The 57,671-nt window shown below is 43.1% G+C and carries 53 protein-coding genes, 4 tRNA genes and 1 rRNA gene (1 of these 58 running past the window's edge); 43 read left to right on the forward strand and 15 right to left on the reverse strand.

Annotation, left to right across the window (positions count from 1 at the left end; all coding sequences use genetic code 11):
- From H539_RS0125135 to dnaA, 9 genes are all read right to left on the reverse strand, one after another.
- Window positions 1-213, reverse strand: a 16S ribosomal RNA gene (locus H539_RS0125135); the annotation flags it as partial.
- Window positions 214-604: 391 nt separating this feature from the next.
- Window positions 605-1,684 carry an HD-GYP domain-containing protein gene (locus H539_RS0125140; protein WP_026695810.1) on the reverse strand — a complete coding sequence of 360 codons (1,080 nt, stop codon included), beginning with the start codon at window positions 1,682-1,684 and terminating at the stop codon, window positions 605-607.
- A gap of 165 nt (window positions 1,685-1,849) precedes the next feature.
- Window positions 1,850-4,381: a DNA gyrase subunit A gene (gyrA, locus tag H539_RS0125145; RefSeq protein ID WP_026695811.1), complete on the reverse strand. Its 2,532-nt coding sequence runs from the start codon at window positions 4,379-4,381 to the stop codon at window positions 1,850-1,852.
- 98 nt (window positions 4,382-4,479) lie between these two features.
- A complete protein-coding gene (gene gyrB / locus H539_RS0125150) occupies window positions 4,480-6,405 on the reverse strand; it encodes a DNA topoisomerase (ATP-hydrolyzing) subunit B (RefSeq protein ID WP_026695812.1) in 1,926 nt (641 codons plus the stop codon).
- A gap of 73 nt (window positions 6,406-6,478) precedes the next feature.
- Complete coding sequence (remB, locus tag H539_RS0125155) at window positions 6,479-6,733, reverse strand: extracellular matrix regulator RemB (RefSeq protein ID WP_026695813.1); 255 nt, start codon at window positions 6,731-6,733, stop codon at window positions 6,479-6,481.
- Window positions 6,734-6,742: 9 nt separating this feature from the next.
- On the reverse strand, window positions 6,743-7,861 hold the full coding sequence (gene recF / locus H539_RS0125160) for a DNA replication/repair protein RecF (protein ID WP_026695814.1): 1,119 nt from the start codon (window positions 7,859-7,861) through the stop codon (window positions 6,743-6,745).
- A 12-nt stretch (window positions 7,862-7,873) separates the two neighbouring features.
- Window positions 7,874-8,086 carry a S4 domain-containing protein YaaA gene (gene yaaA / locus H539_RS0125165; protein WP_026695815.1) on the reverse strand — a complete coding sequence of 71 codons (213 nt, stop codon included), beginning with the start codon at window positions 8,084-8,086 and terminating at the stop codon, window positions 7,874-7,876.
- A 168-nt stretch (window positions 8,087-8,254) separates the two neighbouring features.
- Window positions 8,255-9,391, reverse strand: coding sequence for a DNA polymerase III subunit beta (gene dnaN, locus H539_RS0125170; protein WP_026695816.1), 1,137 nt, complete (start codon window positions 9,389-9,391; stop codon window positions 8,255-8,257).
- A 176-nt stretch (window positions 9,392-9,567) separates the two neighbouring features.
- On the reverse strand, window positions 9,568-10,926 hold the full coding sequence (gene dnaA, locus H539_RS0125175; protein WP_026695817.1) for a chromosomal replication initiator protein DnaA: 1,359 nt from the start codon (window positions 10,924-10,926) through the stop codon (window positions 9,568-9,570).
- Window positions 10,927-11,851: 925 nt separating this feature from the next.
- On the opposite strand from dnaA, the gene rpmH reads away from it, so the two are divergent.
- The 11 genes from rpmH (at window position 11,852) to H539_RS0125230 (ending at window position 22,339) form a co-directional block, all read left to right on the forward strand.
- Window positions 11,852-11,986 (forward strand): 50S ribosomal protein L34, encoded by a 135-nt coding sequence (rpmH, locus tag H539_RS31185; protein ID WP_081416043.1) that lies wholly within the window; start codon window positions 11,852-11,854, stop codon window positions 11,984-11,986.
- Between the two features lie 97 nt (window positions 11,987-12,083).
- The gene (rnpA, locus tag H539_RS29770; RefSeq protein WP_035324215.1) at window positions 12,084-12,452 is read left to right on the forward strand and encodes a ribonuclease P protein component; all 369 of its coding nucleotides are present in this window, start codon (window positions 12,084-12,086) and stop codon (window positions 12,450-12,452) included.
- Window positions 12,453-12,702: 250 nt separating this feature from the next.
- Window positions 12,703-13,473: a YidC family membrane integrase SpoIIIJ gene (spoIIIJ, locus tag H539_RS0125185; RefSeq protein ID WP_026695818.1), complete on the forward strand. Its 771-nt coding sequence runs from the start codon at window positions 12,703-12,705 to the stop codon at window positions 13,471-13,473.
- Entirely contained in the window at window positions 13,470-14,090 is a 621-nt protein-coding gene (gene jag / locus H539_RS0125190; RefSeq protein ID WP_026695819.1) for an RNA-binding cell elongation regulator Jag/EloR, read from the forward strand. Before spoIIIJ ends, jag begins: the two co-directional genes overlap by 4 nt.
- A 253-nt stretch (window positions 14,091-14,343) precedes the next feature.
- Window positions 14,344-15,729 (forward strand): tRNA uridine-5-carboxymethylaminomethyl(34) synthesis GTPase MnmE, encoded by a 1,386-nt coding sequence (mnmE, locus tag H539_RS0125195; protein ID WP_026695820.1) that lies wholly within the window; start codon window positions 14,344-14,346, stop codon window positions 15,727-15,729.
- A 174-nt stretch (window positions 15,730-15,903) separates the two neighbouring features.
- Window positions 15,904-17,790, forward strand: a complete 1,887-nt coding sequence (gene mnmG, locus H539_RS0125200) for a tRNA uridine-5-carboxymethylaminomethyl(34) synthesis enzyme MnmG (RefSeq protein ID WP_026695821.1) — start codon at window positions 15,904-15,906, stop codon at window positions 17,788-17,790.
- Between the two features lie 142 nt (window positions 17,791-17,932).
- Entirely contained in the window at window positions 17,933-18,649 is a 717-nt protein-coding gene (gene rsmG, locus H539_RS0125205; protein WP_026695822.1) for a 16S rRNA (guanine(527)-N(7))-methyltransferase RsmG, read from the forward strand.
- Between the two features lie 183 nt (window positions 18,650-18,832).
- Complete coding sequence (gene noc / locus H539_RS0125215; RefSeq protein ID WP_026695823.1) at window positions 18,833-19,693, forward strand: nucleoid occlusion protein; 861 nt, start codon at window positions 18,833-18,835, stop codon at window positions 19,691-19,693.
- Window positions 19,694-19,878: 185 nt separating this feature from the next.
- Window positions 19,879-20,640: a ParA family protein gene (locus H539_RS0125220; RefSeq protein ID WP_026695824.1), complete on the forward strand. Its 762-nt coding sequence runs from the start codon at window positions 19,879-19,881 to the stop codon at window positions 20,638-20,640.
- The gene (locus H539_RS0125225; RefSeq protein WP_026695825.1) at window positions 20,633-21,487 is read left to right on the forward strand and encodes a ParB/RepB/Spo0J family partition protein; all 855 of its coding nucleotides are present in this window, start codon (window positions 20,633-20,635) and stop codon (window positions 21,485-21,487) included. Before H539_RS0125220 ends, H539_RS0125225 begins: the two co-directional genes overlap by 8 nt.
- Window positions 21,488-21,619: 132 nt before the next feature.
- The gene (locus H539_RS0125230) at window positions 21,620-22,339 is read left to right on the forward strand and encodes a DUF554 domain-containing protein (protein ID WP_026695826.1); all 720 of its coding nucleotides are present in this window, start codon (window positions 21,620-21,622) and stop codon (window positions 22,337-22,339) included.
- 59 nt (window positions 22,340-22,398) lie between these two features.
- Here H539_RS0125230 and yyaC read toward each other — a convergent pair whose 3' ends face one another.
- On the reverse strand, window positions 22,399-23,025 hold the full coding sequence (gene yyaC / locus H539_RS0125235; RefSeq protein ID WP_026695827.1) for a spore protease YyaC: 627 nt from the start codon (window positions 23,023-23,025) through the stop codon (window positions 22,399-22,401).
- Between the two features lie 250 nt (window positions 23,026-23,275).
- On the opposite strand from yyaC, the gene H539_RS0125240 reads away from it, so the two are divergent.
- From H539_RS0125240 to rpsR, 6 genes are all read left to right on the forward strand, one after another.
- Window positions 23,276-24,142 carry a mechanosensitive ion channel family protein gene (locus H539_RS0125240; RefSeq protein WP_026695828.1) on the forward strand — a complete coding sequence of 289 codons (867 nt, stop codon included), beginning with the start codon at window positions 23,276-23,278 and terminating at the stop codon, window positions 24,140-24,142.
- An 18-nt stretch (window positions 24,143-24,160) separates the two neighbouring features.
- The gene (locus H539_RS0125245; protein WP_026695829.1) at window positions 24,161-24,361 is read left to right on the forward strand and encodes a DUF951 domain-containing protein; all 201 of its coding nucleotides are present in this window, start codon (window positions 24,161-24,163) and stop codon (window positions 24,359-24,361) included.
- A 134-nt stretch (window positions 24,362-24,495) separates the two neighbouring features.
- A complete protein-coding gene (gene ychF, locus H539_RS0125250) occupies window positions 24,496-25,596 on the forward strand; it encodes a redox-regulated ATPase YchF (RefSeq protein ID WP_026695830.1) in 1,101 nt (366 codons plus the stop codon).
- A gap of 644 nt (window positions 25,597-26,240) precedes the next feature.
- Complete coding sequence (gene rpsF, locus H539_RS0125255) at window positions 26,241-26,528, forward strand: 30S ribosomal protein S6 (protein WP_026695831.1); 288 nt, start codon at window positions 26,241-26,243, stop codon at window positions 26,526-26,528.
- Window positions 26,529-26,590: 62 nt separating this feature from the next.
- Entirely contained in the window at window positions 26,591-27,103 is a 513-nt protein-coding gene (ssb, locus tag H539_RS0125260; RefSeq protein ID WP_026695832.1) for a single-stranded DNA-binding protein, read from the forward strand.
- Between the two features lie 51 nt (window positions 27,104-27,154).
- Window positions 27,155-27,391: a 30S ribosomal protein S18 gene (rpsR, locus tag H539_RS0125265; protein WP_026695833.1), complete on the forward strand. Its 237-nt coding sequence runs from the start codon at window positions 27,155-27,157 to the stop codon at window positions 27,389-27,391.
- A gap of 22 nt (window positions 27,392-27,413) precedes the next feature.
- On the opposite strand, the gene H539_RS0125270 is transcribed toward rpsR, so the two are convergent.
- Window positions 27,414-28,097 carry an HAD family hydrolase gene (locus tag H539_RS0125270; protein WP_026695834.1) on the reverse strand — a complete coding sequence of 228 codons (684 nt, stop codon included), beginning with the start codon at window positions 28,095-28,097 and terminating at the stop codon, window positions 27,414-27,416.
- Between the two features lie 148 nt (window positions 28,098-28,245).
- On the opposite strand from H539_RS0125270, the gene H539_RS0125275 reads away from it, so the two are divergent.
- The 19 genes from H539_RS0125275 (at window position 28,246) to H539_RS0125365 (ending at window position 46,596) form a co-directional block, all read left to right on the forward strand.
- Window positions 28,246-29,181, forward strand: a complete 936-nt coding sequence (locus H539_RS0125275) for a YybS family protein (protein WP_026695835.1) — start codon at window positions 28,246-28,248, stop codon at window positions 29,179-29,181.
- Between the two features lie 31 nt (window positions 29,182-29,212).
- Window positions 29,213-31,192: a DHH family phosphoesterase gene (locus H539_RS0125280; RefSeq protein WP_026695836.1), complete on the forward strand. Its 1,980-nt coding sequence runs from the start codon at window positions 29,213-29,215 to the stop codon at window positions 31,190-31,192.
- Window positions 31,189-31,638 carry a 50S ribosomal protein L9 gene (rplI, locus tag H539_RS0125285; protein ID WP_026695837.1) on the forward strand — a complete coding sequence of 150 codons (450 nt, stop codon included), beginning with the start codon at window positions 31,189-31,191 and terminating at the stop codon, window positions 31,636-31,638. Before H539_RS0125280 ends, rplI begins: the two co-directional genes overlap by 4 nt.
- Window positions 31,639-31,777: 139 nt before the next feature.
- Complete coding sequence (gene dnaB / locus H539_RS0125290) at window positions 31,778-33,142, forward strand: replicative DNA helicase (RefSeq protein ID WP_026695838.1); 1,365 nt, start codon at window positions 31,778-31,780, stop codon at window positions 33,140-33,142.
- Window positions 33,143-33,347: 205 nt separating this feature from the next.
- Window positions 33,348-34,640, forward strand: coding sequence for an adenylosuccinate synthase (locus tag H539_RS0125295; protein ID WP_026695839.1), 1,293 nt, complete (start codon window positions 33,348-33,350; stop codon window positions 34,638-34,640).
- Window positions 34,641-34,990: 350 nt separating this feature from the next.
- Window positions 34,991-35,066, forward strand: a tRNA-Lys gene (locus H539_RS0125300).
- Window positions 35,067-35,071: 5 nt separating this feature from the next.
- A tRNA-Glu gene (locus H539_RS0125305) sits at window positions 35,072-35,143 on the forward strand.
- A gap of 190 nt (window positions 35,144-35,333) precedes the next feature.
- A tRNA-Asp gene (locus H539_RS0125310) sits at window positions 35,334-35,409 on the forward strand.
- 148 nt (window positions 35,410-35,557) lie between these two features.
- Window positions 35,558-35,630, forward strand: a tRNA-Phe gene (locus H539_RS0125315).
- 197 nt (window positions 35,631-35,827) lie between these two features.
- Window positions 35,828-37,282 carry a M23 family metallopeptidase gene (locus H539_RS0125320; RefSeq protein WP_026695840.1) on the forward strand — a complete coding sequence of 485 codons (1,455 nt, stop codon included), beginning with the start codon at window positions 35,828-35,830 and terminating at the stop codon, window positions 37,280-37,282.
- A 190-nt stretch (window positions 37,283-37,472) separates the two neighbouring features.
- Window positions 37,473-38,183: a response regulator YycF gene (gene yycF / locus H539_RS0125325; RefSeq protein ID WP_026695841.1), complete on the forward strand. Its 711-nt coding sequence runs from the start codon at window positions 37,473-37,475 to the stop codon at window positions 38,181-38,183.
- Between the two features lie 6 nt (window positions 38,184-38,189).
- Window positions 38,190-40,010 carry a cell wall metabolism sensor histidine kinase WalK gene (walK, locus tag H539_RS0125330; protein WP_026695842.1) on the forward strand — a complete coding sequence of 607 codons (1,821 nt, stop codon included), beginning with the start codon at window positions 38,190-38,192 and terminating at the stop codon, window positions 40,008-40,010.
- Window positions 40,007-41,323 carry a YycH family regulatory protein gene (locus H539_RS0125335; protein ID WP_051348808.1) on the forward strand — a complete coding sequence of 439 codons (1,317 nt, stop codon included), beginning with the start codon at window positions 40,007-40,009 and terminating at the stop codon, window positions 41,321-41,323. The genes walK and H539_RS0125335 overlap by 4 nt, the downstream gene beginning before the upstream one ends.
- Window positions 41,310-42,104 carry a two-component system regulatory protein YycI gene (locus H539_RS0125340; RefSeq protein WP_026695844.1) on the forward strand — a complete coding sequence of 265 codons (795 nt, stop codon included), beginning with the start codon at window positions 41,310-41,312 and terminating at the stop codon, window positions 42,102-42,104. Before H539_RS0125335 ends, H539_RS0125340 begins: the two co-directional genes overlap by 14 nt.
- A gap of 15 nt (window positions 42,105-42,119) precedes the next feature.
- Window positions 42,120-42,914 (forward strand): MBL fold metallo-hydrolase, encoded by a 795-nt coding sequence (locus H539_RS0125345; protein WP_026695845.1) that lies wholly within the window; start codon window positions 42,120-42,122, stop codon window positions 42,912-42,914.
- Window positions 42,915-43,113: 199 nt separating this feature from the next.
- On the forward strand, window positions 43,114-44,310 hold the full coding sequence (locus H539_RS0125350; protein ID WP_026695846.1) for a S1C family serine protease: 1,197 nt from the start codon (window positions 43,114-43,116) through the stop codon (window positions 44,308-44,310).
- Window positions 44,311-44,439: 129 nt separating this feature from the next.
- The gene (locus H539_RS31190; protein ID WP_081416045.1) at window positions 44,440-44,598 is read left to right on the forward strand and encodes a CxxH/CxxC protein; all 159 of its coding nucleotides are present in this window, start codon (window positions 44,440-44,442) and stop codon (window positions 44,596-44,598) included.
- Between the two features lie 94 nt (window positions 44,599-44,692).
- Window positions 44,693-45,172 carry a 23S rRNA (pseudouridine(1915)-N(3))-methyltransferase RlmH gene (rlmH, locus tag H539_RS0125360; protein WP_026695847.1) on the forward strand — a complete coding sequence of 160 codons (480 nt, stop codon included), beginning with the start codon at window positions 44,693-44,695 and terminating at the stop codon, window positions 45,170-45,172.
- A gap of 284 nt (window positions 45,173-45,456) precedes the next feature.
- A complete protein-coding gene (locus H539_RS0125365; RefSeq protein WP_026695848.1) occupies window positions 45,457-46,596 on the forward strand; it encodes a zinc-dependent alcohol dehydrogenase in 1,140 nt (379 codons plus the stop codon).
- A 67-nt stretch (window positions 46,597-46,663) separates the two neighbouring features.
- Here the strand turns inward: H539_RS0125365 and H539_RS0125370 are convergent, their stop codons facing one another.
- Window positions 46,664-47,182 (reverse strand): DJ-1/PfpI family protein, encoded by a 519-nt coding sequence (locus H539_RS0125370; protein WP_026695849.1) that lies wholly within the window; start codon window positions 47,180-47,182, stop codon window positions 46,664-46,666.
- A gap of 135 nt (window positions 47,183-47,317) precedes the next feature.
- Here H539_RS0125370 and H539_RS0125375 point away from each other — a divergent pair, with 135 nt between their 5' ends.
- The 4 genes from H539_RS0125375 to H539_RS29775 all read left to right on the forward strand — a co-directional run bounded on the left by H539_RS0125375 (window position 47,318) and on the right by H539_RS29775 (window position 51,618).
- The gene (locus H539_RS0125375) at window positions 47,318-47,698 is read left to right on the forward strand and encodes a winged helix-turn-helix transcriptional regulator (RefSeq protein WP_026695850.1); all 381 of its coding nucleotides are present in this window, start codon (window positions 47,318-47,320) and stop codon (window positions 47,696-47,698) included.
- Between the two features lie 139 nt (window positions 47,699-47,837).
- Window positions 47,838-48,578 carry an SDR family NAD(P)-dependent oxidoreductase gene (locus H539_RS0125380; protein ID WP_026695851.1) on the forward strand — a complete coding sequence of 247 codons (741 nt, stop codon included), beginning with the start codon at window positions 47,838-47,840 and terminating at the stop codon, window positions 48,576-48,578.
- 475 nt (window positions 48,579-49,053) lie between these two features.
- Window positions 49,054-50,196, forward strand: coding sequence for a M20 metallopeptidase family protein (locus tag H539_RS0125385; protein ID WP_026695852.1), 1,143 nt, complete (start codon window positions 49,054-49,056; stop codon window positions 50,194-50,196).
- Window positions 50,197-50,370: 174 nt separating this feature from the next.
- Window positions 50,371-51,618, forward strand: a complete 1,248-nt coding sequence (locus tag H539_RS29775) for an MFS transporter (protein ID WP_051348809.1) — start codon at window positions 50,371-50,373, stop codon at window positions 51,616-51,618.
- Between the two features lie 315 nt (window positions 51,619-51,933).
- Here the strand turns inward: H539_RS29775 and H539_RS0125395 are convergent, their stop codons facing one another.
- The 3 genes from H539_RS0125395 to nagA form a co-directional block, all read right to left on the reverse strand.
- Window positions 51,934-52,656: a GntR family transcriptional regulator gene (locus H539_RS0125395; protein ID WP_026695853.1), complete on the reverse strand. Its 723-nt coding sequence runs from the start codon at window positions 52,654-52,656 to the stop codon at window positions 51,934-51,936.
- Between the two features lie 80 nt (window positions 52,657-52,736).
- The gene (nagB, locus tag H539_RS0125400) at window positions 52,737-53,474 is read right to left on the reverse strand and encodes a glucosamine-6-phosphate deaminase (protein ID WP_026695854.1); all 738 of its coding nucleotides are present in this window, start codon (window positions 53,472-53,474) and stop codon (window positions 52,737-52,739) included.
- Window positions 53,471-54,673: an N-acetylglucosamine-6-phosphate deacetylase gene (gene nagA / locus H539_RS0125405; protein WP_026695855.1), complete on the reverse strand. Its 1,203-nt coding sequence runs from the start codon at window positions 54,671-54,673 to the stop codon at window positions 53,471-53,473. Before nagA ends, nagB begins: the two co-directional genes overlap by 4 nt.
- A 225-nt stretch (window positions 54,674-54,898) precedes the next feature.
- On the opposite strand from nagA, the gene nagE reads away from it, so the two are divergent.
- From nagE to H539_RS0125415, 3 genes are all read left to right on the forward strand, one after another.
- The gene (gene nagE, locus H539_RS0125410; RefSeq protein WP_026695856.1) at window positions 54,899-56,782 is read left to right on the forward strand and encodes an N-acetylglucosamine-specific PTS transporter subunit IIBC; all 1,884 of its coding nucleotides are present in this window, start codon (window positions 54,899-54,901) and stop codon (window positions 56,780-56,782) included.
- A gap of 122 nt (window positions 56,783-56,904) precedes the next feature.
- Window positions 56,905-57,009 carry a BBE domain-containing protein gene (locus H539_RS33220; protein WP_081416051.1) on the forward strand — a complete coding sequence of 35 codons (105 nt, stop codon included), beginning with the start codon at window positions 56,905-56,907 and terminating at the stop codon, window positions 57,007-57,009.
- A gap of 282 nt (window positions 57,010-57,291) precedes the next feature.
- Window positions 57,292-57,671 carry the start of a hypothetical protein gene (locus H539_RS0125415; RefSeq protein WP_026695857.1) on the forward strand. It continues 736 nt past the right edge of the window, so 380 of the gene's 1,116 nt are visible here — the first part of the coding sequence; it begins with the start codon at window positions 57,292-57,294; the stop codon falls past the right edge of the window.

The following is a 57,671-nucleotide window of genomic DNA, read 5'->3' on the forward strand; positions in this document are numbered from 1 at the left end:
CGTCTTTCCACTTCCCTTCATGTGAAGAAAAGTCATATCCGGTATTAGCTCCGGTTTCCCGAAGTTATCCCGATCTTAGGGGCAGGTTGCCCACGTGTTACTCACCCGTCCGCCGCTGATCTCAGGAAGCAAGCTTCCATCGATCCGCTCGACTTGCATGTATTAGGCACGCCGCCAGCGTTCGTCCTGAGCCAGGATCAAACTCTCCGAAGAATGTTTGATGTAGCTCATAAAAGTTTAAAACTTGTTTTTGTATTTTCTCGAAAGAAAATAACGTTGGCGTCTTGTTTCGTTCAGTTTTCAAAGAACAATTTAACATCGCATCAGCGACCTTATTAATATTATCAGGTTTCAATATTAATGTCAACAGTATTTTAACTTACTCAATTCTGCTGAATGGCTGTCATTGCGACTTTTATTATTATATACACATTGTCCCATTAAATCAATAGGGAGGTTAATATTCGCAACATTCTCTTTTTCGGGCTATATTCCTGGAGTTCATGCTTGGACACTCAGGTCAATGCGGACATGAGATACAGCTCTTTATTTTTATCATCCTTCTATATAAAATGGGCTCCTGATAAGGAGCCCTCCCAAGCATTTAAAGCATCACTTCTTCTATAAATAGCTCGCTTCTTTTTGAAAGGTCCATGATTTCCTCTGTTTGTAATACTTTCACTAGAGGACGTGTAGGAGAGTGATGTTCAATGAATATTACCTCTGCGGTTTCTCCGTTCGAAAGCTTCACCCGGTTTCCGGTCAGATGTTTTTCAATGCCATCAAGCAGCGTTTTTAATGCAGCGAAGTCAAATTCCCCAAAGCAGTCCTGCTTAATCATTTCAAGGACCTTAAAAGGTGATTCTTTTTTCCGGTATACCCTTTCAGAGGTCATGGCATGATACATGTCAGCCAGAGCCGCAATTTTCGAATATGGATGAAGTCTATTTTCCTTGCTGTGAAGAGGATATCCGCTCCCATCAAGGCGTTCGTGATGCTGGATGATTGCCAGCTTTACGCCTTCACTCAAAAGGTTATTATGCTGGACCATTTTATAGCCGTAAGTCGGGTGATTCCTGATTTCTTCAAATTCAGCTGCTGTTAGGCTTGATGACTTTTCTAGAATGGAAACAGGAACCTTCGACATTCCACAGTCACTCAGGCAGCCAGCGAGAGCTGCCTGAGCAATCTCCCCGCTGCTGAATTTAAGTCCTTTGGCGATATATCCGCTGATCAGCCCCGATGCTATGGCGTGATGATGTATGTAATCCTCTTTAGAGGAATAGTGATGAAGATTAAAGACTTCATAACTCATTGTGAGAAATCGTTCTAACAATGGCAGAAATAGCTCCCTCACTTTACCAGCATCCAGAACAGTTCCGGACTGCCAGCTTTTAAATAGCTTTTTGTAATTTTGAACGGCATTAAGGTATTGCTGAATGAATGGAGAATCCATTTGTACTTCGTGAAATTCCTCATGATCCAGTCTTTCGCCTGGCTTAAAGAGACTTCCATCAATCTTCAGCCTTTCGATGTTCACTTCCTTTATTAGGAACCCTTTCAGTACCTGTATACGCTGATCCGAAAGTACGGTTTTATTTCCCATGATCGGCCGGCTGGTTTTTCCGAAAACATCAGCAGCCAGTATGCAGCCTGGTTCTAACTCGTCTATTTTGACACGCAATGCTGTCCACCCCTTAGTCATATTCCGATCTGTTCCTTTGGATCTTCCAATAAAGGGCGATACATAGGACATGTTTTTATAGTAAAGGATTTCCCATTTAAAAACTAGAAATTTTTCCCTCCGATGCATCAAAAAAGGAGCTGCGATTATCGCAGCTCCTTCTCATTATTCTTCTGTCTCACCCTCTGAGGCTTCTTCAGAAGGTATTGTTTCCTGGTTTTGTTCCTCGGAATCTATATCGTCCGCAGAATCTTCTTTTTCTTCTTCACGTTCAACGATTGCTACCGTGGATACATACTCATCTTCATTGCTTTCGAGCCTTATGAGCTTGACTCCCTGTGTAATCCGTCCTGTCTGCGAAATACTGTCTATAGACATCCTGATTAGGACTCCCGCTGCCGTAATCAGCATCAGGTCTTCTTCTCCCGTTACAGGCTTTACAGCTATGACTGGACCATTTTTATCAGTTACGTTGCAAGTCTTAATTCCTTTTCCGCCACGGCTTTGTACTCGGTATTCCTGTTCGGCCGTTCTTTTTCCGAATCCGTATTTCGTAACTGTCAGAACCATATTGTTCTCATCCAATAGTTCCATTCCAATTACTTCATCGTCTTCATCCAGGGTAATGCCTTTCACTCCAGTAGCGCCGCGCCCCATGGAACGTACATCTGTTTCAGGGAAACGGATGAGCATGCCCTTTTGAGTTCCGATAATAATGTGTTTGGAACCGTCTGTCAATTTTACAGATATAAGTTCGTCATTATCTCGGAGGCCCAGTGCAATCAGACCGTTATTTCTTATATTTGCAAAAGAGGATAGCGGAGACCGCTTTGAAATTCCGTGCTTGGTGGTGAAGAACAGATAAGACTCATCCCCAAATTGCTGCACAGGAATAATGGCGTTCACCCATTCTCCCTTCTCTATCCCGAGAAGGTTGATAATCGGCAGCCCCTTGGCTGTTCTTCCATACTCAGGGATTTCATACCCCTTCGAACGATATACTTTTCCTTTGTTTGTAAAGAAAAGGATCGTGTCATGAGTGGAGGTTGTCAGAAGATGTTCAACAAAGTCATCCTCATTCGTCCCCATTCCCTGGATTCCTCTTCCGCCTCTACGCTGGCTTCTATAAGTGGTTACAGGAAGACGTTTGATATATCCATTATGAGTAAGGGTGATTACAATGCTTTCCTCAGGGATCAGGTCTTCGTCTTCAATATTTTCAAAACCTGCTGTCAGAATTTCCGTTCTCCGTGTATCATTGAAGCGCTCTTTAATTTCTAACAGCTCTTCTCGGATGATTTCGAGAACCTTTTCTTCATCTGCTAAAATGGCTCTTAGCTCAGCAATCAGCTTTACAAGCTCCTGGTACTCATCCTCAATTTTCTCGCGCTCCAAGCCTGTCAGCCTTTGCAGACGCATGTCAAGGATGGCCTGCGCCTGTTTTTCGGAAAGCCCAAAGCGCTCCATGAGTCCGTTTTTCGCAATTTCAGTGGTTTGAGAGCTTCTGATTAAGGTAATGATTTCATCAATATGGTCAAGGGCAATCCGCAATCCCTCCAGGATATGCGCCCTTGCCTCTGCTTTTCTTAGTTCGAATTCAGTTCTGCGGGTGATGACGACCTTCTGATGATTCAAATAATGAACTAAGCACTGCTTCAGGTTCAGAACCTTAGGCTGCCCTTCGGCAAGAGCAAGAAGGTTGATTCCGAAGCTGGTTTGAAGGGCTGTCTGCTTGTACAGATTGTTAAGCAGGACATTGGCGTTCGCATCCCTTCGTACTTCAATAACAATCCTCATGCCATTCCGGTCGGATTCATCCCGGAGGTCGGTAATTCCATCGATTCGCTTATCCCGCACCAGCTCAGCAATCTTTTCGATCAGTTTGGCTTTGTTGACCTGGTAGGGAATCTCATGGACAATGATGACTTCTTTGCCGTTGGACTTCTGCTCGATTTCCACTTTTGCACGGATCGTTATGGAACCGCGGCCTGTTTCATAAGCCTTTCGGATGCCGCTTCGCCCTAAAATCATACCGCCAGTAGGGAAATCCGGCCCCTGCACATACTCCATCAATTCCTGGATGGAAATATCCGGGTTATGACTGACTGCAAGGACTCCATCAATGACTTCCCCGAGCTGGTGAGGCGGAATATTAGTTGCCATCCCGACCGCAATACCTGATGAGCCATTCACCAAAAGGTTTGGAAAGCGTGCTGGAAGCACAACAGGCTCCTTTTCGGAACCATCATAGTTTTCTTTATAGTCAATTGTATCTTTATTTAAATCACGGATCAGTTCCATTGATATTTTGGACATTCTTGCTTCTGTATAACGCATGGCAGCAGCGGCATCGCCATCAACAGAACCAAAGTTCCCGTGGCCATCCACAAGCATATAGCGGTAGTTGAAATCCTGGGCCATCCGGACCATCGTTTCATATACAGCAGAATCCCCGTGCGGGTGGTACTTCCCGATTACTTCGCCGACGATACGGGCAGATTTTTTATACGCTTTGTCAGCAGTCATTCCCAGGTCATTCATCGCATATAAAATCCGGCGGTGAACCGGCTTCAATCCGTCCCTTACATCCGGGAGCGCGCGGGCGACAATAACACTCATCGCATAATCTAGAAACGATGTACGCATTTCCTGACTTATATTGATTTCTCTTACATTGGATCTTTCTAATTCAGACATGGAGCCATCCTCCTTCTTAAACATGTATGTTCATATGCCATATGTAAAAGACAGGATAGAGAATCTCTACCCTGTATCAGCCGACTCTAGGCCGTGCCTTAGATATCTAAGTTTTTAACATACAGTGCATTTTCTTCAATAAAGTTTCTTCGCGGTTCAACCTTATCACCCATGAGGATATCAAAGGTTTCATCCGCTTCAATGGCATCTTCAAGGTTTACTTGAAGAAGAGTCCTTGATTCAGGATCCATGGTTGTTTCCCAAAGCTGTTCAGGGTTCATCTCTCCAAGACCTTTATAGCGCTGGATGCCCGGCTTCGGTATGCTCGGCATTTCGCCAAGGATTTGATCAAGCTGGCGGTCATTATACGCATACTCTACCTTTTTGCCCTGCTGGATTTTATACAGGGGAGGCTGAGCAATATATACATATCCGCTTTCAATAATATTTCTCATATATCGATAGAAAAAGGTTAATAATAAGGTTCGGATATGAGCTCCATCCACATCCGCATCCGTCATGATCACAATTTTGTGGTAACGGGCCTTAGAGATGTCGAAATCTCCTCCTATACCAGTACCAAGAGCCGTGATGATTGCCCGGATTTCATTATTGGATAGGATTTTATCAAGCCTTGCTTTTTCCACATTGATAATTTTACCACGCAGAGGCAGGATCGCCTGGAAGTGACGGTCACGTCCCTGTTTTGCGGAGCCTCCCGCTGAGTCACCCTCAACGATGTAGATTTCGCTAATGGAAGGGTCCTTGGAAGAGCAGTCAGCAAGCTTCCCAGGAAGCGCGGAAATTTCCAAAGCGCTCTTCCTTCTAGTAAGCTCACGTGCTTTTTTGGCCGCCGCCCTCGCTCTCGCAGCCATGTTTCCTTTATCTACAATCTTCCTGGCCACCGAAGGGTTTTCAAGCATGAAGGATTCCATTTTTTCCGACAGTATGGAATCTGTCACAGTTCTCGCCTCGGAATTTCCAAGCTTTGTTTTCGTCTGTCCCTCAAACTGAGGATCCGGATGCTTGATGGAAATAATGGCAGTCAAGCCTTCGCGGACATCCTCACCCGAAAGATTCGCATCCGCTTCTTTGATCAGGCCGTTCTTGCGTGCATAATCATTAATGACCCTTGTCAGCGCAGTCTTAAAGCCTGATTCATGGGTTCCGCCTTCATAGGTATGGATGTTGTTTGCAAAGGAATAAATATTGCTTGTATAGCTGTCATTGTACTGAAGCGCTACTTCAACAGAAATCCCTTCTTTTTCGCCTTCCATAAAAATCGGCTCTTCATGAAGGACTTCCTTTGTACGGTTAAGATGCTCGACATACGCTTTGATGCCGCCCTCATAATGATATTCATTTGTGCGATTATCCACACGGCGGTCACTCAGAGTGATTTTGATCCCTCTGTTCAAGAATGCCAGTTCTCTTGTACGGGTAGCCAGCGTTTCATAATCGTATTCGGTCGTCTCCTGGAAAATTTCCGTATCAGGCGTAAAATGGATGGTGGTGCCTGTATGGTCCGTTTCCCCGATTACCTTAAGATCTTCAGCAGGTACGCCTTTGTGATATTTCTGATAATAAATGCTGCCGTCTCGGTGAACAAAGACCTCGAGTTCAGTGGATAGGGCATTAACTACAGAAGCCCCCACACCATGCAGCCCTCCGGATACCTTATATCCGCCGCCGCCAAATTTCCCTCCGGCATGCAGGACGGTAAGAATGACTTCAACAGCCGGACGTCCCATTTTCTCCTGAATATCAACCGGAATACCTCGGCCGTTATCCTTTACGGTTATGCTGTTATCTTCTTCAATACTGATATTTATCTCATCACAGAAACCGGCAAGGGCTTCATCAATACTGTTATCTACAATTTCCCAAACGAGATGGTGAAGACCTTTGGCTGAAGTGGAGCCAATATACATCCCCGGTCTTTTCCTTACTGCCTCAAGTCCTTCTAATACCTGTATCTGGTTTGCATCATAATTTTGTCCTTGTAATTCTTGTTCATGTTCCATAGCCAACCCGATCACCTACACTTTTCTATGGCTGTATTTCTTTTATAGTAATACGGTTTGATACCGTTAATTTTTACTCGTATACAGAGGTTTGATCCCATTGTGATACTCTTCTTTTCAAAATGCCTGATGACAGAGGTGATAGATAGATGTTTTTCTCGGTAACCACAATGGATTTAATTTCACCTTTTGACAGGTTTATGGCAGCAGCACTGCCTTTTTCCATGAATTCCTGAAAAATAGAGGAATTCTTCAACACATGTCTGTCTAGAATAACTATTATATCATTAGTTCTGACTAATATGTCTTCGCCTACATGCAGATACATATATTCACCTCATTTGACACGGTCAAGAGTCCCCTGCTTTACGTAATAAGTTGAGGCATTTTTGAGGGTTTCATGATCTATACCTTCTACGCTTGTAGTCGTAACAAAGGTTTGTACTTTTCCTTGAATGGTATTTAAAAGATGTGATTGACGATAATCATCAAGTTCTGATAACACATCGTCAAGCAATAGAATCGGATACTCGCCGATCTCAGAGTGAATAAGCTCTATTTCTGCCAATTTTAAAGAAAGGGCTGTGGTCCGCTGCTGTCCCTGAGAACCAAATGTCTGCACGTCCCGGCCGTTCACGTGGAAAACCAGATCGTCCCTGTGAGGCCCGAGAAGAGTCACTCCTCTGTCTTTCTCTTTACTATTTATTTTAGCAAACTTTTCTTCGAATTCATTCTTCATTTTCGACAAATCCATAGATTCTGATACATTGACAGCACTGATATATTCGATTTTCAGCGTTTCGAGCCCCCTGGAAATCCCGGAATGGATCGGTTCTGCCCATTCCTGGAGCAGGTGGAGATAATGAAAGCGCTTCTCGACTACCTTCACTGCATATTCAATCAGCTGCTGGGTCAATACATCCAGCATGGCTGTGTCTGAGGTTTTTTTCATCTGCAGGAGCTTCAGGTATGAGTTCCTTTGCTGAAGCACTTTTTGATATCGACTCATGTCGTGGAGATACACCGCTGAAACCTGGCCGATCTCCATATCAATAAAACGCCTTCTAACCTGAGGACTTCCCTTGACTAAGTGGAGATCTTCAGGTGCAAACATGACAACATTCATATTGCCGACGTACTGGCTCAATTTCTGCTGTTCAATATGATTCGCTTTTGCCTTTTTTCCTTTTTTGGAGATGATTAATTCAAGCGGGATCGATGAGTTTCTTTTTTGAACCCTACCCTCTATTTTAGCATATTCTGCATCCCAGCGGATAAGATCTTTATCATGAGAAGTCCGATGCGACTTGGCCATGGCCAGAACAAAGATCGATTCCATAACATTTGTTTTCCCTTGGGCGTTTTCCCCGAGAATCACATTTACCTTATTCTCGAATCCGGCTTCAAGATCAGCATAGTTCCGATAATTTTTTAATTGTAGTGTTTGAATATGCATAAGCGGTTTTAGTTACCTCTTTATAAGAAATTTCCCGTATCCTGGAATATCAATCTGGTCTCCATCAACAAGCTTCCGTCCTCTTCTTTGGTCTTGTTCACCGTTAATGAAAACTTCATACTCGCCCAAGAACCATTTTGCCATGCCGCCGCTTTGAATCATGTCGGCAAGCTTAAGAAACTGTCCCAATGTTATATAATCTGTATCGATTTTTATTTCGTTCATCGTGTCTTCACTCTTTCTTGGCAGGAATTAATGGCCGCTCTTTTTTATCCAATACTTAATTGTACTAAATTTCAGCAGCTATTTCAAAGTTAGTAAATTGCAGCATATGGAAGAAAAAACCCTGTCCATCATGGTGACAAGGTTTTTTCAGATTCACGCTATTTAAACTCAATAAGTCCGGACTGGGAGGATCAGCTGGGTGATATTTTCATCATTTACCGAATGAATGACAAAAGGTCTCATTGCTCCAGTAAAATTCACTTTAATCTCTGTCCCTTCCAGGGTTTTAAGTGCGTCCATCATATATTTTGCACTAAAGGAAATTTTTAATTCCTCTCCATTTACTTCCTCCGTCTGTACTTCCTCGCTGACTTTTCCAATCTCGGGAGTATTAGAGGAAATTTCCAGAACTCCTGCATCCATTGTGGAAAGCTTTACGACATTATTCCGGCCCTCTTTTGCAAGAAGAGATGCACGGTCGATTGCCTGAAGGAAATCCTTTGTATTTACCACTACCTCTGTTTTGCTCTCGGTAGGTATGAGACGGGAAGTATCTGGATAATTTCCCTCGAGAAGTCTTGAAAAGAATAACAAATGCTCGGCCTTGAACAAAACTTGATTTTCCGTAATGACAATTTCAACAGGATCCGTTGTATCATCAAGAATTTTGCTTAGCTCCGTTAAGCTTTTGCCCGGTATGACTACACTGTATGTTCCATCCAGATTTCCATCAAGAGGTGCATTCCTCATTGCAAGGCGGTGGCTGTCTGTTGCAATACAGCTGATCCGTCCATTCTCAACCTTCCAGTTGACACCTGTCAAGATTGGCCGTGTTTCTGAGGTGGACACCGCAAACACGGTCTGACGGATAATGGTCTTTAGCAAGTCGGCTGGAATTTGAAACTTATTTTCTTCTTCAATCTGAGGAAGATGAGGATATTCTTCTGCATCCAGACCAATCAGATTAAATTCTGCTTTGCCGGAACGGATGATAGTCTGAAAACCGTTTTGGACTGTGATCTCCACCGTTCCAAGCGGAAGCTTCTTAACAATTTCACTGAAAAAACGTGCCTGAAGGACAATGCTTCCTCTTTCTTTTATTTCAACAATTTCATTTCCAGCTTCCTCTGTAGGAATAAAGGATTCAATTGAAATATCAGAGTCGCTTCCTGTAAATGTAACACCTTCATCTGCTGCAGTGATTTTTATTCCAGTCAGGATGGGAATAGTTGTTCTGGAGGTCACCGCCTTCATAACATCCTGGACACTTTGGACTAATCTGTCTCGCTGAATTATAAATCGCATTTTTTATCCTCCACATTTTATGAATTTATTTATATTTTTTTTAAAAAGAAATAGTAGTAATAGTAATAGGGCTTGTTGATATGTGGATAACTCGAAAAAACATAAGGAAAAACAGTCTATCCACATGTGGACAGACTGTGTGTAACTAGGTTCAGGTTATCAACAGTATTCACTTTTTAAAAGGGCTGAACTTTGAGGCGTTCATTAATTTCTTTCAGTTGTTTTTGAAATTCTGTATCGCTTTGAACCAGCTTAGAGATCTTTTCATGGGCATGGATTACTGTTGTATGGTCACGTCCCCCAAATTCCTCCCCAATCTTTGGGAGGGAAAAGTCAGTCAGTTCCCTTGAAAGATACATGGCAATCTGGCGGGGAAAAGCTACAGATTTGGTCCGCTTTTTAGCTTTAAAGTCCTCTAGCTTTACATGAAAATGCTCGCCGACGGCCTTTTGAATATCAATGATCGTAATAACTCTTGGTTTGGAGCTCGGAATGATATCTTTGAGAGCTTCTGCTGCCAGATCTGCATTAATATCTTTGTTAATAAGGGAAGAATAGGCAACAACCCTGATCAAAGCCCCTTCCAGTTCTCGGATATTGGTATCAATCTGGTTCGCAATGTACAGCATCACTTCATTCGGAATATCAAGGCCTTCAGCCTTTGCCTTTTTCCTTAAAATTGCAATCCTAGTTTCGAGATCAGGAGGCGTGATATCTGTAATCAATCCCCATTCGAAACGGGAACGAAGACGGTCCTCGAGTGTCGGGATCTCTTTCGGAGGCCGGTCGCTCGAAATAATAATCTGCTTGCTTTCTTCATGCAGAGTATTAAAGGTATGGAAAAACTCTTCCTGTGTTTGTTCTTTCCCGGCAAGAAACTGAATATCGTCTATAAGAAGGACATCGACACTTCTATATTTATTTCGGAAATCGACGGCTTTATTATCACGGATTGAGTTTATGAATTCATTCGTGAACTTCTCAGAAGATAAGTATAGGACTTTGGCCGCCGGATTATGTTCAAGAACATAGTGTCCAATTGCATGCATTAAGTGGGTCTTTCCAAGACCCACTCCTCCATAAATAAACAATGGGTTATAAGCCTTGGCCGGCGCTTCTGCTACAGCCAAGGAAGCGGCATGAGCAAAACGGTTGCCCGAGCCGATTACAAATGTATCAAACGTATATTTTGGATTCAGCATATTCAGAGGGAATTCAATGGTCTCTGGATCCGCTTTTTTTTGTTTCTTTGCAGGCTGGGGAATATCAAAGTCCTCTTCCCCCTGATTTTGAGGAATCATAAACTTGACTTCGAGCTCCTCGCCGGTCAGATCTAGCAGGACACCTGAAATCAGATGGGAGTATCTTTCTTCCAGCCAATCGCGGGCAAAGTCATTTGGCGCCACTACAGTAAGGGTATCTCCCTGTAATGAATGGGCCTTGGTGGACTTCAGCCAGGTCTCGAAGCTGGGCTTACTGATTTTCGTTTCGATTTTTCCAAGAGCTTTATTCCATAAAGCAGCAATGTTCTCCAAAAAATATCCCTCCTAACGAGGACAGCATTTTTTTATCATTCTTTCTTTTGCATCCTGGCTGCTTTTTCGTTAAAGCTGTCTTTATTTAATTGAGCCGAATTTTTATCGGGAATTCCCCCGCAGGCAGCAGTACGATCACCTTCCCAAAAAGCAGCTTATAAGACGGATAGAATAGTAAGGATATATATATGAAAAATTTTTTCAACAGCAATAAAACCTCTGTCTGTAGAACTTTAGGACTAGTGAATATACATGTTTACAGGCAAGGTTTATATTTATGCAATGCTATGAATGTTGAAAAACATATAATAAGGAAGATACATATCTATTCGACAATATCCACGTCTTGTGGACAAATACGTACACAGTGTCTGAATAAACTATCCACAAGTTATTCACAATCTGTGGATAATCTAATTTGTGGATAAAGTTATCCAGAGTGAAAACACAAATATAATATCAAATAAATCAAAAGGATGCAATGGGTTTTTAAGTTTATCCACAATCAGGAACCTCGTGTGTAAAAAAAATTTCCACAGGCTGTGAAGCTGTGTAAAAGTTGTCGATAATAACTGTGGATAGCAGAAATTTGTCGAAAATTTATCCACATTTTAAAATATGCTTTTTTGTATGTGATTTTTTTCTATGGGCATCTTCACGATTTAAGCTGTTTGGAAGTTGCGAGACTCAAGATCCAGCTCCCATCAACCTGGAACATACCCGCTTGCAGAAAAAACCCAATGGTTTGAGTAAAATGTGTTGAAACAAGGAAGCACATGCGGGCATCCACACCTTTTACTGGAGGATTTTAAGCGAAGCAAGAAAATGTAAAGTTTTTTTCTGTTGACGGTTGACAAAAAAGTGGTATCCTCATTATAATTAATGGGACTGTCTGTAACTGTTATTCCTCAGGGAGGTGTTATATATGAAAAGAACTTACCAACCAAATAAGCGTAAACACAGCAAAGTTCACGGTTTCCGTGCTCGTATGAGCTCGAAAAACGGACGTAGAGTTTTAGCTGCTCGTCGTCGTAAAGGCAGAAAAGTATTATCTGCATAGGCCACTGAAATGATCAGTGGTCTTTTTTTCTAAAATGGATAAAATGATATAAAAAGACTGCATGAACTGGTTAACTTTGTTTCATGAAGGTGTAAAGATGAAAAAAAAACTGAGAATCAAAAAAAATGAAGAGTTTCAGGCGGTATTTCAAAAAGGAGTCTCCTCCGCGAACCGCCAATTTGTCATATACGTTCTAAAGAAGGAAGACCAGGATTATTTCCGCATCGGACTTTCTATCAGCAAAAAGATTGGAAACGCGGTAGCCCGAAATCAAATCAAGCGATATATCAGACAGGCTTTCCTGGAATTGAAGGAAGATGTATTCCCTGGAAGGGATTTAGTGGTCATCGCGCGCAAGCCAGCTGCAGAGCTGACCTTTGCGGAAATAAAAAGCAGCCTTATCCATGTATTGAAACAAGGAAAAAACGTCAACCCGCGGGTAAAGAATGAGCATTTAAAGAAATAAAAAGCTGCTGGCTTCTGCCGGCAGCCGTACATAAGTGTGTGTTTTTTGTATAACTCTGTCAAAAAACTGTTACATGTTCAGAGACTGTTCCCGTGAAAAAGATGTTACAATACGAAAATGATGGCAAGGCTGTTTATTATGGACAAACCTGGTCTTTAAATAATAGGATTGACTATAATGATAAAGTATAAAAAAGGCAGGCCTCTGCCCTGAAAAAATAGATTGAATAGAAGTTAGGAGGAAAAGTTGGTTGAAGAAAAGAATTATTTTGACAATCAGCCTTATTTCAATGATTGTGCTTCTTGCTGGCTGTTCGCAGATTAAGCAGCCGATTACAGCAGAGAGCACCGGTCCTTGGAATGAATACATTGTGTATCCGCTCTCTTTGTTCATTACTAAAGTCGCTGATGCACTTGGAGGCAACTACGGACTTTCTATTATCATTGTTACATTGATCATCCGTCTGGCGATCCTTCCGCTCATGATCAAGCAGATCCGCAGTTCTAAATCAATGCAGGCGCTGCAGCCAGAGATGCAGGAGCTAAAGAAAAAATACAGCTCAAAGGATGCTGCGACTCAGCAGAAGCTTCAGCAGGAAACGATGGCCTTGTTCCAAAAACATGGTGTCAATCCGCTTGCCGGCTGTTTTCCGCTGATCATCCAGATGCCGATTTTGATTGGCTTCTATCATGCGATCAGCAGGACAAGAGAAATTGCCCATCACAGTTTTCTGTGGTTCAACCTGGGAGTCCATGACCCTTATTATATCCTTCCAATTGTGGCAGGTATTACTACGTTTATTCAGCAGAAGATGTCCATGGCGGGATCTCCGCAGCAGAATCCTCAGATGGCCATGATGCTTTGGATCATGCCGATCATGATTGTGGTTTTTGCTATCAATTTCCCCGCAGCTTTATCCCTTTATTGGGTAGTCGGTAACCTTTTCATGATTGCACAGACTTATTTCATTAAAGGGCCAGAATTAAAGCAGGCTAAATCGGCAGGAGGAGCTAAAAAGTGAAACAGATAACTGCTACCGGACATTCGGTCGATGCAGCAGTAGAATCAGCTTTAGCTCAATTACAAACAACCCGCGACCGAGTTCAAATCGATATTCTTGAAGAAGGCAAAAAAGGGTTTTTGGGTCTGCTTGGAAAGAAAGAAGCGGTTGTTAAAGTAACGCTTCCGCCAGATCCAATTGAAGAGACAGAGAAATATATCAGAAATATCAGCCGTGAAATGGGTGTAGATGTCAATATTGATGTCAAGCAGTCGGGGAAGAACGTTGTTTTTGTCTTATCAGGAGAGAAAATTGCCCTGTTAATCGGCAAAAGGGGACAAACGCTCAATTCCCTTCAATATTTGGCGCAGCTCGCTGCCAATAGTGTATCCCGGCACTATTTAACCATCATTTTAGATGCGGAGGACTATCGGGCGAGAAGAAATGAGACTCTTACAGCACTTGCGGGACGAATGGCGGACAAGGTCATTAAAACCGGGCGGGAAGCTGCTCTCGAGCCCATGCCTTCCTACGAGAGAAAAGTCATCCATGCAGCACTGATGGGTGTGAAACATATAAAAACGTATTCAAGCGGAGCAGAGCCATACCGTCATATTGTGATCGCTCCGGATAAATAAAGCAGAAAAAGGGGTTCAGAATGGTCTCATTCTGAACCCCTTTTTTATGGGCCGGGCAAACGAAGGAATGAAGTATATTGGAAAAATTTTCACGGATTCTGCTTTTATTGTTATTCACATGTGGATAAGTTAAAATAAAAGGAATGATTATTGCTGTCTAACCTCAGTCTGTGGATAATCGGCATTTGAATATAAGCCGGATTTTTTATAAAATAGATCATTGTTCAAAATTTTTCATAAGAGAGATGAAGATATGGAATTTGATACAATTGCAGCAATATCCACTCCGATGGGAGAAGGAGCCATTGCCATTGTCCGCCTGAGCGGAGATGAGGCCTTTAAAATTGCTGATAAAATATATAGAGGACCGGGCGGAAAGATTTTATCTGAAGCTCCTTCACATACTATTCATTATGGAAACTTAATCGATCCAAGAACAGAGACAGTCGTAGAGGAAGTCATGGTTTCGGTCATGAAAGGACCAAAAACCTTTACGCGGGAAGATGTCATCGAGATTAACTGCCATGGAGGATTAGTTTCAGTAAACCGGGTGCTTCAGCTGGCCTTAAACAATGGGGCAAGGCTGGCAGAACCAGGGGAGTTCACGAAGAGGGCCTTCCTAAACGGAAGGATCGATCTTTCCCAGGCAGAAGCTGTAATGGATTTAATCCGTGCCAAAACAGACCGGGCTATGAACGTGGCGCTCGGCCAGATGGAAGGCAGGCTGTCCAGGCTGATCAAGGGTCTTCGTCAGGAAATCTTAGAGACTCTTGCACAGGTCGAGGTAAATATTGATTATCCTGAATATGATGATGTTGAAGAAATGACACACCGGCTGTTCATGGACCGGGCTAAACACGTCGAAGCGGAGCTGGATAAGCTTTTGCGTACCTCAGAACAAGGGAAAATTCTAAGAGAAGGCCTCTCAACGGTTATTATCGGACGGCCGAATGTTGGGAAATCATCTTTGTTGAACAGTCTCGTACATGAAAACAAGGCTATTGTAACCGATATTCCTGGCACAACCAGGGATGTTATTGAAGAATACGTCAATGTGAGGGGAGTTCCTCTCCGTCTGCTGGATACAGCAGGAATCAGGGAAACAGAAGATATTGTCGAACGAATCGGCGTGGAACGGTCCAGAGCCGTATTGAAGGAAGCAGATCTAATCCTCTTGGTTCTAAATAATTCCGTTCCGCTGTCAATAGAGGATGAACAGCTGTTCCAGGCAGTACAAGGAATGGATGTTATCGTCATCGTGAATAAGATGGATCTTCCATCCCAGCTTGATATTGAAAGAGTCAAGGAATTGGCCGGGCAAAATCCTTTTGTCGCAACTTCCCTCCTGGAGGATAAAGGGGTAGACGAGCTGGAAGAAGCCATCTCCTCCTTGTTCTTTGCAGGCAATATTGAGGCAGGCGACATGACCTATGTCTCCAATTCCCGGCATATTGCCCTGATTAACCAGGCACTGAACGCCATAAAAGATGCCATCCAGGCCATAGAAGAAGGAACACCGATCGACCTTGTCCAAATCGACTTCACAAGAACCTGGGAGCTCCTGGGTGAAATCACAGGAGACAACGTCCACGAAAGCCTCATAGACCAATTGTTCTCACAATTTTGTCTGGGGAAATAGAAAAGCGGAGGACGGTGCTTTTCACGAAGAATGGATTTAAAGCAGGATGTTGAACAGAAAGCTTTACGAATAAACTCACCCCCTTCCGAAGCCTTTCGGAAGCTGTTCGGAAGGGTATATGAAAATAAATCGTCCTTATGAAATAGAGCAAAGCAATATGAAGGAGGTAAGGAAATGCCTTACGAAGCGGGTTCATATGATGTAATAGTAGTCGGAGCAGGACATGCCGGGGTAGAGGCGGGTCTTGCTTCGGCACGTCTTGGAGCAAAAACCTTAATGCTTACGATCAACCTGGATATGGTGGCATTTATGCCATGTAATCCTTCTGTCGGGGGGCCGGCAAAGGGAATCGTAGTCCGGGAGATTGATGCATTGGGCGGTGAGATGGGAAGGAATATCGATAAAACCCATATTCAAATGAGAATGCTCAATACAGGAAAAGGTCCGGCGGTAAGGGCCCTTAGAGCCCAGGCTGATAAGTTTTTATATCAGCAGGAAATGAAGCGCACAATCGAAAATGAAGAAAAGCTTGATCTTGTTCAGGGAATGGTAGAGCGCCTTGTAATGGAAGACGGAAGCTGTAAGGGAGTCATTACCCAGACGGGAGCGGTTTACCGCGCCAAGACGGTTGTCATTACTACAGGCACGTTCCTTCGCGGGGAAATTATCCTTGGAGAGCTGAAATATTCCAGCGGACCTAATAATCAGCAGCCATCCATCAAGCTATCCGAACATCTGGAGGAGCTTGGTTTTGAAATGGTACGCTTTAAAACGGGAACACCTCCGAGGGTCCATAGCGAAACCATTGATTACAGCAAAACCGAAATTCAGCCGGGCGACGATGTTCCGAGGGCTTTTTCATATGAAACCACCAAATTCATAACAGACCAGCTTCCTTGCTGGCTGACTTATACGAGTGAAGTCACCCATCAGATCATCGATGATAACCTTCACCGTTCACCCATGTACTCCGGAATGATAAAAGGGACAGGGCCAAGATACTGCCCATCCATTGAAGATAAAGTCGTCAGATTCCACGATAAGCCCCGGCATCAGATCTTTTTGGAGCCTGAAGGCCGGAATACCCATGAGGTATATGTACAAGGGCTTTCCACAAGCCTTCCGGAAGATGTTCAGAGACAGGTGCTTGCCTCTATTCCAGGGCTTGAAAATGTACAGCTTATGCGGGCTGGCTATGCCATTGAATATGATTCTGTGGTTCCGACACAGCTATGGCCGACTCTTGAGACAAAGAAAGTTCCGAACTTATATACAGCAGGACAGATCAATGGAACATCCGGCTATGAAGAGGCAGCCGGCCAGGGGTTGATGGCAGGAATCAATGCCGCTTTAAAGGCATTAGAAAAAGATGAGCTCATCCTTAGCCGCTCTGATGCTTATATTGGCGTTTTGATCGATGATCTTGTCACCAAAGGAACCAATGAGCCATACCGTCTTTTGACATCCAGGGCCGAATACCGTCTGCTTTTAAGGCATGACAATGCTGACCTGCGCCTGACTCAAAAAGGATATGATATCGGCCTGATCAAGGAAGACCGATATCAGAGATTTACAGAGAAAAAAGAGGCGATTGAGAAGGAAATGGAAAGAATCCGTTCCATCATCATCAAGCCTGCTCCAGAGGTTCAGGAGCTGATCATTTCTAAAGGCGGAAGCGAGCTAAAGGATGGAATTAGAGCCTCCGACCTCTTAAAGCGTCCCGAAATGGGCTATGAGCATATCCAGCAGCTTGTGCCGGCCGATTATGAAATCAGTCCGGAGGTTTCCGAACAGGTTGAGATCCAGACGAAGTATGAAGGCTATATCGAAAAGTCTCTTCAACAGGTAGAAAAGCTTAAAAAAATGGAAAACAAAAAAATTCCGGAGAATATTGATTATGATGCCATTACCGGTCTTGCAACGGAAGCGAGACAGAAATTAAAGCAGGTACGCCCGCTTTCAGTCGCCCAGGCTTCCCGGATTTCCGGTGTTAACCCTGCCGATACCTCCATTCTTCTGGTATATTTAGAACAGGGGAAAATCGCACGGATCAATCGATAAATTTTATCCATATAAAAATTTGCGGGAAAAATCAGAGGGACTTCCCTTTGTGTTTCCCGCATTGATCGATATTTATTTGAAATAGGGTATAAACTGTCCGGAAACAGCCGATTAAATAGACAGGGAATAAGAGGTCGTTTATATGAATATTGAAAGATTTTCAGCCATGCTGTCCGAACAAGGCATCCGTCTTTCCGATACGCAGCTGGGTCAATTTGAAACGTATTATCATCTGCTCGTTGAGTGGAATGAAAAAATGAATCTTACAGCCATTACAGAAAAAGAAGAAGTATATCTAAAGCATTTTTACGATTCTGTTTCTGCAGCTTTTTATTTCGATTTTAATCAGCCATTTAAGGTATGTGATGTAGGGGCAGGAGCGGGCTTCCCAAGCATTCCGCTGAAAATATGTTATCCTGATTTAGACGTGTCTATCGTGGATTCATTAAATAAACGGATTTCCTTCCTGGATCACCTGGCCTCATCCCTTAAGCTCGATAAAGTATCTTTTTATCATGACAGAGCGGAAACCTTTGGGCAGAATCCAGATCATAGAGAAAAGTATGATGTTGTCACAGCGCGAGCGGTTGCCAGGATGTCTGTTTTAAGTGAACTATGTCTGCCTCTTGCCAAAAAAGGCGGTTATTTTGTAGCTATGAAGGGGGCAAATGGCGAGGAAGAAACAAAGACCGGGGAAAAAGCAATTAAAATCCTGGGCGGTAAAGTGGAAGCACACCATTCCTTTGTTCTTCCAGAGGAAGAGAGTGAAAGAAATATTTTCGTCATAGCAAAAGAAAAGTCTACACCAATGAAATATCCAAGAAAACCTGGCACACCGAACAAGTCGCCTATTGAATAACCTTTTCTATTTCAATCATGAACGTTTACCGGAAAATAAGGCGGAAAATGCCCGGACAGAAGAGAAATTCTTTCGGGCACTGCTTTTTATGGCAATGGAAAATGTCAGGATTTAGAAGCAGGAACCTGTCGTTTAGAAGAAGAATATGTATGGTGGGAGTTCTTTAAAGGTGGTGTAAGAAAGATGAAGCATCCTTTTTCACGTTTTTTTGGCTTAGGAGAAAAAAACGAACAGCAAGGACTGCAAGAAGAAACAGAAAAATCAGCAAAACACATTATACATAATATTCCTATTGATGAAGTAGTACCGAACCGTTATCAGCCGAGAACGGTCTTTGATGACAGTAAAATTTCAGAGCTTGCCCAGACCATCCGGACACACGGAATCATCCAGCCCATTGTTGTCAGGATGTTTGAGGAAGGCCAGTATGAAATAATTGCCGGAGAACGCCGCTACCGTGCCATGCAGATGCTTGGCTGGGAAGAAGTACCCGTTATTATAAAAGATTTTAATGATAAAGAAACAGCCTCTGTGGCTCTTATAGAGAATCTTCAGAGGGAAGAGCTGTCTCCAATAGAAGAGGCCATGGCTTATGCCAGGCTTCTTGAACTTCATGAACTCACCCAGGAAGCGCTGGCACAGAGACTCGGGATCGGACAATCGACCGTTGCCAATAAGCTGAGGCTCTTAAAGCTTCCCCAGGCAGTTCAGGATGCTGTATTGAGCAAACAGATAACAGAACGCCATGCCCGTTCATTAATTCCGCTTAAAGACCCTGAAAAGCAGGCTGCGCTTGTAGCCGAAATCATAGAGAAGAATTTGAATGTTAAACAAACAGAGGAGAGGATTGTAAAGATATTAAATCCTCCTGAAAAGAAGCCTAAGCCAAAACGCAAGGCTTTCAGCAAGGATATGAGGATTGCCGTCAACACGATCCGCCAGTCCTTGACCATGGTCACCGACAATGGGATTAATCTTGATGCAGCGGAAGAGGAATTTGATGAATACTATCAATTCACGATCAAGATTCCCAAGAAAAAATAATTTGCTTTAAAACACTATTAAACTATCAAGGGATTCTGCCGATCAGGCAGAGTCTTTTTTTTTTTCGTACAGAATTTTCTTCAAAAAATCGATAAACTGTTTCTGGAAATAAACAAATTACTGGTTGATTCATGCTAAAATAGAAGAAGTATTGTGATTTTTAAAGAGTTAAGGCAGGTGACACCGTGGGTAAAATAATCGCCATTGCAAATCAGAAGGGCGGGGTGGGCAAAACGACTACTTCAGTCAATCTGGGTGCATGTCTGGCATACATAGGAAAAAAGGTATTATTGGTTGATATAGATCCTCAAGGAAATGCCACCAGCGGGATAGGCATCGATAAAGCGGATGTGGAGCAATGCATTTATGATATGCTGGTGGATGATGTAGAAGTTCACTCCGTCATTAAAGGAACCAAGGTCGAAAACTTATATGCCATTCCAGCAACCATTCAGCTTGCTGGAGCTGAAATCGAACTTGTTCCGACTATTTCCCGGGAAGTAAGGCTCAAAAGAGCTCTTGAATCTGTTAAACAAGACTATGATTATATTATTATTGACTGTCCGCCATCACTCGGCCTCTTGACTATAAATTCTTTGACTGCTTCCGATGCAGTCCTGATTCCCGTGCAGTGTGAGTATTATGCGCTTGAAGGGTTAAGCCAGCTGCTCAATACGGTAAGGCTCGTCCAAAAGCATTTGAATCAGGACCTGAAAATCGAAGGAGTTCTGCTAACCATGCTTGATGCACGGACAAATCTGGGAATACAAGTAATAGAAGAAGTGAAAAAGTATTTTCAGGACAAGGTCTATAAAACGATCATTCCGCGCAATGTCCGTCTAAGTGAAGCACCCAGCCACGGTGAACCGATTATCATTTATGATCCAAAGTCCAGAGGAGCTGAGGTTTATTTAGATTTGGCAAAGGAAGTGGTTTCAAATGGCTAAAGGACTTGGAAAGGGGATTAATGCCCTGTTTCAAAATCTTGAGGCTGGCCGGGAGGATACGATCCAGGAAGTGAAGATCAAAGACTTACGTCCGAATCCTTATCAGCCAAGGAAGGTTTTTCAGGCTGATGCGATCGAAGAGCTTAAAGCTTCTATCGAGCAGCATGGCATATTCCAGCCATTGATTGTACGCAAAAGCATTAAAGGATATGAAATTGTAGCGGGTGAGCGCCGGTTCCGTGCTGCAAAGGAAGCAGGACTCAAGAATGTACCTGTAGTCGTGCGCGAGCTGAATGAACAGCAGATGATGGAACTCGCTCTGCTGGAAAACCTTCAGCGGGAGAATTTAAATCCGCTGGAGGAAGGGACCGCCTATCAAGCGCTTATGGACAAGCTTAACCTTACACAGGAGGAGCTTGCGAAGCGGCTCGGAAAGAGCAGACCTCACATTGCGAACTATATCAGGCTGCTGTCCCTTCCGGAGGATATTCAGGCTTTGATAGCCGAAGGGAAAATATCCATGGGTCACGGAAGGGCATTGCTTGGCCTGAAGAAAAAGTCCCTGCTTTCTGAAGTGGTTCAAAAGATTAAGAAGGAAAATCTCAACGTTCGTCAGCTTGAACAGATGGTTCAGAATCTCAATTCGGACGTTCCACGTGAAACAGCGAAAACGAAGCAGAAAAAAGACCTGTTTATACAGGAAAGAGAAAATACACTGAGAGAAAAGTTTGGAACAACAGTGACCATAAAAAAAACAAAGAAAAAGGGAAAAATCGAAATAGAATTTTTTTCAAATGACGATTTAGAAAGAATATTAGAGCTGCTGGATGATCATGTATCTTCATAATGAAGAGAGTATGTAACGGATCTGGGCATGGCATCCCCGCTTAGAGGGAGCCAGCCCTTTATGTTTTATAAGGCTTCTATAAATGAATGTCCAGTTTTACATGCAGCTAGAAAATAATAAAAGGTGATTACTATGGTGCTAATGGGGACAATAGTTAATGCAGTCTGCATCATCGCAGGCACGCTGTTAGGAAAGCTGTTTCATAAGATACCTGAAAAAATAAAAGAAACAGTTATGTATGGAATCGGGCTTGCTGTGATCGTACTGGGGCTGCAGATGGGGTTTAAAAGCAAGGAATTCCTAATCGTCATTCTGAGCCTGGTCTTTGGGGCTGTATGGGGAGAATGGGTGGATCTTGATGCAAAACTCAATGCACTTGGCAGGTGGCTGGAAAGGAAAATGGGCGGTTCAGCGAACAGCGGCTCATCCATTGCACAAGGTTTTGTTACTGCGACATTAATTTTTTTAATCGGGGCAATGGCCATTATTGGCGCGCTGGACAGCGGGATCAGAGGCGACCATGATGTGCTCTATACGAAGGCCGTTATAGATGGTTTCACTGCGCTGGTTCTGGCAACGACCCTTGGCATCAGCGTGATTTTTTCAGCTGTTCCAGTTCTCTTATATGAAGGTTTGATTGCTCTATTTGCGACCCAGATCAATGACATGGTCCCTAAACCTCTGATGGACAGCTTCATATCGGAAATGACTTCCGCAGGGGGGATCATGATCTTTGCAATCGGGTTAAACCTCATCGGACTGACCAAAATCAGGGTGGCAAATCTGCTTCCGGGAATTGCAGTCACAGCTGTGATTGTAACATTCCTTTATTTCGTTCCTCTCAGCTTCTAAATGGCTTGGATCAGTCTTAAAGGCCGGCGGTGAACATGGATATTGCCAGCCTATTGATGTCAGGGAGTCTGTTCTTGTTCAAAGTTCCATTTCAGATGGGGCATGCTGCTCCTGCTTGCGGCAGCGGATAAACTTGCCCGGGAAATACCGTCAGCGATAGCCCTGGCCATTTTCAGCACAAGGCTCAGCCTCGTGTTCTGCAGTACAAAAAACTCCATAAAGCCGCTTACGTTCACGATGCCGGTTATATGCATATTTCCTACTGCGGGCAGCTCTTTATTCACTCCAGCTCCCGGTTTGATCGGCCCCTGGCCGATTTGAATGGAGCCGACGCTTTTCAGCCTGCCAAGGCAGGCATCAATACCGATGATAAAGGGATTCCGATGCAGCCGGTTGATCTCCCTTAATCTTTCCTCTAGATTGACTGCGTGTATGGGATCTTCAAGTGTTCCATATACGTGGAAGCTGGAAGCGGATTTCTCTTCAAGAAGTGTTCCTACGAGCGGTCCCAGAGAATCACCTGTTGAACGGTCCGTACCAATGCAAACAATGACAATGGGCTGATTTCTTTCAGGGGAAATAAGGGTCAGCAGTTCTTTGGATATTTTTTGAGCTGCATCCAATTCCTCGCATTGGACACGGAACATTCTATTAGGATTTTCAAAAAGATTCGGTTTAAAGCTCATAATCCCACTCCTCTGTAAAAGTATTAACAGTATACGGAAAATTCAGTAAATCTATACATAGTTGATAGAAAATAAAATCTTGCTATTATCGTCTTTCTGGCAGATTCGTCGATAGCAGGAAGTAAAAAATTGGGTTCTTCTCATATACCCAAAGTCTATTTATACAAAAACTCAATGTTTCTTGATAAAATAATTCAGAGTCAAGCTTGCAGAAAAAACAAGGAGAAGCATCGGGAAAGTGGTGGCATCCATGAAACATACTGAAAACATTTATAATCATATGATCAAGCTTCTGACAAAAGAGGAAATGTGGATTGCCCTGGGGATTGGAGCCCTGAAAATCCTGGGGATCCTGCTGGTTTCCGCCCTTATCATCCGCTTTGGAAAAACGACTCTGCAAAAATTCTTTTTTGGCCGCGCACATGGTCCTCTTCGAATTTCTGAGCGCAGGGAAGCCACTCTATTAAAGCTATTGGATAACATCATCAGATATGTGGTCTTTTTTATAGCTGCCATGGCGATCCTGCAGGTCTTCTCCATAGATGTTAAGGCCCTGCTTGCCGGAGCTGGAATTATCGGTCTTGCAGTCGGATTCGGCGCACAGAGTCTGGTTAAGGATGTAATTACCGGCTTTTTCATCATCTTGGAGGACCAGTTTTCAGTAGGTGATTATGTTAGAATCGGCCAGTTTGAAGGTACCGTGGAGGAGATTGGTTTAAGAACCAGTAAAATCAAGAATTTCACCGGAGAGCTCCTGATTGTTCCTAACGGGAATATATCGGAGGTTACCAATTTTTCCATCCATAATAGTGTGGCAGTGGTAGATATCGGAATCAGCTATGATGAGGATATAGATGAAGCAGAGAAACATATTGAAGAGCTGCTGGAGGAAATGCCGGAAAAATACGAGGAACTGGTAGAAAAACCACAGCTTTTGGGGATACAGAATGTGAAGCAGAACGAAATCATCCTGCGGGTGGTCGGTGAAACTCTGCCAATGAAACACTGGTATATCGCCCGTGCCTTAAGGAAGGAAATCAAATTGGTATTGGATGAACACGGCATCAAGATTCCATATCCAAGAATGGTGATGTACAACCAAACCGAGGAAAAATAAAAAACGGAGGAAAAGGCCATGGAGGAAAAGCAATTTGGACTTGGGGACATTGTAGAGATGAAAAAAGCGCATCCCTGCGGGGCGAATGCCTGGAAGATCATCCGGATGGGGATGGATATCCGGATCAAGTGCGAAGGCTGCAGCCACAGTGTTCTGATTCCAAGAAGAGAATTTAGCCGGAAGGTAAAGAAAATCCTGGTGAAGAACGAGCAGGAATAGACATATTTAATTCTTTCAGACATTAAAAGGGCCCTCTTGTCTTTTTTAGGGGGTATCTCTATAATTGGTAGGGGTAAAATTGTAGAATTTTCACGTTTTGACATAGATAAATATCCTTAAAGGGAGGAATAGAAATGGCTTTAACAGCTGGAATAGTGGGATTGCCGAACGTAGGTAAATCCACATTGTTTAACGCTATCACCCAGGCAGGCATTGAATCTGCCAACTATCCGTTTTGTACGATCGAACCGAATGTAGGAATTGTAGAGGTACCGGATCACCGTCTTCAAAAGCTGACTGAATTGGTTCAGCCGAAGAAAACCGTTCCTACGACCTTTGAATTTACCGATATTGCCGGGATTGTAAAAGGCGCAAGCAAAGGAGAAGGATTAGGAAATAAGTTTCTTTCCCACATACGTGAAGTAGACGCAATCTGCCATGTAGTCCGCTGCTTTGAGGACGAAAACATTACACACGTTTCAGGGAAAGTCGATCCTATTGATGATATTGAAACCATCAACCTTGAGCTGATCCTTGCAGACCTGGAATCTGTCGATAAGCGTATAGATCGTGTAGGCAAGATGGCCAAGCAAAAAGATAAAGAAGCTATGGCTGAACACGAAGTATTGCTGTTGGTGAAGGAAGCGCTGGAAGCCGAAAAGCCTGCCCGTACGGTGGAATTTACCGAAGAACAGCAGAAGATTGCCAAGAGAATACATCTGCTGACAGCCAAGTCTGTTCTTTATGTTGCCAACGTCAGCGAAGATGACGTAGCAGCACCAGATCAAAATGAATATGTCCAGCGTGTAAAAGAATACGCAGAAAAGGACAACGCAGAAGTCATCACCATCTGTGCAAGAATTGAAGAAGAAATCTCTGAGCTCGAAGGAGAAGAAAAACTGGAGTTCCTTTCCGAGCTTGGAATCGAAGAATCCGGATTGGATCAGCTGATCCGCGCAGCCTACAGCCTGATTGGACTTGCCACCTACTTTACAGCAGGCGTTCAGGAAGTCCGTGCCTGGACCTTCAAAAAAGGCATGAAAGCCCCGCAATGCGCCGGAATCATCCACACAGACTTCGAACGCGGCTTCATCCGCGCAGAAATAGTTTCCTACGAAGACCTGGTCGCAGGAGGCACCATGACAGCTGCCCGAGAAGCAGGAAAAGTCCGCCTCGAAGGAAAAGACTACATCGTCCAGGACGGAGACGTCATACACTTTAGATTTAACGTATAAAAGCGCAAAGCGGTGCCTTCCAAACCAAACATGTTTGAAGATTAATGATAATGTCAATTCTTACTTAATCTAAATCCATTTGGAAGGCAGAGACCCGACAAGCATAAGACGAGCAGACCATTGGAAGCGCATTTCTTCCCGTGGACTGATTGGCTTATGACTCGAGGGTCTCAGTTCGCAGCTGGATAATATAAAAGCGCAAAGCGGTGCCCGCATAGCTGACAAAAATTTAGGCACAATGAATGTCTAAAAATAACTTTGTGATTGACGCATATCGCAAAAAGGGTTTGGAATTATTTTGTATCCAAACCCTTTTTATGTATGTGGTTTTATAATATAGAAATAAGTTTTCACTTCTAAAAACTGTTATTTGCTGCAATACTATGTTCCATCTCCTGCCGGAACGGAACTCTGGCAGCTTCATTTTTAAAATAGACCTAAATAAACTTTCGAAGGCAAAACCCCAGTTTTACAAATGTTAACAACAGGTCTGTAAAATACACTAGCCTCACATTTTTAATTCCCTCAACCCATATTGCAAATAGGTATACTTTATGCTATAATTCTTTCTTGTGAGTAATTAATTGTATATAATTGCTCCTTGCCCATTTATGGGCCGTTTAGACCAAAAGGAGGTGACAGTGATGAAAAAATACGAAGTTATGTATATCATCCGTCCAAACATTGAGGAAGATGCGAAGAAAGCTCTTATCGAGCGTTTCAACACAATCCTTACTGATAATGGTGCGGAGATTGCTGAGTCTAAGGACTGGGGAAAACGTCGTCTTGCATACGAAATCAATGATTTCCGTGATGGATACTACCAGCTAGTAAAAATTACTGCTGACGCGGCTGCAGTTCAAGAATTCGATCGTCTTGCTAAAATCAGCGAAGATATGATCCGTCATATCGTTATTAAAGAAGAAGAATAATTTATATAAATACTTTTTGTTTCCCCCCGGAAACAAAATGAAAATATCGGGAGTTGATTCTGATGATGAATCGCGTCGTTCTTGTAGGGCGTTTAACAAAAGATCCTGAGCTGCGCTATACTCCGAATGGAGTTCCAGTTGCAACATTCACATTGGCTGTTAATCGCACTTTCACAAACCAGCAGGGTGAACGTGAAGCTGACTTTATCAATTGTGTAGTATGGCGCAAGCCTGCTGAAAATGCCGCTAACTTCTTGAAAAAAGGAAGCTTGGCTGGCGTAGATGGCAGGGTTCAGACTCGCAATTATGAAGGCCAGGATGGTAAGAGAGTATACGTTACTGAAATTTTGGCGGAAAGTGTTCAATTTCTTGAACCTAGAAACAGCAATAATGCCGGGGAAAGATATGAAGGTGGAAGCAGCTACGGCGGCGGCCAGCGACAGGATAACCCGTTCGGTCAAAATCAAAATCAGAATCAACGCAGCAACAACAACAACCATACACGCGTAGACGAAGATCCATTCTCAAATAGCGGACAAACAATCGATATTTCTGATGATGATCTGCCGTTCTAAGGTGAAAAAAATAGTAAAGTATTAACATGAAGGAGGGAATTATCGATGGCAATGGGCGGACGTAAAGGCGGACGTGCGAAACGTCGTAAAGTATGTTACTTCACAGCACACGGTATTACACATATCGACTATAAAGATGTAGATCTTCTTAAAAAGTTCATTTCTGAACGCGGAAAGATTTTACCTCGCCGTGTAACTGGTACACATGCGAAATACCAACGTAAATTGACAGTAGCTATCAAGCGTGCTCGTCATATGGCACTACTTCCATATGTAGTTGGTGAATAATTTCAGTTAAAAGACATCCTGCTTAGGATGTCTTTTTTATGCTGGGTATGAGCTCGAATGCCAGGCGTGGCAGCTCAGACAGGTCTGTAATGGTATACGGATGGGAAAAATCCTCATAATATCCGTCATCCTTCCAAACTGTATGAAGGCCGGCGCGTGAAGCTCCTTCCATATCATTCTTCGGATGGTCCCCGACAAACAAAACGTTTTCTGATGAGATTTGAAGGAGTGCCAGTGCTCTCTGGAAAATGGCGGAATCCGGCTTTTTCACTTCCTCTTTTTCTGAAATTACGATGACATCCATTAAATCCTGGATCCCCAGGGCTTCAATATTACGGTTCTGGAACCCTGTCCTGCCGTTGGTTATGATGCCTAAAGCATATCCCTCTTTTTTCAATACATTCAGGGTCTCCTTTAAGCCGGGAAATGGAATGCAATGTTCAAAAAAGTGTGTGTTGTAATCATCCAGCAGCTCCCTCCAGCTTATTGCTGTCATGGGATATTCCTTCAAAAGCTGTTTATAGACCACATCCTTTCCTGTATAGCCGCGCTGGTCCAGCTCAATAAAGCGGCATGCATAGACTTGTTCCTCCATATCCTTAAAATGCATCTTGAACCTTCTATACTGCCCCGTAATAAAAGCCCTTAGCGACCGGCTTCTGTCCAAAAGGGTTTCGTCTAAATCAAAAATAACCGCTTTTTTCATAGATCCTCCTAATCGGCATATTCTGTTCTGATGGGAAATAGACTGGTCTGCCCATACTGCTTGTGCAGTAAGGTTGATGGAAAAGGGTATACTAGTTATAGTTAAACTATTGTATATTACTTATTATATAGGTTTAGGAAGTGAATGAATGAATAATGGAAGGAAAATTGCAGAGAGTGCAGCCTTGCTCACTGTTTTTTGTATTTTACTATTTTTATGTCTTCAGCTTCCGGTCATTGGGACGTTTCTTACATTGATTCTGCCGCTTCCCTTTGTATTGGTTGCCTCTAAATATGATCTGTCCTGGTCTATCTGCTACCTGGCCGCAGGGGCCGTTTTGACCACGGTAATTGGGAGCCTGTATTTCCTTCCGACTGCCCTGCTGTTCGGAGGGACAGGGATCGCAATAGGCTATAATCTGAGGAAGAAAAATTCATTTGGCACCCTTTATTTAAGTTCCGTCATGATATTTTTGACAGGCATGGTCATTCTGTATATTTTTATTATTTATTTCCTACATATGAATATTATAGAGACAGCCATCAAAATGATGGAAAACAGCATGAATCAGTCTTCCAAGTTCCTGGAACAGCTCGGGCAGGCTCCAAATGAAGCTGTAACCAAGAATTTCACAGAAAAATTGAAAATGATCAAAATGCTTGTTCCAAGTATTTTTGTTATTTCTTCGATGACTATGGTGCTGGTGATCCTGGCTGTTCTGACTCCGTTTCTTAAGAGGCTCTCCAAAACACCTTTGATATGGAAGTCGCTTGGCAATTTACAGCTTCCAAAAAGTGTTTTATGGTATTATCTTATTGTAATGGCCCTTTCGTTTTTTGTTCATTCCGGGCAGGGAACCATGTTCATAATCATAGCGAATCTGTTGTATATCCTACAGTTCCTGATATTGCTGCAGGGATATTCCCTTGTTTTTTTCTTCAGCAGTGTAAAAGGATGGTCTAAGGCACTTACCTGGACCGCTGTTGTTTTCTCCTTCTTCCTCCCGATATTTCAATATGTAATCCGCCTGCTGGGGATCATAGACCTGGGAATGCGGATACGGGAGAGATATCAAAACAAATAAATTATACTTTATGCTTTTAGGAGCTGAAACGATGCCCTCTAATCTAAAAAAGCAGAATCAGTCAATCAGATATCCTTTGTACGGCCTGATCCTGGCAGTATTCGGACTTCTGGTATTTCTCGCATTTCATCAATGGATCGTTGCTCTTGCAGCCTCCATTTTGATGGCAGCCTTATTCTATCTGATCCTGCAGATTGAACGAAAAACACGCAGGGAGACCGAAGAATACATTTCGACACTGTCTTATCGTCTGAAAAAGGTGGGAGAAGAAGCGCTGCTTGAAATGCCGATTGGTATTATGCTTATTAATGATGACTATTTTATTGAATGGACCAATCCCTATATGGCATCCTGCTTCAATGAAGATACCCTTGTGGGAAGATCCCTTTATGATGTGGCCGAATCGATTGTGCCCCTGATTAAGCAGGAAGTGGAATCAGAGACGATTACCCTGGTTGACCGCAAGTTCCGGATTATTCATAAACGCGAAGAACGGCTGCTCTATTTCTTTGATGTAACAGAGCAGGTCGAAATTGAAAAGTTATATGAAGATGAAAGAACGGTTATATCTATTATTTTCCTGGATAACTATGATGAATTGACACAGGGAATGGATGACCATAGACGCAGCAATATTAACAGCCTAGTCACCTCGCTCTTGAATAAATGGTCCCAGGACAATGGGATCTTCTTGAAAAGGGTGTCTGCAGACCGGTTTATAGCGGTCTATAATGAACATATTCTTCAGCACCTTGAGAAAGGGAAGTTTTCCATTCTGGATGAAATCCGGGAAACGACCGCCAAGCAGAATGTACCGCTCACCTTGAGCATCGGAGTGGGCTCTGGTGTTTCCTCCCTGCCGGAGCTTGGTAGTCTGGCTCAGTCCAGTCTTGATCTGGCACTGGGCCGCGGGGGTGACCAGGTGGCCATCAAGCTTACAAATGGGAAGGTCAAATTCTACGGAGGAAAGACCAACCCGATTGAAAAACGAACAAGAGTCAGGGCCAGGGTCATATCCCACGCTTTAAGGGATATCGTCGTGGATAGTGATAAAGTCATTATTATGGGCCATAAATTCCCGGATCTGGATGCCATCGGCTCATCTATCGGAATATCAAAGGTAGCCGATATGAACCAGCGGGATGCTTATATTGTCGTGAATTTCAGCGAGCTCGATACCGGGGTAAAGAGACTGATTGACGAAACAAAACAAGTGGCCGATCTTTTTGAGCGCTTTATAAGTCCTGAAGAAGCATATGAAATGATTACAGATGAGTCGCTGCTTGTTGTGGTGGATACCCATAAGCCTTCCATGCTCATTGATGAAAAGCTGTTAAACCGGTTTGATAAAGTGGTTGTGATTGACCATCACCGCCGTGGAGAAGAATTCATTGCCAATTCACTGCTTGTGTATATGGAGCCTTATGCGTCCTCCACAGCCGAATTGGTAACCGAATTGCTGGAGTATCAGCCGAAACGTGGTAAAATTGAAATGCTGGAAGCTACAGCCCTTTTGTCGGGCATCATCGTGGATACAAAAAGCTTTACACTCAGGACCGGTGCAAGAACCTTTGATGCGGCTTCCTATTTAAGGGCCCACGGCGCGGATACGGTACTCGTCCAGAAGTTCCTGAAAGAAAGCGTCGACACCTATATCCAGAGAGCAAAGCTGATTGAATCTGTCTCCTTTTACAAGGAGGGTATTGCCATTGCAAAGGGCAGCCCTGACCAGATGAACAATCATGTGCTCATTGCGCAGGCAGCAGACACACTCCTGACGATGGATGGAGTATCAGCCTCCTTCGTTATTTCCAAAAGAGAAGGGGATTTGATTGGGATCAGTGCCCGTTCTCTGGGAGATGTCAATGTACAAATCATCATGGAAGCCTTGGAAGGGGGCGGTCATTTAACCAATGCCGCCACTCAGCTGTCAGAGGTCACCATAGATGAAGCCGAAGAACAATTAAAGAAGGCTATAGATGATTACTTAGAAGGGGGACAAAAAGAATGAAAGTCATATTCCTCAAAGACGTAAAAGGCAAAGGGAAAAAAGGGGAAGTCAAGAACGTGGCCGATGGCTATGCTCAAAACTTCCTAATTAAACAGGGACTTGCTGTAGAAGCAAACACAGCACAAGTTGCAACCTTGACTGCCCAAAAGAAAAAGGAAGAAAAAGAAGCGGAAAATCAGCTGATTGAAGCGAAAAAGCAAAAAGAGGAAATGGAAAAGCTTACAGTCGAGCTTTTAGCTAAATCAGGCGAAGGCGGCAGATTGTTTGGTTCCATTACCAGCAAGCAGATTGCTGAAGAGCTTCAGAAAAAACATGGAATTAAAATTGATAAAAGAAAAATAGAGCTTGAAGATGCGATCCGGACTCTCGGCCATACAAAGGTTCCGGTCAAGCTTCACAGTGAGGTTACAGCAACCTTGACTGTTTCGGTCAAAGAACAGAAATAATTGGACTGTTAAAAAGGGCTAAAAAAATGATAGAATGTGATGGGACTTTCTTTTTACGTCTCATCACATTTTTTTGCTTTTATCTCTAAAGAACAGCCAAATAGATTGCTAGAGAAAAATGGAGGAAGGAGGTAAACTCATGAATGAAATGTTTACAGACCGTATTCCGCCACAGAATATAGAAGCAGAGCAGGCAGTGCTGGGGGCCATCTTTTTAGAACCGTCGTCCTTAACGGTTGCCTCTGAGGCCATGATTCCTGAGGACTTTTATCGGAGTGCGCATCAGAAAATATTCAATGTCATGCTGAAGCTCAGTGATGCAGGAAAGCCTGTGGACCTGGTAACCGTGACAGAGGAGCTCCAGGCTTCCAAGCAGCTTGAGGATGTAGGCGGAGTGGCCTATCTAAGCGAGCTTGCAGGCTCTGTCCCAACGGCGGCCAATATTGAATACTATGCAAGGATTGTCGAGGAAAAATCCCTGCTGCGCAGGTTGATCCGGACTGCCACAACCATCGCCCAGGAAGGATATTCCCGGGAGGATGAAGTGGAGAGCCTCTTAGGTGAAGCGGAAAAGAATATCATGGAAGTGGCCCAGCGCAAAAACTCCGGAGCCTTCCAAAATATTAAGGATGTTTTGGTTCGTACGTATGACAATATTGAATTGCTTCATAACCGTGTGGGGGACATCACCGGAATTCCAACCGGCTTTTCTGAGCTGGACCGTATGACGGCGGGATTTCAGCGAAACGATCTCATCATTGTGGCTGCGCGTCCTTCTGTAGGTAAAACAGCCTTTGCTCTTAATATTGCCCAGAATGTCGCAACTAAAGCAGGAGAAAATGTCGCGATTTTCTCACTGGAGATGGGTGCTGAGCAGCTCGTTATGCGTATGCTTTGTGCGGAAGGCAATATCAATGCCCAGAACCTCCGTACCGGCTCTCTGACAGACGAAGACTGGAGAAAGCTGACCATGGCTATGGGAAGTCTGTCTAATTCAGGGATCTTTATCGACGATACACCGGGTGTCAGGATCAGTGAAATCCGGTCTAAATGCCGCCGCCTTAAGCAGGAGCACGGCCTTGGCATGATTCTTATTGACTATCTCCAATTAATTCAGGGAAATGGACGGGCAGGCGAAAACCGCCAGCAGGAAGTATCGGAGATTTCCCGCTCCTTAAAGTCTCTTGCGCGTGAGCTTCAGGTGCCTGTTATCGCCCTTTCGCAGCTTTCCCGTGGTGTGGAGCAGCGTCAGGATAAGCGTCCAATGATGTCTGATATCCGTGAATCGGGAAGTATTGAGCAGGATGCCGATATAGTCGCCTTCCTTTACCGTGACGATTATTATGACAAGGAAAGCGAAAATAAGAATATCATTGAAATTATTATTGCCAAACAGCGTAATGGGCCGGTAGGGACTGTTTCTCTTGCCTTTGTAAAAGAATATAATAAATTCGTTAACCTCGAACGGCGGTTTGATGATGCAGCTGTCCCGCCGGGTGCTTAGCTGCAGCCATCGGTATCTTTTTTGCCGATGGCTATTTTTTTTGCCTGATGATAGAAAATAAGAACCCATTAACGAACGAATTATAAAGATCGTATTAAAACGTTCGGTTTTTATTTGACTAATTTCCTCTTTTATTGGTAAAATTAAAAGAGTTGATAGCAGCTGATTCAATCAGCTGAACGTAAATTTGGAGGTGCATGGAAGAATGTCTTCAGTTGTAGTAGTGGGAACCCAGTGGGGCGATGAAGGAAAAGGAAAAATTACAGACTTTTTATCGGAAAATGCAGAGGCGATCGCACGTTATCAGGGCGGAAACAACGCCGGCCATACCATTGTATTCAATGGTGAAACCTATAAACTGCACTTGATCCCATCCGGTATTTTTTACAGCGATAAAATCTGTGTAATCGGCAACGGAATGGTTGTAGATCCTAAAGCTCTTGTTAAAGAACTTGCATATCTTCACGAGCGGGGAATCACTACAGACAATCTCCGTATCAGCAATCGTGCACATGTGATCCTTCCTTACCATTTAAAGCTTGATGAAGTAGAGGAAGAAAGAAAAGGCGCAAATAAGATTGGAACAACGAAAAAAGGCATCGGACCTGCTTATATGGATAAAGCAGCACGGAATGGAATCCGGATAGCTGACCTTCTTGAACGTGATACTTTTGAAGAAAAACTTGAAAGAAATCTAGAAGAAAAAAATCGCCTTCTTGAGCGCTTTTATGAAACAAGCGGTTTTACGATTGAAGAAATTCTTGATGAATATTATGAATATGGCCAGCAGATTAAGAAGTTCGTTTGCGATACATCGGTTGTATTAGATAACGCACTGGATGAAGGCAAGCGTGTCTTGTTTGAAGGAGCACAGGGAGTCATGCTGGACATCGACCAGGGAACCTATCCTTTCGTCACTTCTTCAAATCCGGTGGCAGGAGGCGTTACGATCGGATCCGGAGTAGGCCCTACTAAAATCAATCATGTAGTCGGTGTATGTAAGGCGTACACCTCCCGTGTAGGAGATGGCCCATTCCCGACTGAATTGAACGATGAAATCGGAAACCAAATCCGTGAGGTTGGCCGTGAATACGGAACAACAACAGGCCGTCCGCGCCGTGTTGGGTGGTTCGATTCTGTAGTTGTGCGCCATGCAAGACGTGTCAGCGGTTTGACGGATCTGTCACTGAATTCCATCGACGTTCTGACAGGAATTGAAACGTTAAAAATCTGTGTTGCTTATAGCCATAAAGGCAAAGTAATGGAAGAATACCCAGCCAGCCTGAAAATCCTGGCAGAAAGCGAGCCAGTATATGAAGAGCTTCCAGGCTGGACTGAAGACATTACAGGCTGCCGTTCCCTGGATGAACTTCCAGCGAATGCACGCCACTATATAGAACGTGTTTCCCAGCTTGTAGGCGTGCCATTGTCCATGTTCTCAGTCGGACCTGACCGCACTCAGACAAACATCGTAAGAAGCCCATGGAGACAGGCTTAGTAGTTCCTAAATGAATGCAGGCGGAGAAAGATTTCTCCACCTGCTTTTTTAATGTTTAAAGAGGGGAAATTAGTGGTGAAAAAATAAAATGATATTTTTCAGAAAAACTATTGCTATCTTCTATAATTCTATGCTACTATTATAAACGTCGCTGAGGCAATATAATACGAGCCATTAGCTCAGCCGGTAGAGCACGAACGAATTCGCTTCATAGCTCTAGCATCAGCGCTCAAGTCGAGCTGCTGCTTGAGAAACGGTCTGAGACTTGAGTGTCGTCCGGAGTTAACTTCCTCGAGTTTTAAATGAGTTTTTGAACTATATATTATAAGCGGCATGTAAAATTTTATTGAGAGCCATTAGCTCAGCCGGTAGAGCATCTGACTTTTAATCAGAGGGTCGAAGGTTCGAATCCTTCATGGCTCACCATTTATGGCCCCTTGGTCAAGCGGTTAAGACACCGCCCTTTCACGGCGGTAACACGGGTTCGAATCCCGTAGGGGTCATTTACATATTATTTTATTCTAGAACAAAAAAGCACATATTTAAAAGTGGTCCCGTGGTGTAGCGACGAGCGAAATCTACGGTGATTGATCTGCGAGTTGTCTCGACGCATTTACATCATTGATGTACTTGAAGAGGAAGAGACAGTTATGCAGAGATAAAGAGCATAACGAACTATTTTTATCTAATAATGGTCCCGTGGTGTAGCGGTTAACATGCCTGCCTGTCACGCAGGAGATCGCGGGTTCGATTCCCGTCGGGACCGCCATTTTTTTTAAAATCACCCATTTAAGGGTTGTGATAAGCGAAAAGTTCGAGGAAGCGACTGAACGAACACCGGAGCGTATGTTCATACGTGAGGATGTGAGTGAAGGAGCTGACGAAGAAATTTGAAGCTTAGCGCAAGCCGCATATTTGGCTCAGTAGCTCAGTCGGTAGAGCAAAGGACTGAAAATCCTTGTGTCGGCGGTTCGATTCCGTCCTGAGCCATCCTTTTGAAAAAACGTCCGGTTTCTGGGCGTTTTTTATTTTTGTCTTTTTTCTGACTGAATAGACTGGAAAATTCCGTCTTTAGTTGTGTATTTCTGGCGCTTCTTTTTCATAGACTCAACAATTATATTACAATATTATTACTTTTTACCTATAAAAGGTCAGGATATGTTAAATTTCTTTAGGATTCTTAATGAATGAAAGAAATAAACAGGCTGATTGTTTTATGGGGGAAGATGATGAAGAAAAAGCTGCATGTTATATATAAAAATAAACCGCTTCTCCGGAAGCTGGTCTTCTTGGCCATTATCCTGTCCTTTGGATCTCTGCATGCTGCAGCGGCCTTGGGGTCTATGCTGCCTAAAGTATACAATGTAAGCTATAAGGGCCACCACCTCGGAAAGGTCTCTGACAAAGCGCAGGTGAAGAGGCTTGTGGAGCGAAAGGTTAAACAGGCAGAGGAGAAGTATCCTCATTATTCCTTTTCTATGAAAAAGGAGGTAGTGCTGGACCCTGAGCAAGTGCTGATTCCCCGTACAGAGGATCATAAGGTGATGAAGAAGCTAGAACAGGCACCTGTAGAAGCAAAATCTTATTCCATCAAGGTGGATGGAAAGAAGGTCGCTTATCTCCCTGAAAAAAAAGCCGCGGAGGCAACGATTCAAAGCTTTAAATATCAGTATCTATCAAAGGATGAATTAAGAGCGGTAGAGCAGAAAAACAGCGGAAATACACAGATAAAGGATATCCGTCTTACGAAAAATATGGAAGTGTCAGCAGAAACCGTTAAACCTGATCAGATTGTCAATCCAAATCAGGCCCTGGACAAGCTGAAACAGGGAAAAGCTGAGATTAAAACCTATCAGGCTAGACAGGGTGAGCAGCCAGCGAAGATAGCAGAGCAGAATGATATGGATGTCCCTGCCCTGCTTAAGCTGAACCCCGGGCTTATAGACGGTCAAAAACTGGAGGATGATCGCGTCCTGAAGGTTGAAGATACCATCCCATTTGCAGATGTGGTTCTGGATAAGGAAGTGGTGGAGACCAAGAAGGTCCCGCATTCTGAAAAAATTATCGAAAACCGTGATCTTCCAAAGGGACAAATGAAAATCAAACAGCAGGGAAAAAATGGGGAAATCCAGGTTCAGGCTGCTGTTTCTAAAGAAAATGGTGTAGAAGTCAAAAAGGATATTGAAGCTCAGCAAGTGATTGCAGAACCGCAGGATACCATTATTGAAAAGGGGACAAAGGTAACTCCCTCCATCGGCACAGGCACCTTCCGCTGGCCGGCAATGGGCGGTGTTATTACCAGCAAGATGGGCTATAGATGGGGGAAGCATCATAAGGGCATTGACATCTCCGGTACCAGGGACCGCACGATTAATGCGGCGGATAATGGGACAGTCGTATTTGCAGCGATGAGCCATGACGGCTATGGGAATAAAGTCGTGATTAATCATCATAATGGCTATGAAACCCTCTACGGGCATCTGAATTCTATTTCTGTTCATGCGGGCCAGACGGTTTCGGCTGGAGAGAAAATTGGGATTATGGGATCAACAGGGGATTCGACGGGTGTGCATCTTCACTTCGAGGTACACAAAAATGGCGGATTGAAAAATCCTTTAGAATATATTCACAAAGAAGACTGATTGCTGAAATCAGTCTTTTTTTACATAAAAAGCAGTAAACACTTACCAATAGGGCTATAAAAGGTGATTTAAGCGCTGTATCATGATAAATTATAATAGAGAACATATGTCTCATATTCAACAGCGGATAATCAGGTTAACATAGATTTATAAAGAATTTTCCACAAGTTCAGTATAAAGGAGCATTTTCATGGATAAAAGAATCCTTGTAGTCGACGATGAAAAACCAATTGCAGACATCTTGCAGTTTAACTTAAAAAAAGAGGGCTTCGATGTCCATTGTGCCTATGATGGCAATGAAGCTGTAAAAATGGTAGACGAAATTCAGCCGGATTTGATTCTTCTTGATATCATGCTTCCGCTCAGGGATGGGATGGAAGTCTGCCGTGAAGTCAGAAAAAAGTATGATACTCCAATCATTATGCTGACGGCAAAAGATTCGGAGATTGATAAAGTATTGGGCCTTGAACTCGGGGCAGATGATTATGTAACGAAGCCATTCAGTACAAGGGAAATCATTGCAAGGGTGAAAGCGAACCTAAGAAGACAGCAGGCCTCTGCAAGCCAGGGCAATGAAGATGATGATTCTAAGGAAATCACCATCGGTTCACTGATGATCCATCCGGATGCGTATATTGCCTCCAAAAGAGGGGATACCATTGAATTGACTCACCGCGAATTTGAATTGCTGCATTACCTTGCCAAGCATATCGGCCAGGTCATGACCAGGGAGCATCTGCTTCAAACCGTGTGGGGCTATGATTATTATGGGGATGTAAGAACGGTAGACGTGACCGTAAGGCGTCTCAGGGAAAAAATCGAGGATAATCCAAGCCATCCTGCCTGGATCGTCACCCGCCGGGGCGTAGGCTACTATCTCCGCAATCCTGAACAGGAGTAATACTTCATGAAAAAGGTAGGTTTTTTTCGTTCCATCCATCTTAAGTTTGTTCTAATCTATGTGCTCCTGATTTTGGTGGCCATGCAGATCATCGGTGTTTATTTTGTGGACGGTCTGGAGGATAAACTTAAGAACAACTTTGAGAATTCCTTAAAGCAGCAGGTCAATATCTTATCCTTCAGTGTCGAAGAAGCCATCATGAAGGAGAGAGACAAGAATTCCACCACACTTGAACAAGATATTAACTCGATCCTGAAAGATAATAATAAAACCAAAGATATCATTGAAATGCGGGTCATGGATACCGGCGGTAAAATCCTCGGGACATCGAAATCAGACAATGAGGGAATCGTCGGAAAGAGAGTTACGGATAAATCAATCAAGCTGACGCTGGGCGGAGGAGTCCAGCAAAGCAATATCAATGTCGAAAAAGGGAAGCGGGTCTGGATCCTCATCTCGCCGGTAAAGACCAAAAGCGAGATTGTGGGAGCAATCTATCTGAAGGCCAATATTGAATCCGTGTTCGGCCAGGTCAAAGAAATCAACAAGATTTTTGCGACCGGGACGGCGATAGCCCTTGGAATCACCGCCATACTTGGAATTCTCCTTGCACAGACCATCACCAGGCCAATGTCTGATATGAGAAGGCAGGCCCTTGCCATGGCAAAAGGAAACTTTTCCAGGAAGGTTAAAGTCTACGGCTACGATGAAATCGGCCAGCTTGCGATTACCTTTAACAATCTGACCAAAAAGCTGCAGGATGCCCAGTCATCAACAGAGGGCGAAAGAAGAAAGCTTTCCTCCGTCCTATCCTATATGACGGACGGCGTCATTGCTACAGACCGAAGAGGACGCATCATCCTGATCAATGAACAGGCTGCAAAAATGCTGGATGTTTCACGTGAAACAGTCATCACCCAGCAGATTGTTCCTCTTCTGGGGCTTGAAGAGAAGTATACCTTTGAGGAACTGCTGGAGGAAAACGAATCGGTCATCCTTGATAACAGCACATCTGCCAAAGACTTGATCTTAAGAGCCAATTTTTCGGTCATCCAAAGAGAAACCGGCTTTGTCAACGGGCTCATCGCCGTGCTCCATGATATAACGGAGCAGGAGAAAATCGAGGAAGAACGCAGGGAATTCGTCGCAAACGTGTCCCATGAACTCCGGACTCCTTTGACTACCATGCGCAGCTATTTAGAAGCCTTATCGGACGGAGCCTGGCAGGATGAAAGCATTGCACCGCACTTTTTAAAAGTCACGCAAAAGGAAACAGAGCGGATGATCCGCCTGGTCAATGACCTTCTGCAGCTTTCCAAGCTCGACAGCAAGGATTATAAAATTACCAAGCAGTGGGTGGACTTTACGGAGTTCTTCCACCATATAATCGACCGCTTCGAAATGAGTAAGGACCAAAATGTTTCCTTTGTAAGGGAGCTTCCCAAGAAAACGATTTTCGTGGAAATTGATGAGGATAAAATCACCCAGATTATTGACAATATCATTTCTAATGCATTGAAATACTCTCCAGAAGGCGGCATGATCCGGTTCCGCGTCCGCGAGCTGGAAAATGAAATAGAAGTCAGCATTAAGGATCAGGGGATGGGAATTCCAAAGGAAAATGTCGTACGTGTCTTTGAACGATTTTACCGTGTGGACCGCGCCCGTTCCAGAAAACTCGGAGGTACCGGACTGGGCCTTGCCATTGCCAAGGAAATGGTTACAGCGCATAACGGGAACATCTGGGCGAAAAGTGAAGAAGGAAAAGGGACAACGATTTTCTTTACCCTTCCTTATGATCAAGACCAAGAGGATGAATGGTCATGAGAAGAGAACTGTACAAAAGCATTATTCTCACTGTTCTCGTCCTGGTCAGTGTCGGTCTTACCTTCAGCATCTGGGCCTACCAGCCTGAATACCAAAAGGCGGTGGACCCAAGCGAGTATATCCAGGTATCCATTAAAAATAAACAGAACATAGGCAGCATCGTGAAGCCGATGGAAGTCATGTACCATAAAAATAATCAGCATTTTGTTACGACCAGTGATACGGAAATCAACAAGGTGATGAAGGAAATCACACACTGGTCTTTTTACAGCTTTTCGGATATATCAAACCGGATATCTGACAAGGAGTTTTTAAGCTTCGTCCATGGAGAAGGGAAAACAGAGATTATTTTTCCGGAAACAGTCCCTCTGCATTTATACAATTCCGTGCTCGCCATGAATAATAAAACCCTTCCCAAGGGGGAATTTGACCGTATTATCATTAATGTCAACAATATGGGAGAAAGGGAAACTTCTGTTTATTTTGTTTCCTATGACAAAAAGAAGATTTACCAAAGCAAAGTCAGCACAAGCTTCGTCGAAAGCTTCCGGCAAAAGTTTTATAGATTTTCTTCCGCCCTCTATGAGGATAAGGTCTATAAAAAGTATGTAATTTCGCATAATCATGCGGTATTCATGCCGGAAACACCGAAACTGCCCCGGTACAGCTATAAAATATCTAAAATTGATACGAAGCAGTTCCAGGATGCATTGTTCAGCGATCCCAATTCCATCTACCCAAGGGGAGATGAAATTACAGACGGCCAGAGTCTTTTGAATATCTACAAGGATACAATGACACTGTCCTACATCAGTCCGCCGAATGAAAATCAGTTCATAGGGAGCACTTCCGAATTGCTGCGCAAGAGCATTGCCTTTGTGAATGATCATGCAGGATGGGAGGACAAATACCGTTATGCCGGTTATAATGAACTCGACCAAAAGATCACCTTCCGTTTATTTGAAGACGGCCTGCCGGTGTTTAACGACAGCGGAATGTCTGAAATCGTGCAATACTGGGGAAAAAACGATGTCTATCAATACAACCGGCCATTCTTTACATTGGACTTTCAAATCCCGTATGATGAGGACCCGGTGAAGCTGCCCGGCGGAAAAGAAGTACTGCAGGAGCTTTATACCATTAAAAATATAAAGAATGAACTCATTCAGGATATCAAACTGGGTTATGAACTGAAGCGCGAAGACCAGGAAATGCTGGTAACTTTGGAGCCTGAATGGTACTACCGTTATGCCGGAGTCTGGAAACGCGTTCCTTTCGGCAAGCCGGGAGGGGATACGATTGGATTGGAATAAAACGAAGACAATCTTTATTATTGTCTTTCTTATTCTGGATATTTTCTTGGCCTATCAATTAATAGTTAAAAGAATATCAAATGAATATGATGTACTCACCGAATCAAAGTTTGAAGATGAATTAAAGGATAACGGAATAAAGTATGATAAGATTCCTCAGTCCACCCTCAATGAGAGCAGAACAGATAAGTATATTATCGGAAAAAGCCGGGTATTTAAAAAAGAGGATCTGATAGGACTGAAGGATCAGAAGCTGACCGTCAATCAAACGTCTTTATACTCCACCTTTAAAGTGCCTTATAAAGTCAATGATCCATCGGACAAGCAGGAAATCGAGAAGTTTGTCAATGAGAACATCCAATTTGGTGAGGAGTACAGCTTCTGGACATACAGTAAAAAAACGAATACAATAACCTTTTATCAGTCCTATAAAGACAAGCCGCTCTTTAACAATCAAAATGCGGAGATCAACTTATACCTGAATAAGCAAAACCAGATTTATGCCTATAGTCAGACCTATCTGAGCAGCATTAAGGAGTTTAAAGAGAAGGAGCAGATGATGCCGGCCATCAAGGCGATTGAAACTCTCTTTGATAAGGGAATGATCAAGGAAAAGAGCAAGATCGTCAAGGCAGAGCAGGGCTATTACATGATGGTCCCTTTAAAGACCTCCTCTCAAGTCCTGACACCTGCATGGCAAATTGTTCTGGATAATAAGAAGGATTTTTACGTCAATGCACTGGAAGGCCAGGTCTTCCAAGTGACACCAGAGACTAATTAATGGAGTGAATAAATTATGACGATGCATTTTAGTGTTCTCGCAAGCGGGAGTACGGGAAATGCGGTGTATGTAGAAGCGGACGGACAGTCATTTTTAGTGGATGCGGGGCTCAGCGGTAAACAGATGGACCTTTTATTTAAACAGATCGGCCGAAATGCAGCCAATTTGAATGGACTTCTTGTAACCCATGAGCACAGTGACCATATTAAGGGACTCGGCATCCTTGCCAGGAAATATAATCTTCCTGTCTATGCCAATGAAAAAACATGGGCAGCAATGGAAAAAAACATTGGGGAAATCCCTGGCGATCAGAAGTTCACTTTTGATATGGAGACGGTCAAAAGCTTTGGAAGCCTGGATATCGAATCCTTTGGAGTTTCCCACGATGCTGCGGAGCCTATGTTCTATGTATTCCATCATGAAGGCAAAAAGCTTGCGCTTATCACCGACACAGGATATGTGAGTGATAGGATGAAAGGAATCATCTCCAATGCGGACATGTATGTATTTGAAAGCAATCATGATGTCCAGATGCTGAGAATGGGACGTTATCCATGGAATACAAAAAGAAGGATCCTTAGCGATGTGGGCCATGTTTCCAATGAAGATGCAGCTGTTGCCATGAGTGAGGTTGCCGGAGACCGGACTAAGCGCATCTATCTTGCCCACTTGAGCCTCGATAATAATATGAAGGACCTTGCCAGGATGTCCGTGAGCCAGACGCTGGAAACACGCGGCATACGGGTGGGAGAACAGTTTGAAATATATGATACGGACGCAAAGATCCCGACCGAACTGATTTGCGTATAACGAAGGATGAAGACCTGATCTTCATTCTTTTTTTATGGCTTGAAAGCTTTTTATCAGGTTTCAGTGAGCGTTTCAATGGGCATACATTAAGCATCTGTCTCATTAAACGAGCCTTAAAATTAGAATATTCCCATGATTTGAGTATAATGAAAGTAACCAAGCAAGTCAGTCACTATTTACTAGGAAGAGAGGGTTGTCCATGGGATATTATGACCAGGATTATCAAAGCAGAAGCAGCAGAAATGGCAGCCGGAGAGGCTATTTCTTTTCAGGCCTCATCGGTGCGATTGTCGGGGCCTTATTAATATTCTTTCTTCTGCCTTATTTTGATAAAGGTACAGAGGGCGTCAGTGATGATTATTCAAATACAGGGGACCAGCAGCAGCCTGTTAAGCAGAACGTTTCCTTAAATGTAAACACAGCTGTCACAGACGCGGTGTCCAAGGTTGGAGACACGGTTGTCGGGATCACGAATATCCAGAAATCCAGTGGCGGCTTATTTGACCAGGGCGGCCAGGAAGCAACCGGATCCGGTGTTATTTATAAAAAAGCAGGAGATAAGGCATATATCGTAACCAACCACCATGTGGTAGACAATGCAAGCAGACTTGAGGTGACCTTGAAGGATGGAACCAAAATGCCGGCAAAGCTTCGCGGAAGCGATGTCTGGACCGATCTTGCTGTCATTGAAGTGGATGCCAAAAAAATTAAGAAGGTCGCGGAGTTCGGAGATTCACAGGCATTAAAAGCCGGGGAGCCGGTCATCGCAATCGGCAATCCGCTCGGCCTTCAGTTCTCAGGCTCTGTGACGCAGGGTGTCATCTCCGGACTTGACCGGACCATTCCTATCGATGTGAATGAAGACGGTGTAGTGGATTGGAATTCTGAGGTTATCCAGACGGATGCCGCCATTAATCCCGGAAACAGCGGAGGTGCCCTGATCAACCTGCAGGGCCAGGTAATCGGCATCAATTCCATGAAAATTGCCGAGCAGTCTGTGGAAGGCATCGGCTTATCGATTCCCATCAATACCGCCATCCCGGTTATAAGGGACTTGGAGCGTTATGGGGAGGTCCGCCGTCCTTATATGGGAGTCGACCTTCGATCCGTTGAAGAGATTTCTCAATATCATCAGAAGAATACCTTAAAGCTTCCTCAGAATGTTACGACGGGAGTAGCCATTGTACAGGTAGAGCCTAATTCGCCTGCAGCAAAGGCAGGAATTAAAGCGATGGATGTGATCGTGGAAATGGACGGCCAGAAGATCAAGGATGTTGCCCAGCTAAGACAGCAGCTCTACAAAAAGGATATTGGCTCATCCATGAAGATTAAATTGTACCGTAATGGAAAGCTGCAGGAAGTTACCATGAAACTGAGCACACAGGATACTTTTTAAATAGGGCAATGCAGGAAGGCTTCGGCTTTCCTGTTTTTTTATGCCTGTGGATAATTTTTCATGATAAAAGCGCACGGCAAAGCTGATATTAAAAATACGCTCAAAATGATCAGCCGGGAGGTGTAAAACATGATATACTGCTGCAAGGAACATGTAGATCTGGCGCTGCGTTCAGGGGGAGAAAGGCAGGGATCAGCCCCTTTTTTAAAGGAGATTTCCACAGAAGAAATATTGTCGACAACCTGTGAATATTGTCAGAACCCCGCTGTATATATTGTGGCGAACTAATATTCTCATACAACATGTGGATAGAAATTGTGGATATGTGGATAAATTCTGTGGATATCATGTTTGTAATCGAAACGTAAAGGTTGTGTAAACTGTGAATATCTCGATTGTAACGGTTGGGAAACTGAAAGAAAAATATCTGAAACAGGGAATTGAGGAATACATAAAGAGAATGTCAGCTTACGCAAAAATCGACATCATTGAGGTGCCGGACGAAAAAGCACCCGAAACCCTGAGCGACACAGAAATGGAGCAGATCAAAGACAAAGAAGGCGAACGCATCCTTAGCAGGATCAGCCCTGATGCCCATGTCATCGTACTCGCCATCCAGGGAAAGCAGAAAACCTCCGAAGAGCTCGCCGAAACATTAGACAAACTCGCTACCTACGGCAAAAGCAAAGTAGCCTTTGTCATCGGCGGCTCCCTGGGCTTAAGCAAAGCTGTCATGCAGCGGTCGGATGAATCCCTCTCCTTCTCAAAAATGACCTTTCCCCATCAGCTTATGCGGCTGATATTGGTGGAGCAGGTGTATCGGGCGTTTCGGATTAATCGGGGGGAACCGTACCATAAGTAACTGCAAACCTTATAAAAAAATGAAGTTTGAATATCTAATTAATCGTTAATAAGGCAGATAAATTTTATTTTGTCTTTTTAAGCCAATTCAATAATCCACAAATTCATGAAACCAGCAAAGTGACTCCTTGCGGTATTCATTAACGCTTCGTCTTCCGTCTCCTTTCTTGTTCTTAGGCTCCGCGGCTGTCGAAATACCGTACATGAATGTATAATCCTCACTCTCCAATTCCATAATAGAAGCATGCATACAAATTCAAGGCATGCTATAACAGGAGGGTAATTATGAAGGCTGTAACTTTCAATGGTGTGAAGAACATGCAAGTGACGCAGGTCGCGGATCCAACGATTCAGAAAAAAGACGGGATTATAGTCAGGATCACCTCGACCGCCATATGCGGTTCCGATCTCCATATATACCAGGGGGCGATTCAAGCCCAAAACGGATACGTGGTCGGACATGAACCGATGGGCATCGTCGAAGACGTGGGCCCTGAGGTGACAAAGGTCAAAAAAGGGGACCGGGTAGTGCTCCCGTTCAATATCTCGTGCGGAAGCTGTCATTACTGCCAGCATGAGATGGAGAGCCAATGCGACAACTCCAACCCCAATCCCCAAGTGGATACGGGAGCTTACTTTGGGTTTACCGAACGTTACGGGAATTATCCGGGCGGACAAGCCGAATTGCTTTACGTGCCGTACGGCAATTTCATGCCTTTCGTTATTCCGGAGTCATGCGAATTGGAGGATGAGAAGCTTCTGTTCCTGTCCGACGTGCTGCCGACGGCCTATTGGAGCGTGGACAACGGGGGCGTGAAGCAGGGGGATACGGTGGTGGTGCTCGGCTGCGGTCCCGTCGGCTTGATGGCGCAAAAATTCGCCTGGATGAAAGGGGCCAAACGGGTCATCGCGATCGACAATCTCCCGTACCGGCTGAACCATGCAAAAAAAATGAATAACGTCGAAATCTTCAACTTTGAAGATTTCCAAGACATGGGGCTGCATATAAAAGAAATAACGCGCGGGGGTGCGGATGTCGTCATCGATTGTGTCGGAATGGACGGCAAGAAGACGCCATTGGAGGAGGAAGAGCAGAAGGCCAAGCTGGTTGGCGGAACGCTCAGCCCGATCAACATCGCGATGAATGCGGTGCGGAAATTCGGCACGATTCAGATTACGGGGGTATACGGTTCTAAATACAACCAGTTTATGTTCGGAAACCTTTGGGAACGAAACGTGAAGCTGACCATGGGACAGGCGCCCGTGATTCATTACATGCCGATGCTGTATAAAAAAATTATGGCAGGCGAGTTCGATCCGACGGAGATCATCACTCATAAAGTGCCGCTCGATCAGGCGCATAACGCGTACAACACCTTTTACAACCATGCGGACGAATGCATTAAATTCGTCCTGAAGCCTTAAATGAATAAGAGAAGATTAAATGATAAAAGCCTCTGGTATACACCAAAGGCTTTTATCATCTTTTAAATTAGTTTATTGCATTAACTAATGCTTTTCCAAATTCTTCGGCACCATCGGGGCCGTCACCTGTGATAATGTCACTATGTGCAATAACATGTTTTTCGACATATTTAACATTATTTGCTTTAAGTTGGTCTATTTGCACGTCAACAGGGTAGCAAGTTGCTTCTCTACCTTCAAGTAATCCAGTTTTCACGACAGTGACTGAACCAGCACAAATTCCAGTAACAAGAATATTATCCTTATGTGCTTTCTTTAAATACGTGGATAATTCTTCGTTATCCCAAAGATGATCATTTGTGCCAGAACCACCAATGACAGAAATAACGTCAAAATCGGTTCCTATAGTATCGGAAAAGACCTTTTCGGAAATTGCCTTACCTTCAAAGTCGCCAATAATTTCGCCAGTTTTTGTGCTTGCAATAGTTACTTCTATTCCTGCTTTTTCAAGTGCCTCTTTTGGTTTAAATAATTCATCCTCATTAAATCTTTCGGGTGGTATAATTAAAAGTGCTTTTTTACTCATAATTGTTATTCCTCCTAAAATAGTTTGTTTTTAACTCAGAAATTTATATTACAACCTGTTTGTTATTTTGAGAAGAATGCACTTTTTTGTAACAGGGTAACCTTAAAGTAACAATTGAAAGCGGAGGCAGAAAATATGTCAGATATACTTAGAGATGAAATTAAAGAGAAGATAATAAATGGTGATTACAACTGTGAAAAAGAACTTACTTTATCGATAATCAGTGGAAAGTGGAAAGTTGTGATTCTATGGCATTTAGGTGTTGAAGGTCCGCACCGCTTTAGTGAATTGCAAAGATTATTTCCAAAAATCTCCCATAAAATTTTAACGAATCAATTAAAGGAATTGGTGGAAGACGGCATTGTGCATCGAGAGGTTTATCCAGAAGTTCCGCCTAGAGTGGAATACTCCATGACTGGGTTGGGAATGACCTTACTCCCAATTGTGGAGATGATGTATGATTGGGGAAAAAACCGAATAGAGGAAATCAAAAGAGAAATAGGGAAATCAAATTAAAAATGATAGAATGTTTAATTAAAAGTTAATATGCATCGTATCAGAGGATTTGAGACATTATGGAGAATGCTAATGATTCTGTCGTTAAATTATCACGTGTTTGTATCCAAATAAAAAAACGAAAAGGGGCTCATTAACTATGAAAGCACTTGTCACTGGAGCAAATAAAGGAATCGGTTTCGAAATCGCTCGAAGTCTTGGGAAGCGTGGCTATGACATTCTTGTTGGGGCACGTGATGAAGCCCGTGGGCAGGCAGCAGTCGAAAAACTTGTCGCAGAAGACATACAAGCGACGTTCATCAAGATTGATTTGAATGATTTAGACAGCTTGCACGAAGCGGCTAAAATGGTTAACTCGCTCGATATTTTGGTTAATAATGCTGGAATTCCTGATAGTGTCAAGCCTGGGCGCGCGGCGCTCGACCTCGCAAAGCATACCATGGACTATACAACTGAGGATCTACGCACGACGATGGAAACGAATTTCCTAGGCACCCATGAACTCGTGAAAAATCTGCTGTCATCTCTGACAGACAACGCGAAAATTGTCAACATGACCGTCCCAATTTCGCCGACCGACTTTTGGCACCCGCTCGCCTACATTACGAGTAAAGCAGCACTCAATGTGATGACACTGACCTACGCTTACGAGTTCAAAAAAATGGGCAGCCATCGCCAAATTTTCGGCATCATGCCTGGTGCTGTCGCAACCGACTTGAACGGTATGGAGACTGGTGGGCACGGCGGATTCGTCAAGTCTCCCGAAGCTGCCGGAGAGCTGTGTACTGACATTATTCTGTCTGATAAGAATCAAAATGGGCAAATTATTCAGTATGATGGTAAGATCGTTACAGATTATGAGATTCAGCTGAGAGGCTAGAAACATCAAAGCTCTGTCATTGATACGACTTCGAACGTTCACTTAGGGTACCCTTCTCGGTACTCTAAAAATTTCTCCTCATAGCCGGTATGGTGAACCGTATCACAAGTGATGGTAAACAATAAAACTGAGTTTACTGTTCATATTAAAAAATTAGATCAAATAAACTTAATCAGGTAAATCACTAAGTGGTAAACCTAATTTTTTGTCACTGTAAATAAAGGGGATTTGAGGAATTGTTTAAATGTTTTTTTATTGGTACTGCGAATTAAAAGCTCATGATGGTAAAACCTTCATGAGTTTATTTTGTATGTTCTATATCGTATTGAGATTTTTTACTTTTTTTGTTGTCTCTTTCCCAATTATTTTATTGAACATATTAAAAACTGCCCCACTATAAATGTATAAAAATTTATTGTAATGTATTATTATAGATTATAAACGCCCCATTCCATAAGGAGGTAACAAGGGTAACATGATGAATGAACAACTAGTAAAGCGGGCCATCCAAGACCGCCGTTATCTTCACCAGCATCCAGAGCTATCAGGGGAAGAATATAAAACGTCTGAGTTTATCCGAAAGAGGCTCGAGACGTTAGATATTGAAATAATAGATTTCCAGCCTCCGAGCATCGTAGGTTTTGTTAAAGGAACGAAGGGTGATAAAACGATTGCACTAAGAGCGGATATGGATGCTCTGCCGATCACAGAAGAAGGCGATAAGCCGTATATTTCAAAAACTCCCGGAGTATCGCATATGTGCGGACATGATGGACATGCAGCCATTCTCCTCGCGGTATCTAAATGGCTCTCAGAAAATAGACGGGAAATTGAGCCGAATATCCTTCTGATTTTCCAATCAGCCGAGGAAATTACACCAAGCGGTGCGAACCAGCTTCTTAAACAAGGGGTTTTGGATCATGTCGATGCCATTTTTGGACTCCACTTATGGCAGGGAATGGACAAAGGGAAGATTGGATTAAGACCCGGTCCGATGATGGCATCGGTGGAAGACTTTGAGATCACCATTCAAGGATATGGAGGACATGGCTCCATGCCGCATGATACAGTAGATCCCATTTATATAGCGACACATGTGATTCAATCACTGCAAAGCATCATAAGCAGGAAAGTGAATCCCATGGATCCCAGCGTGATTTCAGTAGGGAAAATTGAATCGGGATCCACGTACAATATTATTCCTGAGTCTGCAAAAATCATTGGTACAATCCGTACTTTGTCCCCAGAAGCTTTTACCATCATTAAAAGCCAGATTGTGAAACTCACAGAAGGAATTTGCAGTGCATTTGGTGCCAAAGCCAAGGTTGACTTCATCATTGGGACTCCGCCATTAGTGAATGATCCAAATGAATCCGAATTTATTGAGGCGGTTGTTAAGAATGCTTTTGGTAAAGAGGTATTTGAACTTGTTGAACCCGTAATGGTTTCTGAAGACTTTTCTTATTACTTGCGGGAAAAACCCGGGGCATTTGTCTTTGTAGGCATGAATGGAGAGAAATCCACGTTCCCTCATCATCATCCGAAATTCGATATTGATGAGGATGTCGTTCCGTCAGCCATTGAGTTATTTATTGAGATTGTAAAAAACTATAAGTAAGCCCGTGTATCGGATATAGGTTAGTTCATAAAAACATAAATGAGATCTGTAGAATATCATCTGCGGATCTCGTAAGCAGGAAATACTGTGTTACATTTTCTTACATGTACCTTTCATAAGAAAGAATATTAATATAATGTACTTAATATTCAGACAAGTGGAGGGGGAAACCGAATGAAAAAAACACATCCTGCATTTATTATTTTCTTATTTTTTCTAGGCTGGGTATTTATGTATGCTGACCGGAATATTCTTTCTCCTGTTATGGATCGTATTGGGGCAGAGTGGAACTTAAATAAAGCACAGTTAGGATTAATGTCTACTGTATTCTTTGCAGCCTATGCGTTTATGCAAATCCCAACCGGGTTTTTAGCAGATAGGTTTGGACGGGTCAAGGTGCTGGTGATCGGATATTCAGTATTTGGAATTGCTACGTTCCTGACCGGGATGACCGCCACATTTATGATATTTTTGGCTGCACGTGTTGTAACGGGGCTTGGTGAAGGGACTTATTATGGATCACAATATGGAATTTCCTCTACGATTACCCCAAATAAATATCGCGGACTTGTCGCTGCCATTATTAATAGCGGCATGGCATTTGGGATTTCACTTGGATTTATTTCATCCAGTTATTTTACCTATACATTAAATAAAGGCTGGCAGTATCCGTTTTATTTATTTGCCGTACCTACCATCATCATTGCGGTTTTAATAGCAATATTCGTCCGGGATCATAGTCATAAAGATAAAAAGCAGCGGGATAAGAATGAAAAAGTAGAAATGAAGAAATTATTTACCAAAAATCATATTTTGGTTTATATCCTTATCTTTTGTTCTCTTTATGGATTCTTCGGCATGCTGACATGGCTGCCCTATTACTTACAGACTGCTAGAGGAATAGAGGCTTCTAAAACAGGGATTGTATCCTCATTAGTCCCTTGGGCCTCCATACCAGGTGCGATTTTATTTGGCTATTTGTCAGATAGGATCAAAAGCAAAAAGCCCATCATTATTGGATTGGCGATTGCCGGAGCTATTTGTCAGTTTGCCATTCCATATACAGAAAACTATTCCTTTTTAATTGCAGGACTTATTCTTTATGGGTTATTAGGGAAATTGGCACTGGATCCAGTTTTGATTTCTTATATGGCTGATATCACACCATCTTCTATGTATTCAAGGGTATACGGTTTCTTTAACTTCAGCGGAATGCTTTCTTCTATTTTTGCACCATATATAACGGGGTACTTTGCAGATAAAACAGGCAGTCTTGAATTCGGTTTTTATCTATCGGGAGGATTATTAATAATCGGCGCCTTATTATTCCTGTTTACGGATTACAAAGGAAAAGCCATTTCACACGTACATTTGAATTATGCAAGTAAAGAGAAGGAATTAGGGCTTGAAAGTAATTTTTAAATGTTTCCGTGTTATTCGTATAAAGAAATGGCAGCCACCCTTGGAGGATGGCTGCTATTTTTGTGTCAGGCATGTGCGGGTAATTAGGGCTGAATTTCAGTATGAGAAGTAACATCCGCTTAATCTGTTCCATACACACTTGCAATACAAGTGGATCTACCTATTAATCCATACGCAGCATGGGGAATATGCTTATTTTTTGGATGGATAGTGAGAAGGTTCAAGAATCTCCTGAGAAACAAGGGGGGAGAGAGGTACTAAAATCATATATCAGAATCACTAAAGGGGAAATAAGGTGTTATTCCCCAATAGTTTTTACCGTTTCATTTCAATCATAAATTTATAGCGGTCGGCCCGATAGGAGGATTTGACATATTCAACAGGCGTTTCGTCCTTCAGAAAGGTTTGCTGCTGGATCAGCATAATGGGAGCCCCTTTTTTTATTTTAAGGAATTTGGCTTCCACCTGATTGGCAACAGAAGATTCGATGATTTGTGAACCATGATCAATTTGAAGGTCAAGTACTTCCTCGATATAGGAATAAACAGATTCCTTCACAATAGGTTCAGTCAGCCCTTTGATTAGGTTCGCAGATATATAGCTTGTCTCCAGGGCCATCGGTACATCATCTGCAAGTCTTATACGCTTAATTTCATAGACAGGTGCATATTCTTGAATGGCAAGCTGAGAAGCTACCTGACTCGATGCAGGAATAATTTCAAAAGAAATCAATTGACTGCCCGGCTTCAGTCCTCTTGCCACCATATCTTCAGTAAAGCTTCTTAGCCGGTAAAGCGGCTGTTCAATTTTCCGGTCGGCCACGAAGGTTCCTTTTCCTTGAATCCGGTGTAAATAGCCCTCGTTGACGAGCTGGGTGAAAGCCTGTCTCACCGTCATCCGGCTTATTTGGAACTTTTCGGCATATTCCCTCTCTGTAGGGACCGCGTCGCCCGGCCCTAATTCACCTTTTTCTATTAAATCCTTTAGAAGCTCCTGAAGCTGATAATATATCGGGATGGGGGAATCCTTTTTAATCATATTCCTCTATACTGCATCCTTTCTTTATAAACGTGTAAACCGTTTCATTTATATGTAAAAGGACACAGAGAGGAAGAACCTCAGCTGTGCACTTTTAAATCACCAATAGCGGCCTTATCTGCAATAATTGTAACATATGGATGATTTTTAAGCACTGATGCCGGGAAACTTTCATCTACATCTCCAGTGAAAAGCTTCTTTAATGCTTCTCTTTTTTGTTCTCCGGAAATGAGCAATAAAATTTCCCTGCTTTTCATGATGGAGCCAATTCCCATTGTGACAGCTTCAGTTGGAACCTCTTCCAGACTGTTGAAATATCTGGCATTGGCTTCTCTTGTTGAGTGGGTTAACTGAACCACATGTGTCTTAGATTCAAAGGATGTACCGGGTTCATTAAATCCGATATGACCGTTTTCGCCAATTCCAAGAATCTGCAGGTCGATTCCATTGCGTTTTTGAATCAGATTCTCGTACTGTGCACATCCATCCTGAATATTGTCCATATCTCCACGGGGAACAAAGGTATTCTCTTTCTGGATATCAATATGATCAAAAAGATGATGATCCATATAATAGCGGTAACTATTGGGATCTGTTCCGGAAAGACCGACATATTCATCTAAATTGAATGAGGTTACCCCGCGGTAAGTAGTTCCGTTTTCACGGTGGTCAGCAACTAAGTTAGAATAAATTCCCGTAGGAGTTCCGCCTGTTGCAAGTCCAAGTTTTATATTTGGAGAAGTGCTCACTTTCTTCATGATATAATCTGCAGCAATTTTACTCATATCTTGATAATCGTTTGCTTCAATGATTTTCATTTGTTTTCTCCTCCATTTACATAGGCAATCTGCCCGCGGCATAAAGTCATATAAATATCATTGTTTTCGTCTAGAATCACAATATCCGCATCTTTTCCTTTAGAAATACTTCCTTTTCGGTCAAACACATTCAGTTGTTTGGCGGGATTTACAGCTGCCATTTCTACGGCATCTTCGATTTGGCAGCCTGTGAAAGCTGCTATGTTTTTCACTCCCTGGCCCAATTTTAAAATACTTCCTGCCAGTGTCCCGTCACTGAGAACTGCTTTTCCGCCCTCTACGGTTACATCCTGTCCGCCGAGATCGTAATGTCCATTCTTCAGGCATTTTGCCCGCATGGAGTCGGTAATTAAGATGATTCCCTCTTTACCTTTTTGTTTATAGGCAAGCTTTATCATTTCTGGATTGACATGAACTCCGTCTGCGATGATTTCCGCTTTCAGTTCATCCCTTAAAAGGGCAGCCCCTGCGACTCCCGGTTCACGGTGATGCAGGCCCCTCATCTGGTTATACAGATGGGTGACCTGGCTTGCTCCGGCTTCAATAGCCTCTGCCATTTCAGAGTAGGTCGCATCTGTATGGCCAATGGAAGCAATCATCCCATTTGCTTTTAGGTAGCGGACCATTTCCAGTCCCCCTGGCTGTTCAACTGCCAGTGTGACCAGCTTGATGGTTTGCTTAGAGAGCTGTTCCCACCTTTGAAGCAGCTCCAGATCCGGATCCAGAATATGCTGCATAGGCTGGGCACCAGCTCTTTTTTTATTTACAAATGGTCCTTCCAAATGAATCCCCAGTATTTCCGCTTTTCCAGCTGGTTGATCATTTTGAATATATTCGCCGGCATTTCGTAAGGCCATCTCAATTTGTTTTTGTTCCTGGGTAATGGTTGTGGCTAAAAAGCTCGTAGTGCCTTCACGTGGCAGCGCTTCCGCCATAGTGTGCAAAGCTTCCTTTGTAGCGTCCATGGTATCCGCACCGTTGGCTCCGTGGATATGCACATCGATGAACCCTGGAACAGCCTTATAGTTTAAAGGAATCTCCAATAATTGAAGGTCTTCTTCCTCCTGTAAAAGGCTTTCACTTGAGCCCACTTCCAAAATCGTTTGATTCTGGATTTTTATATATCCATCTTCAATCCACGTGCCGTCTGAATAGATTTGAATGCCCTTGAGCAATATAGCATTAGATTTTGATGTCATGTTTTATTACTTCCTTTCTAAATCCTCGTCATTTTATCATTAGATAAATATAGTTGTCTATACCAATTTTCTCTTGGAAAATTGAAAATATAATTAATTTTTAGTTATTTAAAAGAAAAAACCCCCATATTTACGTTGAAATTGGTATGGACATCTATGGGAATGGGATGGTACTATATAATCTATTGATCGGAAAACGGTTACAAGAAAGAGGGAAAATTTAGAATGTTAGGATTTTTACAACGCATCGGAAAAGCATTGATGCTTCCTATCGCTGTTTTGCCGGCAGCAGGCCTGCTGCTTCGTTTTGGCCAGCCGGATTTATTGAATATCCCATTCATCGCAAACTCCGGTAATGCTATTTTTGCCAACTTAGCCTTAATATTTGCGATCGGTGTCGCGATGGGATTTGCAAAGGATAATAATGGTGCTGCAGCTTTATCAGGTGCCATCGGTTACTTAGTATTGACACAGGGTACAGCAGCCATTGATAAAAATATCAATATGGGGGTTCTGGGCGGAATTCTTACCGGGATCATTGCTGGAATATTATATAATCGTTTCCATGATATAAAATTGCCTGAATGGCTGGGTTTCTTTAGCGGAAGAAGATTTGTGCCCATTGTGACTTCTGTTACTATGGTCATCATTGCGGGGATCGCAGGTTTTGCATGGCCTCCAATCCAGGATGCGATTAATGGCGTGGGTAATTGGATTATTGGATTAGGCGCATTCGGTGCAGGAATCTTTGGACTTTTAAACCGTTTGTTAATTCCACTGGGTCTTCACCATGTTTTAAATAGTTTATTCTGGTTCCAATTTGGAACTTATCATGGCAAAGCCGGTGATATTGCCCGCTTCTTTGCAGGAGATCCAACTGCCGGAACTTATATGACAGGCTTCTTCCCTATCATGATGTTTGGTCTGCCAGGGGCAGCACTTGCGATCATTGCAGCGGCAAAAAAAGAAAAGAGAAAATCCATTGCAGGAATGTTTATCGGTGTAGCACTTACTTCATTCATCACCGGTATTACGGAACCTCTTGAATTTTCGTTTATGTTTATCGCTCCAGCTTTATATGGAATTCATGCAGTGTTGACGGGGCTTTCCTTTGTGATCGTAACCATGCTGGGAATTAAAGATGGATTTACCTTCTCTGCAGGTGCGATCGACTATGTTTTAAACTTTAATATCGCTCATAAACCTTTGCTCTTACTACTCGTAGGAGTCATTTATGGAGTTATCTATTTCGTTATCTTCTATTCAGTGATTAAAGCATTCAATATTAAAACACCTGGACGTGAGGATCAGGAAGAAGAGGCAGCAGTGGAGGAAACAGCTGATACTGCAGGCTCCAATAAATATGAGACCATGGCCTATCATTTCATCCATGATATGGGCGGTAAAGAAAATCTGACGAATATCGATAACTGTGCCACACGTCTCCGCCTGAATGTAAAAGATATGGACAAAGTGAATGATTCCGCTTTGAAATCACATGGTGCTAAAGGCGTCATGAAAATGAACAAAACCAATCTTCAAGTTATTGTAGGAACAGAAGTTGAGTTTGTGGCAGATGCGATGAAAAGGCTGGAAACACGGCCCGACGTCATTCCTTCTATCCAGGAAGAAGCTTCACCGCTCCCGGCTATGACGGGATTAAATGAACAGGATTTTGTGATGCCGATTGAGGGTGAAATCATTCCGATCACAGAAGTGGAAGACCAAGTATTTTCACAAAAAATGATGGGAGACGGCTTCGCCATCATCCCTTCCAAGGGATCTGTAGTTTCTCCTGTTGACGGGGAAATTCTGAATGTTTTCCCGACAAAGCATGCTATCGGAATTAAATCCAAACAAGGATATGAAATCTTGATTCATATTGGTTTAGATACGGTCAACCTTAAAGGCGAAGGATTCACGGTCTTGGTGAAAGACGGCGAAACGGTCACGAAAGGGCAGGAATTAATCCAATTTGATCTCGAAAAGATTAAAAAATCTGTCCCTTCTACTGCTACACCAGTCATCTTTACAAACTTAACAAAGTTGGACGTGAAGAAACAAGGCTGCGTACAGCAAGGTGAAAAGGGTATTCTTACAATCGAGTAAGTTTTAGTTTTTAGCAATGGCTCCGGTAGATCCGGGGCCATTTTTTTGCAATAGGAACGAAGCCATAACACTCTAAGAATGCATGGGAACAGAGTCAGGGCTGCCCTAGAATTTTCTAACCTATAAGAAGATTACTCGAATACTTTGGAAGCGATGCAAAGAGATTGAATGGAGTGAAGGGGAAATATGATCCATATAATGTGTACAGGTTTCCACAGGGGCTGTGATTGGGCATTAGGTAAATTCCTATGCCTTTTTTTGTTTACTGGATTTTTCCGGTGTATTTATTGGCACAACAAGTAATAAGAAGTACTCGAATTTTAATTTATCATAAAAGGTTTATGCATTTTTCATTGTGGTAAGTGTAATAAGTATCTTTTTGGCTTCTAAGTTTGATATTCTTCCCTCAGAACCGATTATTTTCTATTACAATATACATATATACTAAAACATTCATTGAACGAAGTGACCACTTCAACACTGAAATACTAAAGATTAGGTGGGATAATGTGAAAAACATAATCAGGGCAGGAGCTTTTGCAGCGGCCATCCCGTTCGTATTGTTAACTGGCTGTTCGGAAACCGCAACCTCCCAGAAGGATGTACCAGAGCTAAATGAAAGGTCAGCCTTTAGTCTGGAGCACTACGATACGGAGGAATTGCAAAAGAATTCGAGGTTTGCACGTAAGGCAGACTATCAGGCTATCAAACCTTCTGAAAAAGCACAGCCGTTAGAAACGAATTATACAGCGGAACAGCTGGCAGAAATGCCGAAGACGGAGGCGCATGGAGAAGAGGTGAAAAGAAGTGTCCCTTTAGGGCAGACCTTGGAAAAAGGTGCAGCCGATCAGACAGCGGGGCCGCTTCAAAAATATCGAATCGTTTCCTA

The sequence above is a fragment of the Peribacillus kribbensis DSM 17871 genome, from assembly GCF_000430765.1.
Taxonomy (GTDB): Bacteria; Bacillota; Bacilli; order Bacillales; family DSM-1321; genus Paraperibacillus; species Paraperibacillus kribbensis.

Bases quoted from the DNA above. Each gene is read 5' to 3' on its own strand.
- gyrA (WP_026695811.1), bottom strand. From the start codon at position 4,381: ATGTCTGAATTAGAAAGATCCAATGTAAGAGAAATCAATATAAGTCAG.
- gyrB (WP_026695812.1), bottom strand. From the start codon at position 6,405: ATGGAACATGAACAAGAATTACAAGGACAAAATTATGATGCAAACCAG.
- remB (WP_026695813.1), bottom strand. From the start codon at position 6,733: ATGTATCTGCATGTAGGCGAAGACATATTAGTCAGAACTAATGATATA.
- recF (WP_026695814.1), bottom strand. From the start codon at position 7,861: ATGCATATTCAAACACTACAATTAAAAAATTATCGGAACTATGCTGAT.
- yaaA (WP_026695815.1), bottom strand. From the start codon at position 8,086: ATGAACGAAATAAAAATCGATACAGATTATATAACATTGGGACAGTTT.
- dnaN (WP_026695816.1), bottom strand. From the start codon at position 9,391: ATGCGATTTATAATTCAGCGAGACAGATTAGTCCAAAGTGTCCAGGAT.
- rpmH (WP_081416043.1), top strand. From the start codon at position 11,852: ATGAAAAGAACTTACCAACCAAATAAGCGTAAACACAGCAAAGTTCAC.
- rnpA (WP_035324215.1), top strand. From the start codon at position 12,084: ATGAAAAAAAAACTGAGAATCAAAAAAAATGAAGAGTTTCAGGCGGTA.
- mnmE (WP_026695820.1), top strand. From the start codon at position 14,344: ATGGAATTTGATACAATTGCAGCAATATCCACTCCGATGGGAGAAGGA.
- mnmG (WP_026695821.1), top strand. From the start codon at position 15,904: ATGCCTTACGAAGCGGGTTCATATGATGTAATAGTAGTCGGAGCAGGA.
- rsmG (WP_026695822.1), top strand. From the start codon at position 17,933: ATGAATATTGAAAGATTTTCAGCCATGCTGTCCGAACAAGGCATCCGT.
- noc (WP_026695823.1), top strand. From the start codon at position 18,833: ATGAAGCATCCTTTTTCACGTTTTTTTGGCTTAGGAGAAAAAAACGAA.
- H539_RS0125225 (WP_026695825.1), top strand. From the start codon at position 20,633: ATGGCTAAAGGACTTGGAAAGGGGATTAATGCCCTGTTTCAAAATCTT.
- H539_RS0125230 (WP_026695826.1), top strand. From the start codon at position 21,620: ATGGTGCTAATGGGGACAATAGTTAATGCAGTCTGCATCATCGCAGGC.
- yyaC (WP_026695827.1), bottom strand. From the start codon at position 23,025: ATGAGCTTTAAACCGAATCTTTTTGAAAATCCTAATAGAATGTTCCGT.
- H539_RS0125240 (WP_026695828.1), top strand. From the start codon at position 23,276: ATGAAACATACTGAAAACATTTATAATCATATGATCAAGCTTCTGACA.
- H539_RS0125245 (WP_026695829.1), top strand. From the start codon at position 24,161: ATGGAGGAAAAGCAATTTGGACTTGGGGACATTGTAGAGATGAAAAAA.
- ychF (WP_026695830.1), top strand. From the start codon at position 24,496: ATGGCTTTAACAGCTGGAATAGTGGGATTGCCGAACGTAGGTAAATCC.
- rpsF (WP_026695831.1), top strand. From the start codon at position 26,241: ATGAAAAAATACGAAGTTATGTATATCATCCGTCCAAACATTGAGGAA.
- ssb (WP_026695832.1), top strand. From the start codon at position 26,591: ATGATGAATCGCGTCGTTCTTGTAGGGCGTTTAACAAAAGATCCTGAG.
- rpsR (WP_026695833.1), top strand. From the start codon at position 27,155: ATGGGCGGACGTAAAGGCGGACGTGCGAAACGTCGTAAAGTATGTTAC.
- H539_RS0125270 (WP_026695834.1), bottom strand. From the start codon at position 28,097: ATGAAAAAAGCGGTTATTTTTGATTTAGACGAAACCCTTTTGGACAGA.
- H539_RS0125275 (WP_026695835.1), top strand. From the start codon at position 28,246: ATGAATAATGGAAGGAAAATTGCAGAGAGTGCAGCCTTGCTCACTGTT.
- H539_RS0125280 (WP_026695836.1), top strand. From the start codon at position 29,213: ATGCCCTCTAATCTAAAAAAGCAGAATCAGTCAATCAGATATCCTTTG.
- rplI (WP_026695837.1), top strand. From the start codon at position 31,189: ATGAAAGTCATATTCCTCAAAGACGTAAAAGGCAAAGGGAAAAAAGGG.
- dnaB (WP_026695838.1), top strand. From the start codon at position 31,778: ATGAATGAAATGTTTACAGACCGTATTCCGCCACAGAATATAGAAGCA.
- H539_RS0125295 (WP_026695839.1), top strand. From the start codon at position 33,348: ATGTCTTCAGTTGTAGTAGTGGGAACCCAGTGGGGCGATGAAGGAAAA.
- H539_RS0125320 (WP_026695840.1), top strand. From the start codon at position 35,828: ATGAAAGAAATAAACAGGCTGATTGTTTTATGGGGGAAGATGATGAAG.
- yycF (WP_026695841.1), top strand. From the start codon at position 37,473: ATGGATAAAAGAATCCTTGTAGTCGACGATGAAAAACCAATTGCAGAC.
- walK (WP_026695842.1), top strand. From the start codon at position 38,190: ATGAAAAAGGTAGGTTTTTTTCGTTCCATCCATCTTAAGTTTGTTCTA.
- H539_RS0125335 (WP_051348808.1), top strand. From the start codon at position 40,007: ATGAGAAGAGAACTGTACAAAAGCATTATTCTCACTGTTCTCGTCCTG.
- H539_RS0125345 (WP_026695845.1), top strand. From the start codon at position 42,120: ATGACGATGCATTTTAGTGTTCTCGCAAGCGGGAGTACGGGAAATGCG.
- H539_RS0125350 (WP_026695846.1), top strand. From the start codon at position 43,114: ATGGGATATTATGACCAGGATTATCAAAGCAGAAGCAGCAGAAATGGC.
- H539_RS31190 (WP_081416045.1), top strand. From the start codon at position 44,440: ATGATATACTGCTGCAAGGAACATGTAGATCTGGCGCTGCGTTCAGGG.
- H539_RS0125365 (WP_026695848.1), top strand. From the start codon at position 45,457: ATGAAGGCTGTAACTTTCAATGGTGTGAAGAACATGCAAGTGACGCAG.
- H539_RS0125370 (WP_026695849.1), bottom strand. From the start codon at position 47,182: ATGAGTAAAAAAGCACTTTTAATTATACCACCCGAAAGATTTAATGAG.
- H539_RS0125375 (WP_026695850.1), top strand. From the start codon at position 47,318: ATGTCAGATATACTTAGAGATGAAATTAAAGAGAAGATAATAAATGGT.
- H539_RS0125380 (WP_026695851.1), top strand. From the start codon at position 47,838: ATGAAAGCACTTGTCACTGGAGCAAATAAAGGAATCGGTTTCGAAATC.
- H539_RS0125385 (WP_026695852.1), top strand. From the start codon at position 49,054: ATGATGAATGAACAACTAGTAAAGCGGGCCATCCAAGACCGCCGTTAT.
- H539_RS29775 (WP_051348809.1), top strand. From the start codon at position 50,371: ATGAAAAAAACACATCCTGCATTTATTATTTTCTTATTTTTTCTAGGC.
- H539_RS0125395 (WP_026695853.1), bottom strand. From the start codon at position 52,656: ATGATTAAAAAGGATTCCCCCATCCCGATATATTATCAGCTTCAGGAG.
- nagB (WP_026695854.1), bottom strand. From the start codon at position 53,474: ATGAAAATCATTGAAGCAAACGATTATCAAGATATGAGTAAAATTGCT.
- nagA (WP_026695855.1), bottom strand. From the start codon at position 54,673: ATGACATCAAAATCTAATGCTATATTGCTCAAGGGCATTCAAATCTAT.
- nagE (WP_026695856.1), top strand. From the start codon at position 54,899: ATGTTAGGATTTTTACAACGCATCGGAAAAGCATTGATGCTTCCTATC.